Genomic DNA, 55,537 nt, shown 5'->3' on the forward strand with positions numbered 1-55,537 from the left:
GCCAACATCACCGCGCCGTTGGCCTGCGCGCCGGAATGCGGCTGCACGTTGGCGTAGTCGGCGTGAAACAGTTCGCGCACGCGCAGCAACGCCAACGACTCGACTTCGTCCACATGATCGCAGCCGCCGTAATAGCGCCGGCCAACGTAGCCTTCGGCGTACTTGTTGGTCAGCACCGAACCCTGCGCTTGCAACACGGCGCGCGACACCAGGTTTTCGGACGCAATCAGTTCGATCTGGGTCTGTTGGCGGCGCAGTTCCCGGTCCTGCATGGCCATCACGACGGGATCGCGCTTGTCGAGCGGCGATGAGAAGAACGGGGATGAGGACTGGAACATGTCGACCTGCCTGAAGGAGCAATGACGTTCGAGAATCCGGCGTAAGCGGGGCCTGTGAAGCATTCTTTCTTAAAGGTCATGAGCACTGTTATCTGAACCGGACCACATCTTGTCCGATTGCGACAGGGGCATCGCACAGCGCGCAAAGGCATATGTCGTAATCCCCTGCAATTTTCGTATTGTTCCTAAGGGCAGACGCGCCCTGCTGGCCTACGATTGAAAGAGTCAACTGCCGGAAGGTCAGCTCCGGCCATCAGTCTGTGTATTCCTACCAAGGAGCCTCGCCATGACTGCACGTTCGTCCACCCGTGATCGCCGGCACTTGCGCCACTTCGGTTTCCTGCCCTTGCCGCAGTTCACGATGCTGTCGTTCTCGACGGCAATCGAAGTGCTGCGCATGGCCAACCACATGCTGGGCCGGCCGTATTACCGCTGGTCAGTGGTTGCGCCATCACGCGGGCCCGTCACGGCCAGCAATGGCTTGCAGGTGCAGGCCGACGTGCTGGACGAGGCCACCTTGCCCGACGCCGTATTCGTTTGCGGCGGCAAGCGCAGCCGCGCGGACGACGACCCGGCCACGTGGGACTGGCTGCGGCGCCTGGCCGCATGCGACGTGACGCTGGGCAGCCTGTGCACCGGTGCGCACACGCTGATGCAGGCCGGCCTGCTCAACGGCTATACCTGCGCCATGCACTGGGAAGACCTGGTCGCGCTGCGCAGCGACTTTCCGCATAGCAGGCTGTCGCACAAGCTGTTCGTCATCGACCGCGACCGCATCACCTGTACGGGCGGCACCGCGCCGCTGGACATGATGCTTAACCTGGTGGGCGAGTCCGTCGGGCCGGCCATCGTTGCGCTGATCGCGAACCAGTTCACCATCGGGCACGTGCGCGATCACAAGGACAAGCAGCGCATGCCGACATCGATCCGCATGCCCGCGTCGCATCCCGCGTTGGCAGAGGTGATCGCGCTGATGGAGGTCAACCTGAAAGAACCGCTGTCGCTGGAGGAACTGGCGCAGTTGTCGGGCGCATCGCAGCGGCAGCTGCAACGCTTGTTCCGCGAGCACCTGGGCACGACGCCCAAACAGCATTATCTGAGCCTGCGCCTGCGTCACGCGCGGGCATTGCTGCGACAAACCCCGATGTCAATCTCGCACATCACTACCGCCTGCGGCTTTCAATCGCCCTGCCATTTCAGCAAGACCTACCGCGCGGTCTATGGCGCGGCGCCCAGCTCGGAACGCCGTAACCCCCGCACGTTCGACCATGAAGCGCATGGGCCGGGTTTTGCCTCGGCGATAGGCGCGGAACCAGGGCCCGACGCTTTTTTTCTGCGCCCAACCCGCCCCGCTACACAAGCCTGAATTTCTGTGTATAATCGCTGTCTTTGGTGGACACGGCCTTTGAGAAAAGCTTCTCAAACTTCACCAAAACCGGTGGCAATTCCAGCAGGAATTTCCTTCGGCAAAGCAGGAAATGCAGCAGTAGCAAAAGCAATAGCTGTAAGCAGTACCCCGCGGGAGTAGCTCAGTTGGTAGAGCGCAACCTTGCCAAGGTTGAGGTCGCGAGTTCGAGACTCGTCTCCCGCTCCAAATACAAGAAGGAAGCATCGGCCAACACCGCGCTTCCTTTTTTCTTGCAAGTGCTGGCGCAATGGCAGAGTGGTTATGCAGCGGATTGCAAATCCGTGTACGTCGGTTCGATTCCGGCTTGCGCCTCCAGCATCTTTCCCCCCCCTCCCCCAGCATCTCGTTACGCATCCCTACGCGCTGACAATCGAATGATTGCTAAGGTGACGCCGTTTTCCACTGACGTCGACGCTATGCACCGCATTCTGAATTTTCGCGCTCGTTCCCCCGTGCTTGCCCTGTCCGCCGCCGCGATGTTGACGCTGGCGCCGCTGACGGCCGAAGCCGACTCCGACCGCCATCATCATCGCCATGGGCGTGAGTACAAAGAAAAGTACTGGGATGGCGCGTGCAAGGTCGAGCGCAAATGGAAGCGCAACGGCGAGTACCAGGAAAAGCGCAAGTGCCGCGATGACTATCGCGAGGACTATCGCGAAGGTTATTACGCGGCACCGCAGGTCGTCATGCCGATGCCCGCGCCCGCCATCGTCATCACCCCGCCTTCAATCATCATCCGGCCCTGAACATGGATCAGTCGGTGAAAGACGCCATTGCCCGCTGGCCCAACGTGCCAGCCGTGTATGGCTGGCTGTCGTTGGACGGGCGCGGGCGCTGGCGGTTGCATCCGCAAGGGCAAGCCGCCCAAGGAGGGCCGGGCGAATCCATCACCAATGCGCAGATCCTGGAATTCATGAACCGCAATTACGAACACGACGAGGCGGGCCGCTGGTTTTTCCAGAACGGCCCTCAGCGCGTGTTCGTGCGGCTGGATGGCGCCCCGTTCGTGCTGCGCCTGAACGACGACAGCCGTGGGTTGCGTACGCACACGGATGCGGCGGTCGATGCGATCAGCGCTTGGTGGCTGGACGATGCCGGCCAGCTGTACGCGTCTACACCCGCGGGCGCCGGGCTGGTGCTGGACCGGGACCTGCCGGCCCTGCTGGAAAACCTGTCGACTGCGGACGGCGCCCCGGTTCTGGATGCCCTGGCCGACTTGGCGCCCGGCGCGGAGATATCCGTGTCATGGCCGGGCCTATACGCCCCCGCGCCGCTGCGCGCGATAGCGCGGCAGGACGTGGCGCGCCGCCTGGGCTTCGAGCCGAACCCGGCGGCGTAGGAACGCAGCGCGGCCGCGTAAAAAAACCGAGCGTTGCCAGGATCAGCCGCGGCCGCTTTTGACCAGGGCGAATTTGCCATCGCCCAGCAGCATCAGCACGGCGGCCGCCACGGTCAGGAAAATCGGATATTCCCAGCCGCCGCCCGCGTTGCCGAAGCCCCAGCCGTTGCCAAAGTGCACGGTCGAGGCCACGAACAGCTGCACCACCGCAATGGCCGCCACCCAGCGCGGGACGATGCCCAGGACCAGCAGCACGCCGGCGCCCACTTCAAAGAACGTGACCGGATACGCCAGCCAGCCGGCAAAGCCGATCTTGGCGAAGAACTGCGCGGTGCCGGGCAGCGTGAAGACAAGCAGCTTGGTCAGGCCATGTGCCAGGAACATGACGCCAAGCGCCACGCGCAGCAACAGCGCGGCGTAGGGAGCGGTACGGGTATCGATCATGGGGAATCCTTCTGGGTAGCGCGGATCGTCCAGGACCGGACGATGCATCAGGCCGCCATTCTTACGATTCCAAAAACAAAGATAAATAGGCAGAATTGCAAATTATTGTTCCCCGATAGGAAACAATCTTGGACACTCACACCGCCATGCAGACCTATGCCAAGGTCGTGGAGCTAGGCTCGTTCGCGGCAGCCGCCGACAAGATGGGCCAGGCGCGTTCGGTCGTGACGCGGCAAATCGCCTACCTGGAACAGAAGTACGGCGTGCGCCTGTTGAACCGCACCACCCGCAAGCTCAGCATGACGGACGCAGGGCGCGCCTTCTACGAGCGCGTGCGGCCGATCCTGGCGGAAGTCGCCGACCTGGAGCTGTCGCTACAGGCGGAAGGCCAGCGTCCCAGCGGCCGTTTGCGCGTCAGCGCGCCCGTGTCGTTCGGCATCCTGCACCTGGGGCCGGCCATTGCCGAATACCTGCAACGTTATCCCGACGTCATCATCGACCTGGACCTGAACGACCGCGTGGTGGATCTGGTCGAAGACGGGTACGACGTGGCGGTGCGTATCGGTCCGCTCCAGGATTCATCGTTGGTTGCGCGCCCGCTGGCGCCGCAGCAGTTGCTGGTCTGCGCGGCGCCGGCCTACCTGAAGCAGCACGGCACACCGACCACCCCGGAAGACTTGAAGCAGCATCGTTGCCTGCACTATTCCTACGCCAGCACCGGCAATGAATGGCACTTCGAGAAGGACGGCGTGACGCATCTGGTGCGGGTGAACGCGGCGCTGCGGGCCAATAACGGCGATGTACTGCGCACGGCGGCCCTGGCGGGCCATGGGGTCATTCTGCAACCCGAATTCCTGGTGGGCGACGACATCCGCGCGGGCCGCCTGGTGGCCTTGCTGGCCGACTATGCGCACACACCCATCTCCATGTACGCGATCTATCCGCATCGCCGCTTCCTGTCGCCGAAGGTCCGCTCTTTCGTCGAGCATCTTGAAGATCGGTTTGGCGGCAGCGCACCGGTCGCCCCCCGGGGGACGCGCCACGGCACGCCGCAGCCGTTAGAATCCTACCCATGACCGCGAAACCGTCCATCGAATACTTCCCCGCCCCCCGCCGTTCGCTTTTTTGCAGCCAGTGCGCCACGCCCATCACCCGCCGGGTGCCGGAAGGCGACAACCGCGAACGCGACGTCTGCGATCACTGCGGCGCGATCCACTACCAGAACCCGCGGCTGGTGGTCGGCACGGTGCCGGTGTGGGAAAACCGCGTACTGCTCTGCCGTCGCGCGATTGAACCGCGCTACAACACCTGGACGCTGCCGGCCGGTTTCATGGAGTTGGGCGAAAGCACCGCACAAGGAGCCGCCCGCGAAACGCTGGAAGAATCCGGCGCGCGCATTCAGCTTGGCGAGCTCTACACCATGATCGACCTGCCGCAGATCGACCAGGTGCACGTGTTCTACCTGGCCCGGGCCCTGGGTCCCGAACTGGACCCCGGCCCCGAAAGCCTGGAAGCCCGCTGGTACGACGAAGCCGACATTCCGTGGGACGACCTGGCGTTTCGAACGGTGGCAACGACCTTGCAGCACTACTTCGACGACCGTCGCCACGGCGCGTTCGTGCCCCATCACTACACCCTAGAATCGCACCGTTGAAGCTGCCCTGGCTTGCCGTCGAGACCCCGTTTCCGCCCGCGGAATATGCGCTGACGGAGCCCGACGGCCTGCTTGCGGCCGGCGCGGACCTGTCGATGGACAGGCTGATACAGGCTTACTCGAACGGCATCTTTCCCTGGTATTCGGAAGGTGAGCCGGTGTTGTGGTGGAGCCCGGACCCGCGCATGGTGCTGGCCATCAAGGATTTTTCGCCGTCCCATTCGCTGCGCAAACTGCTGCGGCAGATCGCGGCGCAGGAAATCGACGCCCAGCCGCGCGTGCAGGTGCGCGTCGACACGGTGTTTTCGCAGGTCATGGCGCAATGCGCCGCCCCCCGTGACGGTCAACCCGGCACCTGGATTACCGCCGCCATGCAGCAGGCGTATGCCGAATGGCACCGCGCGGGCTACGTGCACAGCATCGAAACCTGGATCGACGGCCAGCTTGCCGGCGGGCTGTATGGCATTAGCCTCGGGCGCATGTTCTTTGGCGAATCCATGTTCACGCGCGCGCCCAACGCGTCGAAGATTGCGCTGGCGTACCTGGTTCGCTACCTGGCCGCGCAAGGCGTCGAGCGTATCGATTGCCAGCAGCAGACTCAGCATCTGGCCAGCTTGGGCGCACGCCCCATCCCACGCGCGCAGTTCTTGCAACATGTGCGCCGGGTCGCCGCTCAGCCCCCGATTTTCTGGGCGCCGGGCACGCTGGACAGCCGTGGGCGCCTGTTGCCCGCAACCGGTGCCCCGCCCCATCCGACAGCCAATCCCGGGGCGGATTCAGCGTCCGATACGACGTCACTTAAGCGTTAATATGTAGCCATCGCGTCGCGGACGTACCGCGCGATGTGCACTTCCCCATGAGCCAGCTCAAAGAACTTCCCTTCTCCACGCTGCAGTTCTATGCAACCGCGCCTTACCCGTGCAGCTATCTGCCGGGCCGCCAGGCGCGGTCGCAGGTTGCCGCGCCCGGGCATCTGATTAACGCGGGCACCTATTCCCAACTGGTCGAACAGGGCTTTCGCCGCAGCGGGCTGTTCACGTACCGTCCCCATTGCGACAGCTGCCATGCCTGCGTGCCCGTACGCGTGGACACGTCGGGCTTTGCCCCTAACCGCAGCCAGCGGCGGGCGTGGCGCGATCACCAGTCGTTGCAGTCGTTCGTCGCGGAGCTGGCGTGGTCGCCAGAGCATTACCGGCTGTATACGCGCTACCAGCAAGGCCGGCATCCGGGCGGCGGCATGGACGAAGACAGTCGCACGCAATATGCGCAGTTCCTGCTGACCAGCCGGGTCAACACGCGGCTGGTGGAATTTCGCGACGCGGACGGTGTACTGATGATGGTGTCGATCATCGACGTGCTGGATGACGGGCTGTCGTCGGTCTATACCTTTTACGACCCCGATGTCCAAGGCAGCCTGGGCACCTACAGCATCCTGTGGCAGATCGAGCAGTGCCGCACCTTGAACCTGCCCTGGCTTTACCTGGGCTACTGGATCGCCGAAAGCCGCAAGATGTCCTACAAGTCCAGCTTCCAGCCCGCGCAGTTTCTTGTCGACGGGGAATGGCGGAATCAGGACTACCTGTCCCTTTGATTCTCACTGGCGGTGCGCTGTGCGATTGCGGCAAGCGCGGCGAAATTGGCTCTACAATTCCGCCCCATGTCTATCCTCTTTCACGCCTACCCCCTGGCCCGCCCGGCGCTTTTCGCCATGGACGCGGAAACCGCCCACGAAGTCACGCTGTCGGGCCTGCAACGCGCTTATGAATGCGGCGCCACGCGCAAGCTGATGCATGCGCAGCCGTCGGCGCCGTGCACGCTGATGGGCATGCGGCTGGCCAACCCCATCGGGCTGGCGGCGGGGCTGGACAAGAACGGCGCCTATATCGATGCGCTGGGCAACCTGGGCTTTGGGTTCATTGAAGTCGGCACCGTGACGCCTCGCGCGCAACCCGGCAACCCCAAGCCGCGCATGTTCCGCCTGCCGCGCGCCAACGCGCTGATCAACCGGCTGGGCTTCAACAACCAGGGCCTGCCCGCGTTCCTGGCGAACGTGCAGCGCAGCCAGTGGCGCAAGCAAGGCGGCATTCTGGGCTTGAATATCGGAAAGAACGCGGACACGCCGATCGAGCGCGCCGCTGATGATTACCTGATCGGGCTGGACGGCGTGTATCCGCATGCCGATTACGTGACGGTGAATATTTCGTCGCCCAACACCAAGAATCTGCGCGCGTTGCAAAGCGGGGACGAGCTTTCGGCCTTGCTGGCGCAGTTAGCCGACAAGCGCCGGGCGCTGGAAGACCAGCACCAGCGTCGCGTGCCCATGGCGGTAAAGATCGCGCCCGACCTGACGGAAGAACAGATCGACGCCATCGCGGACACCCTGCCCCGCCATGGCATCGACGGCGTCATCGCCACCAACACCACACTGTCGCGCGATGCAGTCGCGGGCCAGGCGCATGCCGACGAGGCAGGCGGCCTGTCCGGCGCGCCGGTGCACGAGCTGTCATTGAAAGTGATCCGCCGCTTGAAGGCGCAGCTGGGCGACAGCATGGCGATCATCGGGGTTGGCGGGGTGTTGTCGGGCGCACAGGCCCGCGAAAAGATGGACGCCGGCGCGGACGCCGTGCAGTTGTATACGGGCTTGATCTACCGGGGCCCCGCCCTGGTGGGCGAATGCGTGCGGGCCACGGCAAAGCGCTGAACCCTATCCCCACACTCGCAGCGCGCAACGCGCCGCGAAAAATGCGGGACAAAAAAAGGGGCCACCCGGTGGGTGGCCCTAATTCCAGCTCTGCTCTGTCACTCAACAGTACTACATTACTGCGATTTGCGCAGCATCGCGCGCCAGGACTCAGGCGGTGCGACGGCTACGGCTGGCAACCTTGGTGGCGGCGTCGGCGGCATCCGTCGCAGCCTTGAAGGTCGCGTTGGCGGCGGCATTCAGGTTCGATTCGGCGACTTCAGCAGCCTGCTTGGCAGCCTTGGTCACGGAGTCGTAGGCGCTGGTCGCGGTGGCCAGCGAGGACTTGATCAGGGCAACGGCGCTTTCCGAACCAGCCGGAGCGTTCTTCGACAGTTGGTCGACGGCTTCGCTCAGTTGCTGCTGGCTTTCAGCGATTTGCTCTTCGGTCAGCTTGACCAGGCTGCCTTGCACGCCGGCAACGATGTCATACACGTGCTTGGTGTAAGCCATGGCCTTTTCAGCGCCCGGCTGCAGCAGGCCCGACGCGAACGCGGCGGCTTCCTGCGGATCCTTGACTTCAGAGGCTTGCTGCGACTTCTGGGCGACTTCGTCCAGCGTGGCGCGCACGACCTTCATGTTCAGCTCAACCAGCTTTTCAAAGCCGGCGAAAACGGCGGACTGGGCGGCCACAAAAGTGTTGATGCTGGCCTTTTGGCGATCCAGGACTTGCTGCGGAATTGCGCTCATAGAATGCTCCTTTAGGGGTAGCCGGAAGCTTTCCGGCAAGAAGGATAGGTGTCTGCGACGAGAAATAGGAACGTGCGCGGAAACTGGTACTACAAGCTACCGCCGGCCCGTTTGATGCACTGCACAATTCACATTCTAGACTGCCACAAATTGCTGTCAAGCGGTTTTTGTGCAACGCAACAAGTATTTGCACTTTAACGGTGCAGGCGCGTGCACGCCATTGATCCAGAACAAGGTTTTGCCCTGCTTCGGGAAAAACCCGACATGACGGCGTATCAATTCTTTTCTAAACTGCCTTCACGCTGATGACAGAAAAAACAATCCATATGTCAGCGGCCAAAAACTAAATCGCAGCAAGCAAAACCCTGCAATTGGAGACTTCATGACCTTTATTCCCCGCACGCTTACGGCCCTGCTCGCGGCCAGCGCCATGTTCGCGGCCGGCGCCGCCCACGCGGAATTTCCGGAACGCCCCATCAATATGGTGGTGCCGTTCGCCGCAGGCGGCCCGACCGACAACGTCGCCCGATCGCTGGCAGAAGCCATGCGGCCGAGCCTGGGACAGACGGTCGTGGTTGAGAACAAGGGCGGTGCCGGCGGCACCATCGGCACCACGCAGGTTGCGCGCGCCCAGCCGGACGGCTATTCCATTCTGCTGATGCACGCCGGCTTCTCCACGGCGCCGTCCCTGTACAAGAACCCAGGCTACGACCCGTACAAGAGCTTTGAGCCCATCGGCCTGGTGGTCGACGTGCCCATGACCATCATCGCGCGCTCGGACTTCCCGCCCAACAACATCAAGGAACTGGCCGAATACGTCAAACAGAACAAGGACAAGGTGTCGCTCGCCAACGCCGGCATCGGCGCGGCCAGCCACCTGTGCGGCACCATGCTGGTGGAAGCGCTGGGCGTCCAGCTGTTGACGATTCCGTACAAGGGCACCGCGCCCGCCATGAACGATTTGCTGGGCAAGCAGGTCGACCTGCTGTGCGACCAGACCACCAACACGACGCAGCAGATCGAAAGCGGCAAGGTCAAGGCCTATGCCGTGACCAGCCTGAAGCGCGTGCCCACGCTGGACAAGCTGCCAACGATGGACGAATCCGGCTACAAGGGCTTCGAAGTCGGCATCTGGCACGGGATGTGGGTGCCCAAGGGCACGCCCAAGCCGGTGGTGGACAAGCTGATCAAGAGCTTGCAGGCCGGCCTGGCCGACCCGAAGTTCCAGGAACGCATGAAACAGCTGGGCGCCACGGTGCTGACGGCCGAAGCCAACCCGCAGGCGCTTGACGCCAAGGTCAAGCAGCAAGTCCCGCAATGGGCCGAACTGTTCAAGAAGGCAGGCGTCGAGCAGCAATAAGCCGACCCTGGCAGAAAGACAAAAAGCCCCGCAAGGGGCTTTTTTCATGGTCCGCAGCAGGAATCGACGATAGCCCTAAACCCGGCAGCCGCCCCGCGGCCCGGACGACGGCAGTTGATTACGGGCGCAAGGCTTCCGCCGCCATACCCAGCCCATTGAATCCCGTGGACACGGAAGGTTCATAACCCAGCGCCTCGGAAATGCTGGTGGCGGTATCGACCAGCGCGCGAATCCAGTCATCCTGCAAGCGTTCAGCCGGGGCCGAGATCGACAGCCCGGCCACCAGCTTGCCGGTGTCGTCGAAAATCCCGGCGGCGATGCAGCGCACCCCCAGTTCCAACTCTTCGTTGTCCCGCGCGTACCCGTGGCGCCGCACCAGCGCCAGTTCACGTTCCAGGCGATCCAGGTCGGTCAGGCTATTGCGTGTGTGGCCGGCCAGGCCGGTGCGCAGCGCGTACGCGCGCACCTGACGCGCATCGCCGGTGGACAGGAACAGCTTGCCGGTCGACGTCAGGTGCAAAGGCGCGCGGCCGCCAATGGCACGCACCACCTGCATGCCCGAGCGCTCGCTCCAGGCGCGGTCGATATAGACGATTTCGTCACCCTGCTGAACCGACAGGTTGATGGTCTGCCCCGTTAGCTTGTGCAGGGACCGCATGGCGGAAATGGCCGCTTCGCGAACGTTCAGGCGCCCTTTCACCAGCGACCCCAATTCCAGCAGGCGCATGCCCAGCTGATACAGGCCGTTGTCCACGCGTTCAACGTAGCGGCCCACAACCAGGTCGTTCAGGATGCGGTGCGCGGTCGAGGCGTGCAGGCCGGTGGTGGCCGACAATTCCTTGAGGGTGACCGGGTCCTGCTGCGCGGCCAGGGCGTCGAGCAGGCGCATGGCTCGCTCGATGACCTGGATGGCGATGGGATGGCCGGACGCGCCTTCGGTCTCGGCGTCCAGGGGAGTGCGGGGTGTCGTCAGACGGGGCATAGGGGGAGATAGGCTCGCGCCACAACGCCGTAAAAGACCGGCCTTGCGGCAACGCAGCAAACAGTTCTTTCCCGTATTGTGAAATTTAAGGCGCCATTTTGCAATGGCTTTTTTGCGACGAGCTCAGGCAGCCGCAGGCGGCGCCAGCTTTCCGCCCAGGCGCAACACCTCGGCGCGCAGGAACTCAAGCGCCTCGGCGGCGGCCGACGGTTCCCCCTTGACGCCCAGCTCAATATGGGGCGTTCCCCCCGCTTCGCCCACGCTGGGCAGACTGAAGGCGCGCACGTCTGGCCAGCGGCTTTCGACGGTAATCATGGCCGGCGTGATGCGCGATTCGGGCATGCTGAACACCAGGAACGAATGCTCGACATGGGCGCGCACATGTTGCAGTGCACGATAGCGCGTGTCCAGCGTCCATTCCAGCATCGGCCAGGCCATCACGGGAAAGCCGGGCACAAAGGTGTGGTCGTGAATGAAGAAGCCTGGAATGCGGTTGTACGGGTTGGGAACGATCTCGCAGCCTTGCGGGAATACGCCCATTTGCAGCCGCTGCTGGTTTTCCGGCGCGCTCATGTCGGCCGTGCCCTGGCCCTTGGCGGCCATTTCGGCGGTGCGCAGTGCGATGGCCTGTTCGGCTTCCGGGTGCAGCGCCAATGGCAAGCCCAGGGCCGCGGCGGCGGCTTGGCGGGTGTGGTCATCAGGCGTGCCGCCGATGCCACCGCAGGAAAACACGACATCGCCGGTGGCGAAGCTGCGCTTGTAGGCGGCCACCAGCGTGTCGCGGTCGTCGGGCAGGAATTCGGCCCACCCCAGTTGCATGCCACGAGCACTGAGCAGCTCGACGACTTTTGAAAAATGCTTGTCCTGACGGCGGCCCGAGAGGATTTCATCGCCAACGATGATAAGACCGATGCGACGGGCGGCGGATTCTGCGGCCATGTCCAGTTCCAAAACGGTAAGGGTTAAATGCCGGTCAGGCTTCGATGACGCGATCCTGGCGCAGGCGCCGAAGCGCCTCCAGGCCATAGTGCGCGTAGACCAGCGCCGAAAACACCGGCAGGATAATCCAGGCGGGGGGCAACAGGTTCAGCAGGGAACAAATAAGCCCGATGGTCCAGAAGCCGCCGTTGTTGCGTTCCAGGATGAGCTTGCGTTCTTCGGGGCTGGCGTGTTCCACGATGGCGTCCACGCGCATCATCCGCGAAAAAGCAAAGGCCCACCAGAAGATCGACAGGATGATCGCCATGGGCGGCACCAGCCACAGGGGCAACGTCAACACCCAGCCGGCGGCAAACGCGGCCGACACCCAGACGGCGTTCCACACGCTGACCGCCGTCGAGAACTTGCCTTGCGGCGTCACGCTGGCATATTCGCGCTGCCCCACGTGACGCAGCACCAGCGGCATTACAAAAACGGCGGCAATGGCCAGGCCCAGAATGCCGGACACGGGCAGCAAAATGGCGGCGGCAATGACCGGGATGAGATAGATCTTGAGCGAAAACAGGCCCATTGCGATCATCCATTCGTCGGCCCGGTTCACCATGTCCCAGTGGGACACTTCGGCCCGCAGCCAGTCGGTCAACGGCGTCCAGAACAGATACAGCAACAGGAACGCGCCAACCAGCGCAATCAGGAATGGCAGCAGCACCGCGAACAGCATCGTGGGATGGCATTGCGATACAAGCGCGCGCTTGAACGCCTGGCCCACGCTGACGGCGCCCGTGCCGGCGCCAGAGAATCGGCCATTGCCGGGCGCGGCGGGATCAGTGCGTAAAGCGGTCATAAGAGCTTGAAAAGGGGGGTGGACATCCCGGGTATGATAGTCAAACACGCCCCGATCTGCTCACATGTCTCTACTCGTACCCGGCTCCGACCTGGCCGCCTTGCGCGCGCGGCTAAGCGCAACCCCCGACACTTGGCTCATCGCCTGCTTCTGCGCGGCGTGGTGCGACACCTGCGAACAATACAAGCCCAAGCTGCAAGCCCTGGCCGATGCGCTGCCGCAGCACGCCTTCGCCTGGATCGACATCGAAGACCATGCCGAACTGCTGGGCGATATTGATGTCGAGAACTTCCCCACCCTGCTCGTGCAAATCGGTTCGCGCGTGGTGTTCTACGGCCCCATGCTGCCGCACATCGGCCATCTGGAACGCCTGATTGAAAGCGTGGATGCGAACAGCCCGGCGGTGACCACCGCATTGCCAGACCTGCCCAAGCTGCTGGCCGCCTGATTTCCGGCCCAATAAAAGGCCGATAAAAGCCGATAAAAAACCCGCAAGGCCAAACGGCGTTGCGGGTATTTTTATGCGGCGCGAGGCGGCGATCAGTTTTTGCGCGATCCGCCCAGCAACACTGCTACCTGGCGCTTGGGCGCAGACGAACCACTGTCGTTCTTGGGCGCCGGTTCTTGCTCGGCCGAAGACGACGCCGAGGGTTCGTAGGGCTTCAGGAAGAAATCATCCACCGGTTGGCGCGAGCCGCCCGAGGTATAGCCCGAACGGCGATCGGACGAACGGCCACCACGGTCGCCACGGCTTCCTTCACGGCTTCCTTCACGACCCGAATCACGCCCCTCGCGCGAGGACGAGGACGTTGGACGATCTTCGCTGCGGCGATGGCTGCGCGCCACGGCGTCGGCGGGCAAATCCAGCGTGCCGCGCGGCACTTCGCGCTTGATCAGCTTTTCGATGTCGAGCAGGAAACGCTCTTCATCCGGCGTGAACAGCGCAATGGCTTCGCCCGATGCGCCCGCGCGACCGGTACGGCCAATGCGGTGCACGTAGTCTTCGGCGTTGTACGGCAGGTCATAGTTGATGACGCAAGGCACGCCGGCCACGTCCAGGCCGCGCGCGGCCACGTCGGTGGCCACCAGCACTTCCAGGTCGCCGGCCTTGAAGGCTTCCAGCGCCTTCATGCGGTCGGCCTGGGTTTTGTCGCCGTGGATCGATTCGGCCTTGACGCCATCGCGTTCAAGTTCGCGGGCCAACCGGGCCGTGCCGATCTTGGTGTTCGAAAACACGATCACCTGCTTCAGGCCGCGCGACTTCACCAGATGCACCACGGCGGCGCGCTTGGCGTCGCTGGACATCTTGTAGGCGATCTGCGTGATGGTGGTGGCGGTGGCGTTGCGCGCCGCGACTTCGATTTCAACCGGCTGATTCAAATACGAGCGGCCCAGCTTGCGGATTTCGTTGCTGAACGTGGCCGAAAACAGCAGGCCTTGGCGCTGCGCGGGCAGCAAGCGGATGATGCGTTCCAGGTCGGGTAGAAAGCCCATGTCCAGCATGCGATCGGCTTCGTCCAACACCAGGATGCCGACCTGGCTCAGGTTGACGTTCTTTTGTTCAACGTGGTCCAGCAGACGGCCCGGCGTGGCCACCAGGATCTCGCAGCCGCGACGCAGCGCTTCTTTTTGCGGACCGATATCCACGCCCCCGAATACCACGGCGGAACGCAGCGGCGTTTGCTTGCTGTAGCGCTTGACGCTTTCAAACACCTGGTCGGCCAGCTCGCGCGTGGGCGTGAGGATCAGCGCGCGCACCGGGTGGCGCGCCGGCGAGGCGCTGGTGTTGGCCAGCGGCATCAGGCGGTGCAGGATGGGCACGGTGAACGCGGCCGTCTTGCCGGTGCCGGTCTGGGCAGCGCCCATGACGTCGCGCCCTTCCACCACGACGGGGATGGCTTGCGCCTGAATGGGCGTCGGAATGGTGTAGCCGGTTTCGGCGATGGACTGGAGCAGCAGCGGGTGCAGTCCAAAATCGGCAAACGTCGGCGCGGGCGCGTCGGCGGGGGGTGCTACGGATTGAGTGGATTCAGTCATCAGGGTTTGGCAGATACCGGGACCAGTGAAAAAGAACAAAACGAGAGTGCTACATGCACTGCACTACATATGCATCGGGGCAATCTGAATACGCGTGGTCGCGTCGCGACGGCACGCAAATCGCCGCGAAGCGGATTCGGCTTCGCGGGCAATCGGCACCCTGCCTTGCAGGCCAGCGGGCGCATTCTGGATTCGATACTTATGAGGGCAGTACCAGGCCCGGATTGCTGTGGATAACGTGGATTTTAGCGCAGGCGCCCTACCACAACATCAAAGAGTGGTTTCAGGCGGGTACGGCAACACCGCCAGACAACGGGCGCGCCCGCTTCCAGCCGGTTTAGGCTGTCCACCAGATGGACTAATCAAATTCGAAAGCCGAACATCAGCCGGCCAGCCAGCGCAGCCCCCACAAGACCAGCATGCCGACCACGATCACCAACACCGCGCTGCGCGTGCGCAGAAAAACCAGGATGGCGACCAGGCCGGCCACCAGCTTGTAATCGAACACCGGCCCCAGGCCGGCCTTCCAGGGCAACAGGTCCGGCACGACGATGGCCGTCAGCGCGGCGGCGGGCGCATAGCGCAAGGCACGCCGAACGCCATCGGGCAAAGGAATGTAATCGCCGAAAAGCATGAAACCGGCGCGCGTCAGGACGCTGCACAGGGCCAGCAACAGGATGGCCGAATAGACGTAGATCTCGGAGGGCCAGAGGGTCATGGGCGCGCCTTGAAGAATCGTTCGGCCCACATGCCGGCTACCACGCCCGCGATCACGGCCGCGGCCAGGCCCAGCCGCAACGGCAGGACCTGCCCCGTCCAGGCCACGACGCCGGCGGCCAGCATGGAGACCAGCATCGGCTTGGAGTTGGCCAGCGGCACGGTAATCGCCAGCAGGGCCAGCACCGCCGCAAAATCCAGCGACCAGCCGGTGGGCACCATGGTGCCCAGGTAGATGCCGACGATGGAAGACGACTGCCACACAAGCCAGCCCGGCACGATGGTGCCCAGGAAGAACCAGAGTTGGTCGCGCGTGCCGCGTTCGGCCGAATCGCCGTAGCGCGGCATGAACAGCACGAAACCCATATCGGTAGTGAAGTAGCCCAACCCCAAGCGCTTGGGCCAGGACAGATGCCGGAAATACGGCTGCAAGGCAGCACCGAAAATCAGGAAGCGCAGGTTCACGACGAAACCGGCGGCGAAGATCAGCCACAGCGGTGCGCCCGTGGCGATCAGCGGCAATGACGTCAACTGGGCCGATCCCGCGTACAGCAACAGCGTCATGGCCAGCGCCATGGATTCGGTCAGCCCCGACTTGACCATGGCCACGCCCGTCACCAGGCCCCAGGTCGCCGTGGCGATCAATGCGGGCACGATGGCGTGCACGCCGGCACGAAAGGCGTTCAGGCGCTGCTGGCGCACCGCGCCGGGATCTTCGGATTCAGAAAGCGCGGATTCAGAAGCCAACGGCTGACCCCTGGCGGTTCGGACAGGACGACATGGGAACTCTTACGGATTGCGTGGGCCGAATGGCACCACGGCGGTGCGCGAATAGGCCGGTATTGTAACCTCGTCGCTTGATACAATACGCGCCTGAAAATTCTTGGCTGGTCGGGCCTGGTGCGGCGCAAAATCGGCCATGGTGAATGGCCGCGTCCCGAAGTACCATCACTGGCTAAGTCAGTTGTGATTCGCGCGGTGGGTTCGATACCGGCCGCACATTGCCCAACCCGCCGTTTATCGGTTTTTTTATTCAGGAAGATCCATGACCGCTGCCCCGGCCGCCGTCCCGAACGCTCACGAAGTCATTGAAGTCGGCGCTGAAGACCTGCCCGTTTTCTGTCCCGGCCCGAAGGCGCCGCTGTGGAGCATGCACCCGCGCGTCTTCCTTGACGTGGCCCGTACCGGCTCTGCAAGCTGCGCCTACTGCGGCGCGCAATATCGCCTGAAGGCCGGCACGGTGCTGCACGGTCACCACTAAGCCCGCCGCCTTCGACGCCCCACGCCACGGTTACAGCTGCCACATGTTTGCCACCCCCGAAGAAGCCGAACACGCGTTCTACGAAGCCCTTGAACAGGGGGACTGCGTCCGCCTGATGCAGGTGTGGGCCGACGACGAAGAAGTCGTCTGCATTCACCCCGGGGGACTGCGCATTGTTGGCCACTCGGCGGTGCACGACTCCTGGCAGCAGGTGCTGTCCAATGGGCCGCTGCATGTCCGTCCACTGCGGCCGCTGGTCATGCTCAGCATGATGTGCGCGGTGCACGTGCTGGTTGAACAGGTGGCGGTACGCACGCGCGAAGGCATGCAGTTTGCAAACTGCTACGCCACGAACATCTACCACAAGGGCCCAACCGGATGGCGCATGGTCATGCATCATTCGTCGTCGGCGCCCACGGAAGCCGGGGTGCTCGACTTGCACGACGTACCCGACATGCTGCATTGAATCGGGTGGATTTTTAGTTGGCCGCTGCTCGTCTTGACTCGTCTTCCTGCCCCGTCCCCTCCTGGTTACCCGGAGGCGACAGCCAGACGGTCTACGCGTCCCTGTTCGCGCAATACCACCGGATCGCCTTCGTTCGCGACCGGGTAGACACGCCCGACACCGATTTCGTGGACTTCGACTGGACCGGCCCCGGCCTGTTTCCGCACAAGGCCGCCGACGGTGCGCCCGTCAGCGGACAGGGCCCGGTTGCCAATGGCAAGACCGCCGCGGCTCGGTGGATGACGGCTCCCGATTGGCAGTCGCTGCCGCAAACGCCCGACACCCCCGCGCTGATCCTGTTCCATGGCCTGGAAGGCGGCAGCAACAGCCGCTACGCCCAGTCCGTTGCCCATTATTTCCGCGCGCGCGGCTGGATCGTCGTCATTGCGCATTTTCGGGGTTGTTCGGGTGTGCCCAACCGCCTCGCGCGCGCGTATTACTCGGGCGATTCCGCAGAAGTCGGCTTCCTGCTCAAGACCGTGCGCGACCGCATTCCGCATGCGCGCTGGCATGCGGTGGGCGTGTCGCTGGGCGGCAACGCGCTATTGAAATACCTGGGTGAACACCAGGAAGACACCACCTGGCTGACTGCCGCGGCAGGCGTCTCCGTGCCGCTGGACTTGGTTGCCTGCGGCAAAACGCTGTCCACCGGCATTTTCAACCGGCGCGTGTACACCGCGCATTTCCTGAAGACGCTCAAGCACAAGGTATTGGAAAAGGCGCACCGTTTTCCTGGCGCCATCGACGTGATGCGTATCGCGCATGCGCACGATCTGCGCGAATTCGACGACACCTACACGGCGCCGATGCACGGGTTTCGCAATGCGCTGGACTACTGGACGCGTGCGTCCAGCAAGCCGTGGCTGCCCAAGATCTCGGTGCCCACGCTGGTGCTCAACGCCCGCAACGACCCCTTCATTCCGGCGGCATCGCTGCCCAAGCCGGAAGATTGCTCGCCCACGATCCTGCTGCACCAGCCCAGCGACGGCGGCCATGCCGGCTTTCCGACGGGCGCATTTCCCGCACACCTGAACTGGCTGCCTCAGCGGCTGGGCCGGTTCTTCGAAACGGGCCTGTAGCGGTAGCGGTAGCCATAGCGGCAGGCAAGCGGCCGGATGACTCCGGCCTTTGCCCCACCATCAACCCGATTTGAAGCGTTCCAGCAGCTGCCGTTCTTCGGCCAGCTTGTCTTTGACTTCCTTGATCTGCACGTCGATCTGCGATTGCTCGTAGAAGTCGGTCGACAGGCCGCGCGCCTGCTGTAGCTGCGACTCGGCGGCGGCGAACGCACCGGTCATGACATAAAACCGCGCTAGATCGCGGCGCGCCTGCACGGGCTTGCCGTTGCGCTCTTCGCTTTGCGCCAGCATCTGGTACAGGCCGGGTTCGTCACTGCCCCACTGCTTGATCTTGGCGCGCAGGTAATCCTGCGCCTCGGCATGGCGGCCGTTGCTTTGCAGCGCCTGCGCATAGGCAATGCCCAACGCCCGCTGGTCCGGCCAGCGCTTGGTGGCGGCCTGCGCCAATTCCAGCGCGCGCGCGGTGTCCTTGCGAGCCAGCGCGATGTCGACGCTAAGCTTGGCCAATTGCGCGGAATTTCGCCCGTTTGCGGTGGCCAGGTTCCAGTACCGGTCGGCTTCAGACAGGTTGTTGCGCTGGAACGCCTGCAAGGCCAGGCCGTAATAGGCGGCCGACTGCCGCACCCCCGACAGCGCTTGCGCCTCGTCCTGCAATTGCTGCCCGGCCGAACGCAGGCTCACGGCATCGCGCCCCTGCACCACGCGCATCTTGGCGCGCACGTACCAAAAATCGTCGCTGTCGATATGGCGTGAAGCCGGCAATGACCGCACCCGGTTTTGTACATCGGACATCCGTTCGATGGACAAAGGGTGGGTGCTGGCCCACGAGCCGCCCCCGGCTCCTTCGTTCAGGCGCGACGCATTCATCAGCCGCGAGAACATCTGGGACATGCCCTCGGCGTCGTACCCGGCCTTGGTCAGCATCTGGAAACCGGCGCGGTCGGCCTCGCGTTCCGCATCGCGTGAAAAGCCCAGCTGGCGGTTGATGGCGGCGGCTTGGCCAAACGCCGCCACGCCCATCGCCAGGTTGCCACCCCCGCCCGCCAGCGCGGCCAGCAACGCGCCGGCCAGACTGGCCAGCATCACCATGCCGTTCTGGCTTTGCTGCGTCATGCCGCGCGCGATGTGGCGCTGCACGACGTGGCCGATTTCGTGCGCCAGCACGGCGGCCAGTTCCGATTCGCTGCCCGAGGACACGATCAGGCCGGTATTGACGCCGATGAATCCACCCGGCATCGCAAAAGCGTTGATTTCGGGGTCACGCACGCCGAACATTTCGACGTCGGGCACGGCGCCAGGCGCAAAGGCCGCCAGCTTGCGGCCCATGGTGGTCAGGTATTGGCTGAGTTCGGGATCGTCGATATAAGTGGGGTCACGTCGGCCCTGCGACATGATGGCCTCGCCCAGGCTGCGTTCCAGCATGGGCGAGAGCTCGGCGGCGGACGCGGCCCCCATGGATGGCAGACCAACCGGTTGCGCCCAGGCGGCAACGGGAATGGAGGGGGCGATCAACGCGGCGCTCAGGGCGAGAATCGCGCTTCGTTTCGCAATAGCGCAAATGGATGGCATGTTCCTGCGGTTCATAAGCCTATGATAGCGATGAGCTTAAAATGTTTCATCGATACTCCCAACGAGGTCTCAATGCGTCCCGTCCGTAAAGCCGTTTTCCCTGTCGCCGGCATGGGCACCCGCTTCCTGCCCGCCACCAAGGCGATGCCCAAGGAAATGCTGCCCGTGGTCGACAAGCCATTGATTCAATACGCCGTTGAAGAAGCGGTTGCCGCCGGCATCACCGACCTGATCTTCGTGACGGGCCGCAATAAGCGCGCCATCGAAGACCACTTCGACTCGGCTCCGGAACTTGAATCCGACCTGGAAAGTAAAGCCAAGCACGAACTGCTTGCCATGGTGCGGGGCATTCTACCCGCGCATGTCAATTGCCTCTACATTCGCCAATCCGCGCCGCTGGGCCTGGGCCACGCGGTGCTGTCGGCCGCCCCCGCCGTGGGCGACGAACCCTTTGCCGTGTTGCTGGCCGACGACCTGATCGACGCCGACACGCCCGCCATGAAGCAATTGGTGGACGTGGCCGTGGCCCAGAACGCCAGCGTGCTGGGCGTGCAGGACGTGCCTCGCGCCGATACCCGCAAATACGGCATCGTGGCCACCCGCGCGGGCGAAGCCAACCTGGATCCGCGCACGGAACGCGTCACGCATATTGTGGAAAAGCCCGAACCCGATGCCGCCCCGTCGACGCTGGCCGTCGTGGGCCGCTACGTGCTGGAAGCCGCCATTTTCGACCACCTGCGTTCGACCAAGATGGGCGCCGGCAACGAAATCCAGCTGACGGACGGCATTGCCTCGCTGATGCGCGAGCGCGCGGTGTTCGCGCACCGTTTTGACGGCGTGCGCTACGACTGCGGCAACAAGGCGGGGATGTTCCAAGCCACCGTGGCGCTGGGCAAGAAGTATCACGGACTGGTGCCGGAATAAGCCCCGACCGGCCCGAACTACGTTCAGGCCGAAAGCGCCGCGCGGGCCTTGGCCCGGGCGCGCGCATCGCGGTCCACTTTGCGCAACCGACCCTTGGCGGACAAGCGCATCAAGGTGCCTAACGCCACCATCAAGCCAATTACCTCGACCAACGCGGCCGGTATCCACATCGTCAGCCCGCCGATGGTCTGGTCCGTTTGCGCCGACATCGCGATGGCGCGGCCACACAGTTCAAACAACGGGTAGATATCGCTTTCGGTGAAGGCGATGACGGCGCCCGCCACCATTTGCGGCAACATGGTCAGCACCGGAGAAATCACGCGTCCGCCCGGCGTCATGGCCGCGGGCGGCGCGGGACGACGGTCCAGGATCAGGTTCCAGTACATGAAGCCGCTGATCACCACGGACCAGTTCATCAGGCGGTACAGGCGCCAGTCCAGCATCGAATAGAACTGCACGGACGGAATCAGCCAGACCAGCACCAGGAAGACGAACAGCGTCGGCACGAAAATCTTGTTCGTGAGTACGGCAACGGTGACCCGGCCGCTGCGCGTGCGCAGAAAGTCGCGCAACCGGATGCGCCAGGACATCGGCAGCCCGGCGCGCATGACCTGCCCCGGAAATGCCGCCATCACCAGCAGCGGACCCAAATGGTGTAGCACCAGATGCTGGATGCGGTGAATGAAGAACATCCGTTCGGCGTAGTAGTCGACGCGCGTATGCATCGACAGATACAGCAGCACCAGCCCCAGCCAAAAGAAAAAGCGGCGTGCGCCCGTCACATGGTGAACGCGTTGCCCACGCACGAACAGCACGATCGCCACCACAAAGGAGGCGACCAACGTGGGAGAGAACTCCCAGGGTATGAGCCATTCAAGACTATCCATGCGGGCCATCCGAAAGACATCGGGAAAGACTGGGCCGGCGGGGCGTGCCGGCCTGTGGGCTGATTGTAGTAGACCGCGCCGGCCCGTGGTCCGGTGGGCCGGCAGGATCAGAAGTGATGCGAAACGCCCGCTCCGACGCGCGTGGTGTGGGAATGGGCGGGGTCGAACTGGTCGTCCAGCGTGTAGTTGGACGCATACCCGGCAAAGCCGTATAGCGTCGTGCGCGGCGACAAGGCATAGGTATAACCCAGCGTCGCCACCTGCGCCTTGCGCGCCGTCATGCCGTTGTCCCATTGCCAGTTGGGGCGCGCCAGGGACCACTGCACCAGCACGGTGCCCGGGCCGAGCGGCACGCTGGCGCCCACCAGCCAGGCATTGATGGCGCCGCCCTGGACAAATGGGGCCGGGCCCAGGCCCCGCCCCAGGTTGTCGGGGTCGCCGCCGTCCAGACCGACATAGCCGTTTTGTTGCCGCGACCATGCCAATGAGAGTTTCAGCACTTCAAAATCGTAAGCGGCCCCCAATTGCACCGCGCGGGGGCGCTTGCCGCCCGCCACGGAATCGGCGCCGGCCAGCTGCAATTGATCCCAGGTGGCCACAGCCAGCAACGGCCCGTTTTCGTACTTCAGCCCCGCACTGACCGCGCGGGTGTTCTGGTTGGAACGAAACCGGTTCTGGTCGTCGGCATCGAACGAGTAGCCCGCGCCAAGCTGAAAGCCGTTCCAGTCCGCCGACGTCACGTTCACCATATTGCTGAACTGGAAGTTGTCGGAGGCCTTGAATGTGGCGCCCATGCCCATGTCCTTCCATGACCCGATTTCCAGCGCGTTGCCGAACATCTGGCCGATGGTGTGCTGGCGCCCCAGGCGCACCTCGCCATAGCGATCGTTGCCCAAGCCGACCCAGGCCGCGTAGTTGAACAGGCGGCCGTCGTCTTCCAACTGGCCGCTGGACGGATCAAGGCCGCTCTCAAGCCCGAAGCGGCTGCGCCAGCCGCCGCCCAGATCGTCGCTGCCCGACAGGCCCCAAAGTGAATCCGTCAGCCCGCCGTTCAACACGCCGGCGCGGCTGCCTTGGCCGGACACGCTGGTCACCGCCACCCCGGCGTCGACCACGCCGTACAGGTGCAGGCCGAAGTCCTCGACGGCGGCCGCCGTGACCGGCGCGCACGGCAGGGTCAGCGCCCCTGCCATGACGACCGCGCAGAATATCTTTTTCATGCTTTCTCCTACCAGGGCGGGACCGTTGCCCGCCCTGCAAGATGTGACCTTATTGCGGCCTTATTGCCAGCCGTAACGGCGTACCCAAATGCCCTTTAGGCACTGCGTCAGCACGCAGTAGCTCAGCAGCACCCCCACCAGCCAGGGGAAATAGCCCCACGGCAGCGCTTGCAGCTGGAAGTACTCGGCCAGCGGCGAAAACGGCAGCATCAGGCCCAGCACCACCACCATTGCCGTCATCGCCATCAACGGCCAGGACGCGCGGCTTTGCAGGAAAGGAATGCGGCGCGTGCGGATCATGTGCACGATCAGCGTCTGCGACAGCAGGCCCTCGACGAACCAGCCGGACTGGAACAACGTCTGATGCTCGGGCGCGTTAGCGTGAAACACGAACCACATGATGCTGAACATGGCGATGTCGAACAGCGAGCTGATCGGACCGAAGAACACCATGAAGCGCCCCAGCCCGTCCGCATCCCATTGCTGCGGCTTCTTCAGCAATTCCTCGTCGACATTGTCAAAGGGAATTGCCGTTTGCGATACGTCGTACATCAAATTCTGCAGCAGCAGGTGAATGGGCAGCATCGGCAGGAACGGCAGGAAGGCGCTGGCGACCAGCACCGAAAATACATTGCCGAAGTTCGAGCTGGCCGTCATCTTCAAGTACTTGAGCATGTTGCAGAAGGTCTTGCGGCCTTCGATCACGCCGTCCTCCAGCACCATCAGGCTCTTTTCCAGCAAGATGATGTCGGCGGCTTCCTTCGAGATATCCACCGCGGAATCCACGGAAATACCGACGTCGGCGGCGCGCAGGGCCGGGGCGTCGTTGATGCCGTCGCCCATGAAGCCGACCGTATCGCCCTGTGCGCGCAGGCTGCGCACGATACGTTCCTTGTGCGCGGGAGTCAGCCGGGCGAACACGTTGGCCTCGCGCACCGCCACCGCCAGTTCCGCATCGTCCATGGCTTCGATCTGCGCGCCCAGGTACATGTTGCGCACTTCGAAATCCACCTCGCGGCAGACTTTCTGCGTGACCAGCTCCACGTCTCCGGTGAGCACCTTGACCTCAATGCCGGAAGCCTTCAGCGCCGCCAGCGCCGGGCCCGTCGATTCCTTGGGGGGATCCAAAAAGGCGATGTACCCCACCAGCACCAGGTCGGACTCGTCAGTGACGCCATAGGCCAATTGCGTGGGCGGCATTTCCTTGACGCCCACGGCAATCACGCGCAGCCCGTCGCGGTTCAGCTCGGCCGTGACGCGCCGGATGTCCGCGCGCCGCGCGTCAGTCAGCGGAAACACCGAATCGCCCACGCGCAGCGCCGTGCATGCCGTCAGCATTTCTTCCAGCGCGCCCTTGCAGATCAATTCGTGATGGTCGCGGCCGTTTTCCGTTTCGTTCACGACAACGGACATCCGCCGCCGAGAGAAGTCGAAAGGAATCTCATCGACCTTGCGGTACTTGGCGGCCAGGTTCAGGCTGCGCTTGACCTCGGCATGCTGCAACACCGCCACATCCAGCAGGTTTTTCAGGCCGGTCTGGTAGTAGCTGTTCAGATAGGCATAGGCCAGCACATCGTCGCTGCTGGATCCATACACGTCGGTGTGACGTTCCAGCACGATGCGGTCTTGCGTCAGCGTGCCCGTTTTGTCGGTGCACAGCACGTTCATCGCGCCCAGGTTCTGGATTGCGTCCAGGCGCTTGACGACGACCTTGCGGCGCGACATGCGCAGCGCGCCCTTGGCCAGCGTGGCGGTAACGATCATCGGCAACATTTCCGGCGTCAGGCCCACGGCGATTGCCAGCGCGAACAGCAAGGCTTCCAGCCAATCGCCCTTGGTGACACCGTTAATGACGAAGACAATGGGCGCCATCACCAGCATGAAGCGGATCAACACCCAGCTGACACGGTTGATGCCCTGCTGAAACTGCGTCGGCGCGCGGCTTTCCTGTGTGACCCGGCCGGCCAGCTGACCAAAATAGGTATTGGCTCCGGTGGCGATGACCAGGGCGCAGCCCGATCCGCTGACCACGTTGGTGCCCATGAAGGCCATGTTTTCCAGCTCTAGCGAATTGTCGGTTTCCTCGCGCTGGGCGGCGTGCTTTTCCACCGGCAGGGATTCGCCTGTCAAGGCGGCTTGCGCGATGAACAGGTCTTTGGCGTTAAGGATGCGGCAGTCGGCGGGGATCATGTCTCCGGCCGAAAGCAGCACCACGTCGCCGGGCACCAGTTCGGCCAGCGGCACTTCCATCTGATACGAGCCCGAGTCGTGCAGCGGGGCGCCGAACACGCGCCGGCCGTTAGCGGCCTCCGGCGTCAGCACGTCCGCGCGCAGCACGGTAGCGGTGTTCTGCACCATGGCTTTCAGCGCCTCGGCCGCGCGGTTCGAGCGCAGTTCCTGGGCGAAGCGCAGCACAGTGGAAATCACCACCATGGAACCGATGATGGCCACGGCCGTCCACGACTTGTCGTCGGCCTCGGCCATCCGCACGTCGGTCAGCCATGACAGGCCGGCCAGCGCCGTCAGCAGCAGATTGAACGGATTGCGATAGGACAGCCACAGGTGCGAATACCAGGACAGCGGCTTTTCGTGGTCGACTTCGTTGGCGCCGTGGCGTTCGCGGGCAGCGTCGGCCTGGGCCTGGGTCAAGCCGCCACGGCCACTGGCCAACAGCGTGAACAAGGCGTCCAGCCCCATGCGGGATTGCTCCAGCATGCGGCGGTTGGCGCGACGCGATGCCTCCGACGGCGTCGACGCAACGGCGGTTTGCGCGCCCTGTTCAAGTATGGGGGTGCGACGGAAGTGACGGCCTGCGCGGCGGCGGCCGGCGGCCGACGAAAAGAAGGATTTCAGGAAGGTAAACATCGGAGTGCTCCGGTTTTTCTTGGATTTCTTGTCGGAGACACGGCTTTCCCGCCCAGGCGCCGGCCACGCGGGCAGGAACGGGCCACGGCATAACGTAAAGCCGTCGGTCCGCCCAGGCGGGCGTGCGCAGGCACCGGGGCAATGTTGCCGGTGTCCGGATCGCGGTGAATCGCGCCGGAGTGCAAAAACGGAAAGGGAGCTAGCTGGGAATCGAAACCGGCGCCGTGGGCGCGTTCGTCAGTGGGACGCGGCAAGGCCGGGGATTCAATGCTGCGGAGTCCGTCGGAGCCGGAAGTCTGTCCGGCCGGTCGGCTCGCGGGCGAGAAGACAGGTCAGACAGGCATGCCGGCGCCATGCACTTGGCGCAATCGAGGGTCGGGGTCTAAGGCACTAGGCATGATCTCTCCTGGGACAAGTGGGCGTTACGAAGCCATTGCGGCGGCTTGCGCGCCGAAATGCACGTGACGCACGGCGGGGTTGGCGCTGAGGCGGCGCGCTTGCGACATCAATTCAGCGCGCAGTTCGGGCGGGCAATTGACGGTGATGCAAGCCGACGCCATGTTCGGGTCGCGGCCTTGGTCGACCTGCACTTGCGAGACATCCAGGCCGGCGGCGCTGAAGTCCAGGCAGATCTGTTTGCGCAAGGCGCCCAGTTCGTCGCGCGGGCAAATGACCGTCAAGCGCGACGTGCCGCGACGGCGGCCCAGGGCGGTGGCACGGTCTACGCCGGCGCGGCGTAGGAACAAGTCGAAGAAACGCATAACGACCTCCATTGCGAAAATGGGGAGCGTGATCGCGAGTACGCGTGCAGCCACACGCAGCGCATGGCAGACGCGCACAAAAGACGTGCACGAACGCTGACGCTGCGACTAGCGGCGGTTCTGGCGGTTTACGTTGGGGAATTTCCCGGCAAGCCGAAGGCTTGCGCTATTGCCTGGGGTGGAACCCTGGGCTTGGGATACGCCGCAACCTGTATGACAGGATGCGGCAGATGGAGCTCTGCGTGTTTCCTGTCAGACAGCGATGTCGATGCAAGATCGACTACTTTCGCCGGAATCGGTATTCACGAAGACTGCTCCTGGGATGGATAACGGACGGATTTTACGCGGGTTTCCACTGATGGACAAGGTTTTTGCGGTGCAACGACACCACTGACGTAAAAAAGAAAAGCGGCGCAAGCCTGAGAGGCCGTGCGCCGCGTTTTTCGTTCCGGACAACCGGTGTCAGGCGTAGAAATGCCAGCCCAGATAGGCCGCGAACAGGGCGTAAAAACCACCCACCGCCGACAACGCGGGCACGCTCATGACCGAGCGACGGAAGCGCAGCCACAACAGCCCGATCGAGAGCATCGTGAACAGGCCGGCCGCCAGCAAGGGTGCATCCAGCAGCCACGGCGTCATGAAGATACCGAGCGCGCTGGGTATGGTGGCCTGGATCATCATCGCGCCCGAAATATTGGCCAGCGCCAGCCGTTCCTTCCCCTGCCGCACCCAGATCAGCGCGTTCATGATTTCGGGCAACTCAGTGGCCACGGGCGCCAGCAACAAGGCGGCCACGTGCGGGGATGCGCCCATGGCGACGCCCAGCAGCTCGATCTGGTTGACGAAAACGTGCGATGCGCCGGCAATCACGACCAACGCCAGGATCGTCTGCGTGGCCGCCCAGAACATTGATGGATCAGTGTCGCGCGGCCGCAGCTTAAGCGGTTCAAGGTCTTCGCAATCGGCGCGTTCTTCGTCATGGCTCAGTTCGCGTTTGACGTACATGCCGTAAGTGGCCAGGAACAGAATGCCCAGCCACGGCTTCCAGGCAAAGGCCAGCAGGCCCAGCCCCACCTTGAAAATGAAAATGCCCATGAACCAGGCCTGGTCGCGGGCCAGCCGGCGCTGGTCCGCGTTGATACAGTTGGCTTTTTCCGGTTGGCCCCCACGGCGGGCGCGCCACAGCGCGATGCCCACCACCGCGTACGCCAGGGTCGCCAGCACCAGCGGGCCGCCCATGGCTGCGCCAACGCCGATGTCTTTTTGTTCAGGGGTGTCGCCAAACACGACGGCCATGAAGGTGACCGCGCTTTCAGGCAAGGCCGTGCCGAAGGCCGCCAGCACGGTGCCGGTGGCGGTAGCGCCCAGGTGGAAGCGGTGTCCGACCCATTCGACGCCATTGACGAAGAATTCGCAGGCGAAGTAAATCACTGCCGCGGACAGGAAAAACAGGAACAGGGTGAGCAACATATGAACGCAGCCGGACGAGCAGAAACCAATTGGCGCGACGCAGCGGCTCGCCCGGCTAGGGTGAACGCTACGCGGCCAAAGGTCTCGCCTGGCTGATCCATGCGGCGGGCGGGCCGCTTGCATGGAAACCGTTAGCGCCATGGAGTTCTAGCAACCGCTACGCGGTACTGAACCACCAAGTCTGTTGACGCTAACTCCTTTGGGGACAAAGGATGGCTACTCCCCAATGACAGAGCCGCGATTGTAGCAGCGCAAATCGCGACGTCCAGTCAAATCCGCCTGAACCGCGCCGGTTGGGTTTGTGCTGTTGTCCGCGCGCGATAGCGGGGTAAAGTAAGCCGCATCCCTCACCTTTCGCGGGGCTCGCGCCCCTGCCCGCCCATGAGCCTGCCTCCCGCCGACATCGCTCCCTTTGCCGCCCGCCGCCAACGCCTGATAGAACGGATGCGCGCCGACGGCGGCGGCATCGCCATCTTGCCCACCGCCCCCGAGGCGATCCGCAATCGCGACGCCGAATTCCCGTACCGCCATGACAGCGACTTCTTCTACCTGACCGGTTTCACCGAGCCGGCGGCGTGGCTGGTGTTGATTGCAGGCGCCACGGATCGGGCCCTGTTGTTTTGCCGGCCGCGCCATGTCGAACATGAAATCTGGGAAGGCAAGCGGTTCGGCCCCGAGGCGGCCGCCGATTACTTTGGCTTTGACGACGCCCACCCGATCGATGCGCTGGACGAACTGATCCCCAAGCTGATGCTGGACCACCCCACACTGTATGCGCCCCTGGCCGGCGACAAGCACCGCGACGGGCGCCTGCATCGCTGGCTGTCCGCCGCGCGCGATGCCGGGCGCGCCGGGCACACGCCGCCCAGCCGGCAACAGGACATTCGGCCCTTGCTGGCGGAAATGCGGCTGGTCAAGGACGCCGCCGAAATTGCCACCATGAGACGCGCCGCCAAGATATCGGCCGGCGCGCACGCCCGCGCCATGCGCGTGGCCCGCCCCGGCATGCACGAATACGAACTGGAAGCGGAACTGCTCTATGAATTTCGCCGCCACGGCGCCCAGGCCGTGGCCTACAACAGCATCGTCGCCGCCGGCGCCAACGCTTGTGTGCTGCATTACCCGGCGGGCGAGGCCGTGCTGCGCGACGGCGACCTGGTGCTGATAGACGCGGGCTGCGAAGTCGACAGCTACGCCAGCGACATCACGCGGACCTTTCCGGTCAACGGGCGCTACAGCGGCCCGCAGCGCGCGCTGTACGACCTGACCGTGGCCGCGCAAGAAGCCGCGGCGGCTGCCACCGCCCCGGGGCGCACCTTCAACGACGGGCACGAGGCCGCGTTGCGCGTGCTGGCCCAGGGCATGATCGACTTGAAGCTGTTGAAAGGGTCGCTGGACGGCGTGCTGGAATCGGGCGACTACAGCCGCTTCTACATGCACCGCACCGGCCACTGGCTGGGGCTGGACGTGCATGACGCGGGCGACTACCGCCAACCCGGCCCCGCGCGCCAGTCCGGCGACCGGCCGTGGCGCACGCTGGAACGGGGCATGATGCTGACGATCGAACCGGGCATCTACGTGCGCCCCTCGGACGATGTGCCGGAAAGCTACTGGAACATCGGCATCCGCACCGAGGACGATGCGCTGGTCACCGACGAAGGCTGCGAACTGATCACGCGCGGGGTGCCGGTGCAAGCGTCGGAAATCGAAGCGCTGATGCGCGAATAGGGCCGCGCGGCGGGGGGCGCTTCCGCGTCCCGCGCGCTACAGCACCAGCCCGTCCAGCCAGCCCATGGCCACCCAGACGTAAACCACCACCATCGCGATGGCGAACATCGATACCACCGAGCCCACCAGGCAAGCCAGCAGGGCCACCAGCACCGGGCCCCAACCCGTGGACGTGGGTCGGCCCAGGCCGGGGTTGTAGCGCCGGTCGAATTTTTCGTCGGACATCAGCGAGAACACGGCGCTTTCAATGAAGCCGTCGATCATCGGGATGAACAACAGGAAGAAGGCCGGGTTGTCGTACCAGACGGGGTAGAAGTGAAACGCGCAGAACAGGCTGACGATGGCCAGCAGCGTTACCGCCCATGCGTAGCGGCGGCCCAAGTACCACCAATGCGCGCCCAACCAGCCGAACAGGCAGGCCAGCAGCCCTACGGCGACCTTGCCGCGCGGGCGGCGGGCGGTGGCGGATGCGGTGCCGCTAACCGATGCAGCGGACACCGAAGAAGAAGCCTGAACCTGCGTCATGTCGATCAACCGGTAAGGGTTACGCGCGGCCCGCCGCGCTGGCTGTGCCGGATTGTAGTGGACGGTTAAAATCCCGGCATGACTGCATCCGCCTTCGATATCGCGATTCTTGGCGCCGGCCCCGTGGGCCGCGTGCTGGCCCTGATGCTGGCGCGCGTCGCGCCGGACCCGTCGCGCATCGCCCTGCTGGCGGGCAGCGTCCCGGCAGCGCCCGCCGCCACCATTCCTGCCACCATTGCCGCCACCATTCCCGCCGCCGACCCACGCGTGCTTGCCATGAACCACGGCAGCCGCGTGTTGCTGGAATCATTGCTGGCGTGGCCGGATCGGTCGGCCGACATACGCAACATCCATGTGTCGCAGCGGGGCCGGCTGGGTCGCACGGTCATTCAGAACACGGATTTCAACGTGCCGCAGCTGGGCAGCGTCGTGGCCTATGCCGGCTTGCACGCCAAGCTGGACGAACGCGTGGCTGCCTGTGGCGTCACCGTGCTGTCCGGCCCCGCCGCCAAGGTCGAACGCCAGGACGCCGACGGCGTGCGCATCGTGCAGGGCGACAACACGCTGCTGTGCCAGGTGGCCGTGCAGTCCGACGGCGCCGGCGCCACGGACCTGCGCCGCGATTACGGCCAGCATGCCGTGCTGACCACTGCCCATGCCACCCTGCCGCGCCGGGGTTGGGCGTGGGAACGCTTCACCGCCGAGGGGCCGCTGGCCTTGTTGCCCCATCCGCAAACGCCCGACGCCTACTCGGTGGTCTGGTGCAGCGCGCCCGAGCGCGCCAACGAACTGGCCGCGATGGATAACGCCGCGTTCTCCGTCGCGCTGACGCAAGCCTTTGGCGACCGCCTGGGCCGGCTGTCGAGCCAGTCCCCGCGCCACGTCTTCCCCCTGGCGCTGGCCGCCCGGCGCGCACAGGTGCAAGGGCGCGTGGTGGCCATCGGCAACGCCGCGCAGACGCTGCATCCCGTGGCGGGCCAGGGCCTGAACCTGGGGCTACGCGACGCCGCCCGCCTGGCCCAGACGCTGGCCGGCTGGCTGGCGCAGCCGGCATCCAGCCCGTCCTCGCGCCTGGCCGAATTCGCACAGGCGCGGCATGTCGACCGTTTCATTACCGCCGGCCTGACCGATTTGATGCCGCGCGTCTTCGCCACGGGGCTGGCACCCGTCGAACACGCCTGCGGGCTGGCGTTGCTGGGCATGGACCTGGCTTCGCCCCTGCGCGCGCCCTTGGCCCAGCACTTGTTGCAGGGCTTTCGCGCCTGAACCGCGCCGCTTGTTACCAAGCTGTCGGCCTTTGAAAACAGGGGTCCGATTCGAGCCGGTTAAAATGTGACCATGCGCATAGGCCAATGGACCCTTCCCAACAACGTTCTTGTCGCGCCCATGGCGGGCGTGACGGACCGCCCGTTCCGACAACTTTGCAAGAAGTTGGGGGCGGGCTACGCCGTGTCCGAGATGGCCGCCAGCAACCCCAAGCTATGGGACAGCGTCAAGACGTCCCGGCGGCTGAATCATGATGGCGAAATCGCCCCTATTTCGGTCCAGATCGCGGGCGCGGACCCGGCCATGATGGCCGAGGCCGCCGTTTTCAACGCCGGCAAGGGGGCGCGCATCATCGACATCAACATGGGTTGCCCGGTAAAGAAAGTGTGCAACGTGGCGTCCGGCTCGGCGCTGCTGCGCCACGAAGACCTGATCGTCCGCATCCTGGACGCCGTGGTCTCGGCCTGCGCACCGCTGGGCGTGCCGGTCACGCTCAAGACCCGCACCGGCTGGGACCGCAACAGCCGCAACGCCCTGCGGGTGGCCAAGCTGGCCGAAAATGCCGGCATCGCGGCGCTGACGCTGCACGGCCGCACCCGCGCCGACCTCTATACGGGCGAGGCGGAATATGACACTATCCGCGCCGTCAAGGCCGAGCTGACCATCCCCGTGATCGCAAACGGGGATATCGACTCGCCTGAAAAAGCCAAGCACGTCCTGGATTACACTGGCGCCGACGCGGTCATGATTGGCCGGGCGGCACAAGGCCGTCCCTGGATCTTCCGCGAAATCGATCACTATTTGCGCACGGGCGAGTCACTGGCCCCTCCCTCCTATGGGGAAATGCGCGAGCTGTTGCTTGAACATCTCGACGACCATTACCGGTTCTATGGCGAGCACACCGGCGTACGCACGGCGCGCAAGCATATCGGCTGGTATCTGGACGGCCTGCCGGGGGCGGATTCGTTCTGCGCCCACATGAACCTGATCGACAATACCCGCGACCAGTGGCGGGCGGTGTCGGATTGGTTCGATACCCTCTCGCGCGACGGAGAGCCCCATCCGGCGCCGGTCGCAGAAGCCCTGCTGGCGGCATAACCGCCTCAACACCAACATAAAAATATCTGTACTCAAATGAGCAAGAAAGATGTCCTGGAAGAATGCGTGCGCGCCAGCCTGGAGCGCTATTTCGAAGACTTGGGTGAATCCGAGCCCCACGATATGTGGGACATGGTGATGCGCTGCGTGGAACGCCCGGTGCTTGAAGTGGCGCTGGAGCGGTCGGGCGGCAACCAGTCGCGCGCATCCGAAATGCTGGGCATCACCCGCAACACCCTGCGCAAGAAATTGCTGGCGCACAATATCCAGGTATAGCTTTTCCAAGAAGGACGGCCCCCGGCGGGCCACCGTCCTTTCCTTCGCAGATTCCCATCCCGACCTGAACGAGAAAGGCCCACCGCCCGACTCCCGTCCCCCACCATGAAAATCGAAACCGCCCTGCTTTCGGTGTCCGACAAGACCGGCATCGTTGAATTTGCCCGCGCCCTGGCCGCGCGTGGCGTGCGCCTGCTGTCGACCGGCGGCACCGCCAAGCTGCTGGCCGACTCCGGCCTGACCGTCACCGAAGTGGCCGCCCACACGGGTTCGCCGGAAATCCTGGATGGCCGCGTCAAGACGCTGCACCCCAAGATTCACGGCGGCCTGCTGGCCCGTCGCGACAGCGCCGAGCACATGGACACCATCAAGGCGGCGGGCATCGACCGCATCGACATGCTGGTGGTGAACCTGTATCCGTTCCGTGAAACCGTGGCCAAGCCCGATTGCACGTTCGCGGACGCGGTCGAGAACATCGACATCGGCGGCCCGGCGATGCTGCGCGCGGCGGCCAAGAACCATGGCACCGAAGCAGGCGGCGTGACGGTCGTGATCGACCCGGTCGACTATTCGCGCGTGCTGGCCGAAATGGACAAGACCGGCAGCACGTCCTACGGCCTGCGCCTGGCGCTGGCCTCGAAGGTCTACGCCCACACGGCGGCCTACGACGGCGCCATCGCCGCCTACCTGACCAGCCTGACCGAAGCCGAACCGGCCCAGGAAGCGGTGCCCGCCCGTAACGAATGGCCCGGCACGCTGACCTTGCAGGTCAAGCAGGAACAGGCGCTGCGCTACGGCGAAAATCCCCACCAGACCGCCGCGTTCTACGTCGATGCGCAGCGTCCGGCCGGCTTGCTGGGCAATTACCGCCAGTTGCAGGGCAAGGAACTGTCCTACAACAACATCGCCGACGCCGACGCCGCGTGGGAATGCGCGCGCAGCTTCGACGTGCCCGCCTGCGTCATCGTCAAGCACGCCAACCCGTGCGGGGTGGCCGTGGCGGCCGACACGCTGGGCGCCTATCAGCAAGCCTTCAAGACCGACCCGACGTCGGCCTTCGGCGGCATCATCGCCTTTAACCGTCCGGTGGACGCGGCCACGGCCGAAGCCGTCAGCGGCCAGTTCATGGAAGTACTGCTGGCGCCCGCCTACGATGGCGCCGCGCTGGCCATCCTGGCCGCCAAGAAGAACGTGCGCGTGCTGGAAGTGCCGATGGGCGTTGGCCACAACGCGTTCGACATCAAGCGCGTGGGCGGCGGCTGGCTGGTGCAGACCCCGGACGCCTACAACGTGCCGCGCGATGCACTCAAAGTGGTCAGCAAGCGCCAGCCCACCGAACAGGAAATGAACGACCTGGCTTTCGCCTGGAAGGTCGCCAAGTACGTCAAGTCCAACGCCATCGTATTCGTGGGCGGCGGCATGACGCTGGGCGTGGGCGCCGGCCAGATGAGCCGCATCGACTCGGCCCGCATTGCCTCGATCAAAGCCGAAAACGCCGGCCTGACGCTGCAAGGCTCGGCCGTGGCGTCGGACGCGTTCTTCCCCTTCCGCGACGGCCTGGACGTCGTGGTGGCGGCGGGCGCAACCTGCGTCATTCAGCCGGGCGGCAGCATGCGTGACGATGAAGTCATCGCCGCGGCCGACGAGCACGGCATCGCCATGGTGCTGACCGGCACCCGCCACTTCCGCCACTGATGCGCGTCCTGGGCATCGATCCGGGCTTGCGCCGCACCGGCTTCGGTGTGATCGATGCCGAGGGCTCGCGGCTGCGCTATGTCGCCAGCGGGACCATCGTGGTCCCGCCGGCGCTGACGCTGGCCGAGCGCCTGAAAGTCATCCTGGACAATCTGCGCGAGGTCGCGCGCGACACGCAACCCGATGTCGCGGCGCTTGAAATCGTTTTCCTGAACACCAATCCCGCGTCCACCCTGCTGCTGGGCCAGGCCCGTGGCGCCGCGTTGTGCGCGCTGGCCGACAGTTCGCTGGCGGTGCATGAATACACGGCCTTGCAGATCAAGAAGGCCGTGGTCGGCACCGGCCGCGCCGCCAAGGAGCAGGTGCAGATGATGGTGCAGCACCTGCTGTCCCTGGACGGCGTGCCCGCGCCCGACTCCGCCGACGCGCTGGCCTGCGCCATCTGCCACGCCCACGTCGGCCCGTTGCAGGACAAGCTGGAACGGCTGGGAACGGCCTTGCGCATGGGCGGCAAGACGCGCCTGCGCAATGGCCGCCTGATCGGCTGAGCCCGCAGCGCACCGCCCGCCCGGGCGTATAGAATGCCCGCATTCGCCGCGCATTCCGCGCGCGCCATTGCTACCAGGCCATCATCACCATGATCGGACGCATTACCGGAACCCTGATTGAAAAGCTGCCTCCCACCATCTGCGTGGACGTGGGCGGCGTGGGGTATGACATCGACGTGTCCATGAGCACGCTGTATTCGCTGCCGGAGACCGGCGCGCGCGTCACGCTTTATACGCACCTGACGGTGCGTGAAGACGCGCACATCCTGTATGGCTTCGGCACCGCGGGCGAGCGCAGCGCGTTTCGCCAGCTGATCAAGGTCAGCGGTATTGGCGCGCGCACCGCGCTGTCCGTATTGTCGGGAATGTCCGTGGCTGACCTGGCGCAGGCCATTACCTTGCAGGAATCGGGCCGCCTGACGCGCGTGCCCGGCATCGGCAAGAAAACGGCGGAACGGCTGCTGCTGGAAATGCGCGGCAAGCTGGGGGCCGACATCGGCGCGTCGTCGCACGCCACGCCGGACAACCAGTCGGACATTTTGAACGCCCTGCTGGCGCTGGGTTATTCAGAGAAGGAATCGCTGTCGGCCCTCAAGACCCTGCCCGAAGGCGTGGGTGTGTCCGACGGCATCAAGCAGGCATTGAAAGCGTTGGCGCGCTAAGGCGCACGCTGCAAATAGCGTGGCGCCACGGCTTCCAGGCCGGTCGGCACCACGCGCAATTCCGGCGCGATGGGGCCCACGCAGACGTTGTCGCGGCGCAGGGAATCCAGGTTGTCGCGCGACATCAGGGGTTCGCCGGGCATGCATTCGAACAGGCGCGCCTGGATGCGTCCCACGCCCATCGGCACCGGCACCACCGGGCGCGGATGGCCGCTCCAGGCCGCGCACAGACGCGCAATTTCACCCAGCGTGTAAACCTGCGGGCCGCCCAGTTCATAGGTCTTGCCACAGGTTTGCGAATCGCTCAGCGCGGTGGCCATGGCCACCACCACGTCGCCCACATACACCGGCTGCATGCGCGCGTTGGCGCCCGCCAGCGGCAAGACCGGCAGCCAGCGCGCCAGCGACGCAAACATATTCGTGAAGTTGTCGTCCGGGCCGAAGATGACCGAGGGCCGGAAAATCGTCCACCCCGTATCGTTGCCGGATGGGAATTCGCTTTTGACGGCGGCCTCGCCGTCGCCCTTGGAGCGCTGGTACATGCTGTCGCCCTGGGAATCCGCCCCCAGCGCGCTCATGTGAAACAGGCGCCGAACCCCATGACGTTGGCATGCGCGCGCAATGCGCTGCGGCAGGTGCACGTGCGCCCGCGCGAACGCCGAGCCATAAGGCCGGCCGACGTTGCCGTGCAAGATGCCGACAAGATTGACCACCGCGTCGCAGCCCCGCACCAGGCGGTCCAGCACGGCATCGTCATGGATGTCGGTCTGGATCAGGGTGGTGGTCGGAAGGACTTGCAATTCGCTGCCACGCGCCAGCAGGCGGGTGGGCACGATGATCTGGTGCAGGTCGGCGGAAAGTCGAGCAATCAGGTGACGGCCGATGAAACCGGTGCCGCCGATGACAAGGATACGCATGCCGCAGCCCCTGTTCGAGTCAGGATCGAGATCCGATTCTGCCCTGCACGGGCAACAACCGCAAGCACGCATCGACGGCCCGGGGGCGGGCCGCCGTTTCCGCGTCAGGAAGCCAGCAGCCGGGAGTAGACCGGAAGGTCGACATTGCCACCGCTGATGATGACGCCGACCCGCGCGCCGCCTACCGGCACCACGTTTTGCATGACCGCGGCGGCGGCCAGGCAGCCGGTGGGCTCGACCACCATCTTCATGCGTTCGGCAAAGAACTTCATGGTGCTGACCAACTGCGCGTCAGTCACGGTGACGATATCGCGCACATACTTCTGGATCAGCGGGAACGTCAGGTTGCCAAGGTGGGTAGTGGCGGCGCCGTCGGCCAGCGTCTTGGGCGCGGGAATTCGGACGATTTCACCCTTGCGCAACGACTGCTGGCCGTCATTGCCGGCTTCGGGCTCAACGCCGTACACCAGGCAACGCGGGCTTAGCGCAAATGCCGACAGCGCCGACCCCGACAACAGGCCACCGCCGCCCAGACACACGAACAGATAGTCCAGTTCGCCCACTTCCTCGAACAATTCCTTGGCCGCCGTGCCCTGCCCCGTGATCACGTCTTCGTGGTCGTAAGGCGGGATCAGCGTGGCCCCGGTTTCGGCCTGGATGCGCAACGCGATCTGCTCGCGGTCTTCGGTGTAGCGATCGTAGGTGACGATCTTGCCGCCATAGCCTTCGGTGGCCGCGCGCTTGGCCGCCGGGGCGTCCAGCGGCATGATGATCGTGGCCGACACGCCTTGCAGCTTGGAAGCCAGCGCGATGGCTTGCGCGTGATTGCCCGACGAAAACGTCACCACGCCCGCCGCGCGCTGCTCCGGCGTCAGGCGCGCGATGGCGTTGAAGCCGCCGCGAAACTTGAACGCGCCCATGCGCTGGAAGTTCTCGCACTTGAAGAAGATCGACGCGCCGCTGATTGCGTCGGCCGTGGCCGAGGTCAGGACGGGCGTGCGGTGGGCGTTGCCGGCCAGGCGCTCGCTGGCGCGCACGACGTCATCATAGGTAGGCAGTTCGGGCAGCATGGAAATCTGGTCCTTTGATCGCGGGAATGTCGAAAAACCCCAGGATCATAAACCCGTCACGCAGATTGCGCCGCCCGCCGACGCGGCTAGCCTATTTGTTGAACAGGTCGCCGCTGCCGGTGGCCGCCCCCGCCGGTGGGGCCAGGCCCAGATGGCGCCACGTGGACAGCGTGGCGGTGCGGCCGCGCGGCGTGCGTTGCAGGTAGCCGTGCTGGATCAGGTAAGGCTCGATCACGTCTTCGATGGTGTCGCGTTCTTCGCCGATCGCGGCAGCCAGGCTGTCCACGCCGACCGGTCCGCCATCGAACTTGTGGATGATGGCTTCAAGCAGCTTGCGGTCCATCAGGTCCAGGCCTTGCGGATCGACTTCCAGCATGGCCAGCGCACGGCCGGCGACGTCGGCGTCGATAGTGCCGCTGGCCTTGACCTCGGCGTAGTCGCGCACGCGGCGCAGCAGGCGGTTGGCGATACGAGGCGTGCCGCGTGCGCGGCGCGCCACTTCCGCCGCGCCGTCGGGCGTGATGACGGCGTTCAGCAAACCGGCGCTGCGGGTGACGATGTGGCCCAGGTCCGTGGCGTTGTAGAACTCCAGCCGCGACACGATGCCAAAACGGTCACGCAGCGGGTTGGTCAACATGCCGGCCCGCGTGGTCGCGCCCACCAGTGTGAACGGTTGCAGGTCCAGCTTGACGCTGCGCGCGGCCGGGCCTTCGCCGATCAGGATGTCGATCTGGAAATCTTCCAGCGCGGGGTAGAGGATTTCCTCGACAACGGGCGACAGGCGGTGGATTTCATCGATGAACAGCACATCGTTCTTTTCCAGGTTGGTCAGCAATGCCGCCAGGTCGCCGGGGCGTTCCAGCACGGGGCCGGACGTCTGGCGCAGTTGCACGCCCATTTCGTGCGCAATGATGTGGGCCAGCGTGGTCTTGCCCAGGCCGGGGGGGCCGAACAGCAGCACGTGGTCCAGCGCCTCGCCGCGCTTGCGCGCCGCCGCGATGAAGATTTCAAGCTGTTCGCGGGCCCGCTGCTGGCCGACGTATTCCTGAAGGGCCTTGGGCCGCAAGGCGCGCTCGATCGATTCCTCGTTGGGCGATACCGGCTGCGGCGCCACGATGCGGGGCGCGTCGGGACGAGAGGAAAGGGAATCGGACTGAATGGCCATGGTGCGAAAAACGACAAGGGACGAAGCAGGATGCATCGTACCGTATGGCGAGTCGGCTGGCGCGGGCGGTGGTGGGGGCCACTAGCTGGCCCCCGCCCGCATCAGGCGTTTTCCGACAACGGCAGCTTCACCCGCACACACAGCCCGCCGGATTCCGCCTGACGCAGTTCCAGCGACCCGCCGTGTGCGCGCGCGATTGCCTCGGCCAGCGCCAGCCCCAAGCCCACGCTGCCTGTACGGGTGCGCGCATCGTCCAGCCGGCTGAAGGGGCGCAGCGCCTCCTGGCGGCGTTCGGGCACGATGCCGGGGCCATGGTCCGACACGTCCAGCACGGCCTCGCGGTCTTCGCGGCGCAGGCTGACATTGACCGGCGGCGCGCCATGATTCAGCGCATTGCCGATCAGGTTGTCCAACAAACGACCCAACGCCACCGCGTCGGCCTGCACCACCAGCGGCGCGTCGTCGTCCACGGACGTCAGGTGGATATCGGTGCCCGCGCCCTGCCACGCGCCCACGCGTTCGACCAGCCAGTCGGACAGCACGATGGGCGCATAGCGGTAGGCGGCCGGGTCCGTGCCGCGCACAAAGCCGATGAACTGATCGACCATGTGCTGCATGTCTTGCAGGTCGGTGCGCAAGCCTTCCTTCAGCTTGGAATCGTCGGCCATTTCAATGCGCAACCACATGCGCGACAACGGTCCCTTCAGATCGTGCGGCAGGCCGGACAGCAGCGTGCGGCGCACGGAGTCGGACTCGGCCAGGGCGTCCAGCATGGCGTTGAAGCGTTCGCCCAGCGCGCGGGTTTCGTGCGGGCCGGACGGTTCCACGCGCTGCGGCTGCCCGGCGGCAAGCTGGTCGGCCGCATCGGCCAAGCGCGTGATGGGACGCGTGATGTGCCACGAAAAGCCCACGGCCAAGAGCAGCAACAGGCCCAGTCCGCCCAACCAGGCCGCGATGAACGGCGTGGCAACCGGCGGGTCCAGCCGTTCCAGCGGAATGACCAGCCATTCGCGCAGGCGCGGCACGTCCTCGCTGGCGGAATTGGGCGCCAGAGAAATGAAGATTTCCGGCGTGGGGCCGCGCGACAACGCCACGCGCGTGCCGTCATTCAGGCGTTCGTTCAGCAGTTGCACCAGCACGCGCAGGTCGCGGCGTATGTCGTCGGGTTCGGGCTGGTAGCGCTTCATGCGCTCTTCGTGGGCGGCGTGGTCGGCCTCGCGCTGCTGGGCGCTGCGCGAGTCCCCGGGATCGACGCTGCGCCCGTCGGGCGGCGGCGGAGGCGGCGATTCGCCAGGTCGGGAGTCGGGCCGGGCGTCGGACCTGGACTCCGGCCGTGCGTCGGACGGGGGCGGCGGTGGCGGACGCGGCGCGGTGCGCGGCGGTGGAGGCGGACGGCGGCCGTTGAAACGTTGAAGCTTGGCCTCAGCCGGCAACACGCGCGACCACAGGCGCCATTGATTCTGTGATGCCGTGCGCACGAAATCGGCGCGGTCCTCGGCGGGCACCTCGGACAGCGCCGCGCGCAGCGTGCGGATGGTGGTGACGATATAGCCGATGGCCACGTCTTCCATGAACTTGTGCCGGAAGTACGAGACCGTCACCAGCGTGGCCGCTTGCGTCAACAGGACGGCGCCCAGGATCAGCAGGATCAGTCGCGCCCGCAACGAGCGCGGCACCAGAAAGCGGGCGGGAAAACGCATCAGGGAGAAAACCGGTAGCCAATGCCCCACACGGTCTGGATCCAGCGCGGCTGCTTCGGGTCGTCTTCGATAACGCGACGCAGGCGCAGGATGGCGATGTCGATGGCGCGGTCGTTGCGTTCGCCCGCGTCATCGTCGCGCGCCAGCGCCAACAGGCGTTCGCGCGACAGCGGCTTGCCCGCGTTGCGCACCAGCGCTTCCAGCAGATTGATTTCGCCGCCGGTCAGCTTGACGACGGTGCCGTCACGCGACAACTGGCGGGTGGAGGGGTCGAACAGGAACGGGCCGAACGTGACCGGCGCGTCTTTGGTCAGCGCGGACGGACCGCGCTTGCGGCGCAACACGGCTTCGATGCGGGCCAGCAGCTCGCGCGGGTCGAAGGGCTTGCCGACATAATCGTCGGCCCCGGCTTCCAGGCCGATGATTCGATCCACCGCCTCGTCGCGCGCGGTCAGCAAGATGACGGGGATGTCTTCGCCCTGCTCGCGCAGGCGGCGGCAGGCGTCGGCGCCATCGCCGCCGGGCAGCATGCGGTCAAGCACCAGCAGGTCGGGCGCGTAGCGGGTGATGCGCGATGACAGATCGGTGGCGTCCGGCGCCAGCAAGGTGTCGTAGCCGTGCCGATTCAGGTAGTCGGCCAGCAGTTGTCTTAGGGCCGGGTCGTCGTCCACGACCAGCAGCTTGGTATGAGGATTGTCCATGGATGCCATAGTGCGGCGCGGCGCGCCAAGCCGCAAGGGGCAGGAAATCAACTGAAATACACCTGTTGCACGATGTACGGGCGCCTGTCCCACAGCGTTCCGGCGGCACGTCGGCGCGTGGCCGGCGCCCGGGTGCTGGGCGGCTGGCCGTCTGCGAAACCCGTTCCGGACCCTTTTCCGCACCGGCCCACTGGCCGTAAAATACCGGCTTGCCTTGCCGCTGGTCCGGTTTACTAAAAATCGTTTACAGCTACCGCGGCGCCCCCTCTCTACACTGTTTTTTATGGTCGCCCCTGCAAACTGGCGCAGACGGCTGTTGCATGCGGCGCTGACGGCGGGATTGTGCTGCCCGCTGGCTACCGCGCTTGCCGACACGCTGGCTGCGTCCCCCCTTCCGAACTCGATGCCCGCCCAGGGCGCGCCGGTGCTTGTGGCACGCGGTATCGGCGTACTGTCCCCGGTACAGCCTATTCCGGTACGCCCGGCGCCGTCGATCGAATCTCGCGCCGTGCCCCTGGGCCCTCCGCCCTGCGGTTTGCAGGCCGCCGAGCCCGCGCTGGATACCAGCGTGCGGGGCGCCGATGACAGCGGCGGCGAGGCGATTCCCGGTTTGAATACGGGCTTGTCCCAAGGCGTGGAGAGCGGTGCGCTGGCCTGCGACGATCAGGTTGCGGGTGTGGCCGACGGCAATGCGCCGGACGACAGCGTGTCCGACAGCAGCGTGCCCGACTATTCCTTCGCGCTTGAAGAAAGTGACATACCCCGCATACCCGTCGTGGTGATTTCAGGCGTGTCGCGCCCGACCCGCCCGTGGTTTTCATCAGTCAGCGGCCAGGACGGCCTGCGTTACGGCGGCGACCGCAATTGGGTCTATCGCAACACGGCCGGCCCGTCGCTGACGGTGGGCAATATCAACGCCAATGCTCCCGCCTGGGGCAGCACCGCGCCGGTGGGCGGTTTGCAGATCGCCAATTGGGCCGGGTCCACGGCCTCCGTGCCGGAAGGCAGCTTTGGCTATTCATCGTCGGTGGGCAAGCTCAACCGCATGGACCCCACCGCCAGTTCGGGCGCCGTGGACTATGGCGCGTCGGTCGGCATGGGCAGCGTGCGCTACGGCCTGACGCCTGCGCTGACCGTCGAAGGCCAGATGCAAAGCGCCCCGTCGCTGACCACGCGCGGCATGGGCACCACCTACGCGGCGGGCGAATACGGCACCTTCCAGGCCGGCGCCACGCAAAGTTCGTTCGACGCGTCCAACGCCTGGCGCTACCGCTTCGGCTACAACGTCCAGGTCGCGGACGCCGTCAACCTGGGCTACACAAACGAGCAGATCGGCGCCGGGTTCGGCGACCTGTCCAACTATTCCGGCGGCGTGGCCGCGGCCCCGCAATCGCGCAACACGCTGTCGGCCGGTGTGCCGATCCAGGGCTGGGGCACCGTCAGCGGCACCTATTCGGGCCTGCACGAAGGCTCGGTGCTTGCCGAACAGCGCGTGGGGCTGTCGCACAGCATGTTCGTCGCCCCCAAGGTCAAGCTGGCCGTGGGCGCCGACCGCGACATCGTGTCGGGCAACTATGAATGGCGGGCCAACCTGAGCATGCCGGTCGATACCTTCATGCGCGGCACGTGGCTGAGCTGGTAGCAGGCCGCAAGCCGGACGGAAATATCCCCCTGAAACGGGCGCCCGGAAATTGCGGCTTAAAATCCCTGCCATGATGCTTCCGGCCTACCCCCATGTCTGACGCGCGCGCCCTGGGCGTACTACAGCGCGTTTTCGGTTACGAATCCTTCCGCGGCGACCAGCAAGCCATTGTCGAACAAGTGATCGACGGCGGCGACGCGTTGGTCCTGATGCCCACGGGCGGAGGGAAATCGCTCTGTTACCAGATTCCGTCGCTGGTGCGCGAAGGCACCGGCATTGTCGTGTCGCCGCTGATCGCGCTGATGCAGGATCAGGTCGACGCCCTGACTGAATTGGGCGTGCGCGCCGCCTTCCTGAACTCCACGCAAGACTGGCGCGTGGCGCGCGACGTCGAGCAGGCGTTCCTGGCCGGTGAACTGGATCTGCTGTACGTCGCCCCCGAACGGCTGCTGACCGACCGCTGCCTGCAACTGCTGGAACGCGGCCGCATCGCCCTGTTCGCCATCGACGAAGCGCATTGCGTGTCGCAATGGGGTCATGATTTCCGGCCGGAATACCTGGGCCTGTCCATGCTGCACGAGCGCTGGCCCGATGTGCCGCGCATCGCGCTGACGGCCACGGCCACGGCCGAGACCCGGACCGAGATCGCCCAACGCCTGTCGCTGGACGACGCCCGGCACTTTGTGTCCAGCTTCGACCGCCCCAACATCCGCTATCGCATCGTTGAGAAAAACGAAGTGCGCAAGCAGCTGCTGGAGATGATCCGCACGGAACACCAGGGCGAGTCCGGTGTGGTGTACGGCCTGTCGCGGGCGCGGGTCGAGGAAACCGCCGAATTCCTGTGCAACCAGGGCATTGACGCCATGCCGTACCACGCGGGGCTCAGCCCCCAGGTGCGCGCCGCCAACCAGTCCCGGTTCCTGCGCGAAGACGGCGTGGTCATGGTGGCCACCATTGCCTTCGGCATGGGTATCGACAAGCCGGACGTGCGCTTCGTGGCGCACATTGACCTGCCCAAATCGGTTGAAGGCTATTACCAGGAAACCGGCCGGGCCGGTCGTGATGGGCTGCCCGCCACGGCGTGGCTGGCCTACGGCCTGCAAGACGTGGTGCAACAGCGCCGCATGATCGACGAATCCCCCGGTGACGAATCCTATCGCCGCCGGCTGGGCCAGCAGCTGGACGCGATGCTCGGCCTGTGCGAAACGGTGGAATGCCGCCGCGTGCGGCTGTTGGCGTACTTTGGCCAGCACATTACCGCCTGCGGCAACTGCGACGTCTGCCTGGAACCGCCACAAGCCTGGGACGGCACGGTGGCCGCTCAGAAAGTGCTGTCGGCCGTCTACCGCTTGTGGAAAGAACGCGGCCAGCGCTACGGCGCGGGCCATATCATCGACATCCTGCGCGGCAAGGTCACCGACCGCACCAAGCAGCACGGCCACGAAACGCTAAGCGTGTTCGGCGTGGGCGAAGACCTTAGCGATACCGCCTGGCGCGGCGTGCTGCGCCAGTTGTTGGCGCAAGGCCTGTTGACGGTGGACAACGAAGGCTTCGGCACGCTGGCCCTGACAGAAGGCAGCCGCGCGGTGCTCAAGGGCGAACGCCAGCTGATGCTGCGCCGCGAATCCGAAAAGAAGACCCGCTCGGGCAAGACCGGCAGCGGTCGCCCCAAGGCTGCCGCCATCGACCTGCCGGCCGAACTGCAACCCGTGTTCGAGGCCCTGCGCGCCTGGCGTGGCGAAGTGGCCAAGAGCCACGGCGTGCCCGCCTACGTCATCTTCCATGACGCCACGCTGCGTGAAATTGCCCTGGCGCAGCCAGAGTCCATGGACGCCCTTAGCCACATCAGCGGCGTGGGCGCGCGCAAGCTGGAAGCCTACGGCGAAGAAATCCTGCAACGCGTGGCCAAGCCGGTGCTGTAACGGCCCGGCCCGGGCGAAGCGCCCCATTTCCAGGAGCCCCGTCCCACGTCTTAATACGACGGCGGCGGCAGCAGCGGAACCGGCGGGCGTTCCTTGCCGAACACCGACCGGTACGCCAGGATGTTGAACACCAGCACCACCGGAATGCCGACAACCGCGCCGGCCATCACCAGCCGCATCGACCCCAGCGCGCCCGCGCCATCCCACAGCGTCATGTCGTCCAGGATCAGGTACGGGAACAGGCTGTAGGCCAGCCCGCTGAGCATCAGCAGGAACAGCGCCACGCACAGCACGAAGGGCAGCCAGCTGAAGCGGTCCGCGCGGCCGGGCAGGCGCGCCAGCAGCATTTCGGCCGCCACGTAGCCCGCCAGCATCAGCACCCACACGGTGGCGGCCAGGCTCAGGTGCGCGATGTTGCTCCATTTGTAGAAGATGCCCGCATTGGCCAGGCCCAGCGTCACGGCAATGGCCACCATGCCCACCGCCGTCCAGCGGATGGCGTGGCGCGCCCAATAGGCCGCGCGGCGCTGCAAATCACCGTCCACACGCATGACCAGCCAGGATGCGCCCAGCAGCACATAGGCGGCTACCGCGCACAGCCCGACGAACATGGCGAACCAGCCGTATCCCGCATCGGACTGATAGCCCGTGGCGATGCGCCCCAGCAGCATCCCCTGCCCAAAGGCCGTGATGATGGAGCCGGCCCAGAAGCCGAAGATCCAGCGCGGCTTCATTTCGTTGCGCGCACGGATCCGAAATTCAAACGACACGCTGCGCAGCACCACGCCCAGCACCATGAACGTCAGCGGTCCGTACAGCTTGCCCAGCACCGCGCCCCACGCAAACGGGAATGCCGAGGCGAACAGCCCCATGCCCAGCAGCAACCAGAATTCGTTGGCATCGCGCCAGGGGCTCAAGAGCGACATCATGCGGCCGCGCTCGTGTTCGGGCGCCAGTTGCAGCAGGATGCCCACGCCCAGATCGAAGCCGTCCAGAACCATGCCGGCGGCGATCACCACGAACAACAGGCCCATGAAGGCCAGCGGCATCCAGAAAGAAGGGTCTTCGGGGCTGAGCCCCTGCGATGCGGCCAGCATGGCGATCATGGCGTACCTCCGCCCAATTTACGGACCGGCACCACGCCGTATCGGGCGGCGTGAAACAACATGCCCGTGAACGCGGCCAACAACAGGGCGTACAGCACGCCATAGCCCATCAGCCCATAGAGAACCGTGCTGGACGGCATCTGCCCCAGCACCTCGGATTGCGTGATCGTGCCGTTCACCACGAACGGTTGCAGGCCGATGATGGACACCCACCAACTGGCCACCACGGCAACCCCGCCCGAAAACATCATGCCGCACAGCACGCGCTGCCACCACACAGGCAGCGTCGACGGGTCCAGCCCGCGTCGGAACGTCCACAGGAACGTCACGCACGCCACCGCCAGCATCAACAGCCCCGCCGCCACCGCCACCCGCAGCGACCAGAACGTCAAGGCCACCGGCGGCAACATGCCGGAATACTTGTCCAGGCCCTGGTACGTGCCGTCGGCGTTGCGATGCAGCCAGCGGCCGCCCGCGTTGTGAATGGTGATGTCGGACACATTGGTGTGCGCGCGCGCATCAGGCCAGCCAAACAACACCAGTTGCGGTTCGGCGCCGCTTTGCCAGAAGCCCGCGGCAGCCGCCGCCTTGGCCGGTTGCAGTTTGGCCACCATCTGGCCCGCACCGGTGGCCACGGGAATCTGCAGGATCGCGGCCAGCAGGGCGATGACCAGCGCGGTCTTGAACGCATTGCGTTCGCCGTCGCCCAGCGGGCGACGCAGCGCCTGCAATGCCGTCACGCCCATCATCAGGAACGAGGCGGCCAGCGCCGCGCCCACCGCCACCACCGCCATGCGCCAACCCACCGAAGGGTTCAGCACCACGGCCACCCAGTCGTAGACCTGGTAGCGGCCGTCAACCAGGATCGCGCCGTCGGGCGTCTGCATCCATGACTGCAAGGCCAGCACCCAGAACACCGCCAGCAGCTGGCCCACGGCCACCATCAGCACGGCCAGGGTATGGGCGCCATCGGACACCCGGCGTTGCCCGAACAGCATGACGCCCAGGAAACACGACTTCAGGATGAATACCGACAGGATGCCGTAGCCCAACAGCGGGCCGGCCACGTTGCCGATCTTGTCCATCAGGCCTGCCCACAGGCTGCCGATCTGGATCAGCACGGGCACGCTGGCCGCCAATGTCAGGACGAAGGCCAGCGCAAAGATGCGGACCCAGAAGCGGTAGGCGGCGGTCCAGCCGGGGCGGCCGGACCAGCGTGCGCGAATCTTGAAAAACAGCAGAATCCAGACAAGCGCCAGGGAAACCGCCAGGAAAAGCGCCAGGAAGCTCAGGCTGGCCACGAACTGCGCACGGGCCAGGGAAAGGGTGGATATATCCATGATGGCCCGTAGTGTAGAGCCAGTTACAAGGCCGTGGGGACAGTTTGAAACCGGTTGCAGAGGGTTCAAAAAGGCCCCTGTTGCGGAACGTGGCAAAATTGACGCTTTGTCGCCGCTTTTTCCTATTCTTTCAAGAATGACCTCCGCCACGACGCCGACCCCTGCTGCATCCAATTTCCTGCTCAACATCGTCCAGGACGACCTCGAAGCCAACCGCTTCCAGGGCAAACGCTGGGCGGGCAAGCCTGGCCCGGCCGCCGTGCAGGAACAGGGCGACCAGGACCCGGCCCGCATCCGCACGCGCTTTCCGCCGGAGCCCAACGGCTACCTGCACATCGGTCACGCCAAGAGCATCTGCGTGAACTTCGGCCTGGCGCGCGACTTCGGCGGTGTCTGTCATCTGCGCTTTGACGACACCAACCCCGAAAAGGAAGACCAGGAATACGTCGACGCCATCATCGAGGCCGTGCGCTGGCTGGGCTTTGACTGGAAGGCCGCCGATGGCAAGGAAAACCTGTACTTCGCCAGCGACTACTTCGGCTATATGTACGAATTCGCCGAAGCCCTGGTCGAGGCCGGCCATGCCTATGTCGACGAGCAAAGCCCCGAAGAAATCCGCGCCAACCGTGGCACGCTGACCGAGCCGGGCACCGATTCGCCGTGGCGCAACCGCCCCGCCGCTGAATCGATCGCCCTGCTGCGCGAAATGCGCGACGGCAAGCATCCCGACGGCAGCCTGGTGCTGCGCGCGAAGATCAACATGGCTTCGCCCAACATCAACCTGCGCGACCCGGTCATGTACCGCGTGCGCCATGCCACCCACCACCGCACGGGCAACCAGTGGTGCATCTACCCGATGTACAGCTGGGCGCATCCGGTGGAAGACGCGCTGGAAGGCATCACACACAGCGTCTGCACGCTGGAATTCGAAGACCAGCGCCCGTTCTACGACTGGATCCTGACGCGCCTGGCCGAACTGGGCAAGCTGGCCCAGCCGCTGCCGCACCAATATGAATTCGCCCGCCTGAATCTCAGCTACGTCGTCACCAGCAAGCGCAAGCTGTTGCAGCTGGTGCGCGAAGGCCACGTGGACGGCTGGGACGACCCGCGCATGCCGACCATCTTCGGCCTGCGCCGCCGTGGCTACACGCCGGCCTCGATCCGCCTGTTCTGCGACCGCACCGCCGTGTCCAAGTCCGATTCGCGCATTGACTACAGCCTGCTTGAGCAAGCCGTGCGCGACGACCTCGACCCCATCGCGGCCCGCTCGGTGGCCGTGCTGGACCCGATCAAGCTGGTCATCACGAACTACCCCGAAGGTCAGTCCGAGCCCTGCACCGCGCCGCGCAACCCGCACGACCCGGAAGCCGGCGTGCGCGAATTCCCGCTGTCGCGCGAACTGTGGATCGAACGCGACGACTTCCGCGAGGAAGCGCCCAAGAAGTACTTCCGCCTGTTCCCCGGCAACACCGTGCGCCTGAAGTACGGCTACGTGGTGCGCTGCACCGGCTTCACCAAGAACGAAGCCGGCGAAATCGTCGAAGTGCAGGCCGAATACCTGCCCGAGACCAAAAGCGGCACGCCGGGCGCGGACAGCGTCAAGGTCAAGGGCAACATCACCTGGGTCAGCGCGGCCCACGCGGTGCCCGCCCAGATCCACCTGTACGACCGCCTGTTCGCCGATGCGCGTCCCGACGGTGGCGACAAGGACTTCCTGACCTGCCTGAACCCGAACTCCAAGCAGACCGTCACGGCCTGGCTGGAACCCGGCACCGTCGCCACGCCGGGCGCTACCTGGCAGTTCGAGCGCCTGGGCTACTTCACGGCCGATCTGAAGGAATCCACGCCAGACGCCCCGGTGCTCAACCGCATCGTGACCCTGCGCGATTCCTGGGCGCAAGGCTAAGCCGCCGCGCCACGCCGCCACGCGTGCGTAACACGGGAAAAGGCGCCTTCGGGCGCCTTTTTCTTTCGTCTTCCCCCCTGCGCACCCCACCCCGGCGCGGGTTATCATGCCCGACATCCCGCAGCCGGTTGCGCGCGCCGTTTTCCTGGCGCCGGACCGCCAGCCACAATCAAGATGAATACTGAATCGCTAGCCCTGGACTTCAAAAGCGCCACCCTTTACGCCATTCGCGTGGTTCTGCACAGCGCGGACCCCGAACGCCTCGCCGCCGCGCTGGCCAAGCGCATGGCGGATGCGGGCAGCTTCTTTGAAAACGAACCCGTGGTCATCGACGCCAGCCGCGTCGAAGACGCCATCGACTGGCCGGCGCTGGTTGCCGCGCTGCGCGCGCACAACCTGCCCGCGATCGGCGTGGTGGCCGAAGGCGCCAACCTGAAGGCCGCGCGCGACGCCGGCCTGACGCCGGTCGAGCTTTCCACCCCGCCCGCGCGCCCTGCCCCGGTTGTGGACACCGCGCCGCCCAATGATGTATCGACGCCCGTGCCGTCGGTGCCGGCCGCGGCCGTTGAAACCGCGCCCGCCCCGACCGATACCTCGGCAGCGGAAAGCACGGCCTCTGACAACGCAGCCACCGACAGCGCGGCAGAAGCGCCCGCCAAGCCCGCGTCCGCCGAGCCGATGCCCGCGCGCGAAGCCAGCAGCACCACCTCTGCCTCCACCCCCACGCAAGCCGCGCCGCATTCGGCATCGGCGCTGGTCATCACCAAGCCGTTGCGATCGGGCCAGCGCGTGTACGCGCGCCACACGGACCTGGTCGTGATCGGCATGGTCAGCCAGGGCGCCGAAGTCATCGCCGACGGCAACGTGCACGTTTACGGCCCGTTGCGCGGCAAGGCCATGGCCGGCGCGCGCGGCGATACGTCGGCGCGCATCTTCACGACGCACCTGGACGCGGAACTGCTGGCTGTGGCCGGCGTGTATCGCGTGGTGGAAGACAAGCTTGACCGCACGTTGCAAAACCAGCCGGCGCTGGTTCGCCTGGATGGCGACACGCTGCGGATCGAGGCCCTGAAAAGCTGATCGGACGATGGCAACACGGCGTGCGCGCACGCCGCATACATCGTTCGGAACCTCAGGTCTCAACACATTCTGTAAGAAGCCTTACATGGGCTTTTTGCTTTACGATAACGCGATTTATTCGAACATAAGGGTTTGATCGTCATGACACGCATTGTTGTGGTGACTTCCGGCAAAGGCGGCGTGGGTAAAACCACGACGAGCGCCAGTTTTTCCGCGGGCCTCGCGATGCGGGGCCACAAGACCGCTGTCATCGACTTCGATGTCGGCCTGCGCAATCTCGACCTCATCATGGGCTGCGAGCGTCGCGTGGTGTACGACTTCGTCAACGTGATTCAGGGCGAAGCCACCCTCAACCAGGCACTGATCAAGGACAAGCAGCTTGAAAACCTGTTCATCCTGCCCGCCTCGCAAACGCGCGACAAAGACGCGCTGACGCAGGAAGGCGTGGAAAAGGTCATCAATGACCTGAAGGAAATGGGTTTCGAGTACATCGTCTGCGACTCGCCGGCCGGTATTGAAACGGGCGCGCTGATGGCCGCTTATTTCGCCGACGACGCGCTGGTCGTGACGAACCCGGAAGTCTCGTCGGTACGCGATTCCGATCGCATCCTGGGCATTCTGGCGGCCAAGTCCAAGCGTGCGGTGGACGGCGGCGAACCCGTCAAGGAATTCCTGCTGCTTACGCGCTACAACCCCAAGCGCGTGGTCGACGGCGAAATGCTGTCGCTGGGCGATATCGAGGACATTCTGCGCATCAAGCTGATCGGTGTGATCCCCGAATCGGAAGCCGTGCTGCAAGCCTCGAACCAGGGCCTGCCGGCCATCCACCTGAAAGAGACCGACGTCTCCGAAGCGTACAAGGACGTCGTGGCCCGTTACCTTGGCGAAGACAAGGCCCTGCGCTTTACCGATTACGAAAAGCCCGGTTTCCTGAAACGCCTGTTCGGAGGCAAGTAAGCAATGTCCTTCCTGTCGTTTCTGCTTGGTCAAAAGAAAACTTCCGCGTCCGTCGCCAAGGAACGGTTGCAGATCATCCTGGCCCACGAGCGGGGCCGCGGCGACTCGCCCGACTACCTGCCGCAGCTGCAGCAGGAACTTATCGCCGTGATTTCAAAGTACGTGAAGATCAACCCTGAAGACATCAAGGTGCACCTGGAACGCCAGGACACGCTGGAGGTGTTGGAAGTGAAGATCGAGATGCCGCAGAACGAAACCTGATGCGGCCGTCGCGCCGGCTTGCCGGCGCGACATGCAACTTTGGTCACGGCCAAAAAAAACGCCCGGCATTGCCGGGCGTTTGCGTTGATGCAGCGCTTTAGTGCTTGCCGACCTGATCGCCGATCACACCGCCGATCGCCGCTCCGCCCACCGTACCCAGCACGCCACCGTTGGTGATCACGGCGCCTGCGACGCCGCCCAATGCGGCCCCGCCCACCGTGCTCTTTTGGCGATGGCTCATGCCGTCCCAGGACGAGCAGCCCGCCATGGCGGCGGTCATCGCCAGTGCGACACAGATTTTGGAAAGAGATGCGATTTTCATGATGAGGCTCCTATTCTTATCCCCGGGGCCGCACCATGGACCTGACGCGAGCGCGCGATCCCCATATGGGTTTAGAAACTTCAGGATCTCAAAATATCCGCGCGAGCGGTGTTAGGTTTGCCCAGGAATTGTGTCAAACAGCGAGAGAATAATTGTGCGCCCCTGGGACGATGTTGCAGGGCGCGTCGGCTATTTGACGAGACGTAACACCTCGCGAAAACGCGGATGTTCGCAAGTTTGCACCCATTCGAATATCGCCATTTCCGAGGTGACGATTTCCGCGCCATGCGCGCGCGCACGGCGCAGCGCCGCATGATGATCCGAAGGCTTGCGCGAGCCAGCCGCGTCCGACACCAGCACCGCGTGATAGCCCATGTCCGCCAAGCCGATCACGGTTTGCAGCACGCAGATATGCGCTTCGCAGCCCGCCACCAGAACGGTCTTGCGCGCGGCCGGCAGCCACGCTTCGAAGCCCGGTTCACGGGCGGAAGAAAAATGCATCTTCTGGAATGTGGACTGCACGATGTCGCGCAACGGGTCCACCGTCACGCCCAGCATCTTGCTGTGATGCTCGGTGGCGATGACCGGCACATCAAGCAAGCGCGCGGCCCGCGCAAGCTTGTGCGTGGTGTTGAGCACGGCCTCGTTGTCATGGATGACGGGCATCAATCGGCCCTGCATGTCGACGATGAGGAAGGTGGAATCGGAGGCTTGCAGCAGCATCGGGAATCTCCGGAAAGCCGGCAACGGAATAAAGGGGAACCGCAACGCGGCGCAGCCGAAGCCCGCGCGTGCTGCTCAATGATATAGCGGCGGGCCGATGCAAGCAGGTGGCGGGTCGACGTAGCCGATGCCTTGTCCAAAGCCGTTCCGCACGAAGAAAGTGTATTGCCTTGTCGATGCGACTTCGATTCTGTCGTCGAAAAAAAATCCCGGCGCGCAGGCCGGGATTCTTGGACCGAATAAGCTGGTCGCTTACTTCCGCGCTTAATTCAGCGCTTACTTCAGTGCCTTGTAGCGCAGGCGCTTGGGCTTGGCGCCTTCTTCGCCCAGGCGGCGCTTCTTGTCGGCTTCGTACTCTTGGTAGTTGCCGTCGAAGAACACCACTTGCGAATCGCCTTCGAAGGCCAGGATGTGCGTGGCGATGCGGTCCAGGAACCAGCGATCGTGGCTGATGACCATGACGCTGCCGGGGAACTCCAGCAAGGCGTCTTCCAGCGCGCGCAGCGTTTCAACGTCAAGGTCGTTGGACGGTTCGTCAAGCAGCAGCACGTTGCCGCCGGCGATCAGCGTCTTGGCCATGTGCAGGCGGCCGCGTTCACCGCCGGACAGCTGGCCCACGACCTTGTTCTGGTCGCCGCCCTTGAAGTTGAAGCGGCCCAGATAGGCGCGCGACGACATTTCGAACTTGCCCACGGTCAGGATGTCGGCGCCGTCGGCCACCGCATCGAACACCGTCTTTTTGTCTTCCAGCGCATCGCGCGACTGGTCCACGTAGGCCAGCTTGACGGTTTGGCCGATGGTGACTTCGCCAGAATCCGGTTGTTCGCGGCCCGCGATCATGCGGAACAGCGTGGATTTACCGGCGCCGTTGGCGCCGATGATGCCGACGATGGCGCCGGGCGGGATCTTGAAGCTAAGGTTATCGATCAACAGGCGATCGCCATACGCCTTGCTGACGTTGTTGAATTCGATGACCTCGTTACCCAGGCGCTCGCCCACGGGAATGAAGATTTCCTGCGTTTCGTTGCGCTTCTGGTATTCGTAGGACGACAGTTCCTCGAAGCGGGCCAGGCGAGCCTTGGCCTTGGCCTGACGGCCCTTCGGGTTCTGGCGCACCCATTCCAGTTCTTTCTTGATGGTCTTCTGGCGGGCCGATTCCGAGGACTCTTCCTGCTTCAGGCGGTCTTCTTTTTGTTCAAGCCACGAGCTGTAGTTGCCCTTCCAGGGGATGCCGTAGCCGCGATCCAGTTCCAGGATCCATTCGGCGGCGTTGTCCAGGAAGTAGCGATCGTGGGTCACGCCGACCACCGTGCCGGGGAACTTGTGCAGGAATTGCTCCAGCCATTCCACGCTTTCGGCGTCCAAGTGGTTGGTGGGTTCGTCCAGCAGCAGCATGTCGGGCTTGGACAGCAGCAGGCGGCACAGGGCCACGCGGCGCTTTTCACCGCCGGACAGGTTGCCGACGATGGCGTCCCAGGGCGGCAGGCGCAAGGCGTCCGCGGCGATTTCCATCTGGTGTTCGATGTCGTCCGAACCGCTGGAGGCGGCGGCGGCGATGATGGCTTCCAGGTCGGCTTGTTCGGCGGCCAGCGCGTCGAAGTCGGCGTCCGGCTCGGCGTAGGCGGCGTAGACCTCGTCCAGGCGCTTCTTGGCGGTGACGACGGCGCCCAGGCCCTCTTCGACCGATTGGCGCACCGTGTGCTCGGGGTTCAGTTGCGGTTCCTGCGGCAGATAGCCGATGTTCAGGCCCGGCATGGGAATGGCTTCGCCTTCGATCTCTTTATCGACGCCCGCCATGATCTTCAGCAGCGTCGACTTGCCCGAGCCGTTCAGGCCCAGCACGCCGATCTTGGCGCCAGGAAAAAACGAAAGCGAGATGTCACGCAGGATCTGCCGCTTGGGCGGCACGATCTTGCCGACGCGGTTCATGGTGTAGACGTATTGGGCCATGGGCTCGTATAGGGAAAGAAAGCTGATGAACCGTCGATTGTAGGCCGGAACCCTGACAGGCGTGCGTCAGCGGGGGAACGTCGGGGTTACCACCCCGTTCTCCGCCCCGCTTCTCCGCCCCGGTTCTCCGTCCCCGTCACAGCCCGGGTCTCTGCCCGGGTCTCTGCCCGGGTCTCTGCCCGGGTCACCGCGCCCCTTTGTCGCCCCTTACCCGCGCCGTGCCCCCAGGCGCGGCGTGCGCATCTGCGCCAGCATGACCCCGGCCAGCGCCAGCAAGCCGCCCACGATATGGAACAGATGCGGCTTTTCGTCCAGGAACACCGAGGCGATGGCCACGGTGCCCACCGGCATCAGGTTCAGAAAAATGCTGGCGCGGTTCGGGCCCAGGTGCTTGACCCCCTGCATCCACAGGAAAGGCGCAAACAGGGACGGAAATATCGCGGCGTACAGCACCAGGGGCACGTTGTCGGCATTCAGCGGCGACGGCGCGGCCATCAGGAACGCCGGCAACTGGAACAGCACCCCAAAACCAATCTGCACGTACAGCGACACCCACGGGCCCACCGGCAGGCCCCAGCGACGCAGCAGCACGCCATACAGCGCATAGGCCAGCGCGGCCATGCCCATCAACAGGTCACCCGGGTTGGCGCCCACGGACAGCAGCCGCGCGGGGTGGCCCTCGCCGATCAGCAGCGCCAGGCCGGCCAGCGACACCACGCCGCCCAGCATCGCCATCAGCGTGGGCCGCTGGCGCAGCACCACCGTACCCACCGCGATGGTCAAGAGCGGGATCATGGCGGTGATGATGCCCATATTGGTGGCGGTGGTGCTGGAAGCGGCCACATAGGCCAGCCCTTGGTACAGCGCCATGCCCAAGCCGCCCAGCACGGCGAACTTGGGCAGGTACGGCAGGATCAGGCGGCGTTGCGTCCACACGCCTCGCA

The 55,537-nt window shown here is 64.9% G+C and carries 54 protein-coding genes, 2 tRNA genes and 1 riboswitch (2 of these 57 cut by a window edge); of the genes, 29 read left to right on the forward strand and 27 right to left on the reverse strand.

Annotated elements, in window-relative coordinates; all coding sequences use genetic code 11:
* Positions 1–338, reverse strand: partial view of a serine hydroxymethyltransferase gene (glyA, locus tag V6F88_RS24010; RefSeq protein WP_332612711.1) — the 5' portion only. Its footprint begins 940 nt before the window's first position; the window shows 338 of its 1,278 coding nt (coding positions 1–338); its start codon is at positions 336–338; its stop codon lies off the left edge, out of view.
* A gap of 286 nt (positions 339–624) precedes the next feature.
* Here glyA and V6F88_RS24015 point away from each other — a divergent pair, with 286 nt between their 5' ends.
* From V6F88_RS24015 to V6F88_RS24035, 5 genes are all read left to right on the forward strand, one after another.
* A complete protein-coding gene (locus V6F88_RS24015) occupies positions 625–1,704 on the forward strand; it encodes a GlxA family transcriptional regulator (protein WP_332612712.1) in 1,080 nt (359 codons plus the stop codon).
* A gap of 152 nt (positions 1,705–1,856) precedes the next feature.
* Positions 1,857–1,932, forward strand: a tRNA-Gly gene (locus V6F88_RS24020).
* A 55-nt stretch (positions 1,933–1,987) separates the two neighbouring features.
* Positions 1,988–2,061: transfer RNA gene (locus tag V6F88_RS24025), tRNA-Cys, on the forward strand.
* Between the two features lie 101 nt (positions 2,062–2,162).
* Entirely contained in the window at positions 2,163–2,492 is a 330-nt protein-coding gene (locus V6F88_RS24030) for a hypothetical protein (protein ID WP_442880393.1), read from the forward strand.
* 2 nt (positions 2,493–2,494) lie between these two features.
* Positions 2,495–3,085 (forward strand): DUF2946 family protein, encoded by a 591-nt coding sequence (locus V6F88_RS24035; RefSeq protein ID WP_332612714.1) that lies wholly within the window; start codon positions 2,495–2,497, stop codon positions 3,083–3,085.
* Positions 3,086–3,127: 42 nt separating this feature from the next.
* Here V6F88_RS24035 and V6F88_RS24040 read toward each other — a convergent pair whose 3' ends face one another.
* Positions 3,128–3,529 (reverse strand): DoxX family protein, encoded by a 402-nt coding sequence (locus tag V6F88_RS24040; protein WP_332612716.1) that lies wholly within the window; start codon positions 3,527–3,529, stop codon positions 3,128–3,130.
* A gap of 146 nt (positions 3,530–3,675) precedes the next feature.
* On the opposite strand from V6F88_RS24040, the gene V6F88_RS24045 reads away from it, so the two are divergent.
* The 5 genes from V6F88_RS24045 (at position 3,676) to V6F88_RS24065 (ending at position 7,884) form a co-directional block, all read left to right on the forward strand.
* Entirely contained in the window at positions 3,676–4,605 is a 930-nt protein-coding gene (locus tag V6F88_RS24045; protein WP_332613036.1) for a LysR family transcriptional regulator, read from the forward strand.
* Positions 4,602–5,183 (forward strand): NUDIX hydrolase, encoded by a 582-nt coding sequence (locus tag V6F88_RS24050; protein WP_332612718.1) that lies wholly within the window; start codon positions 4,602–4,604, stop codon positions 5,181–5,183. Before V6F88_RS24045 ends, V6F88_RS24050 begins: the two co-directional genes overlap by 4 nt.
* The gene (gene aat, locus V6F88_RS24055; protein ID WP_332612719.1) at positions 5,180–5,992 is read left to right on the forward strand and encodes a leucyl/phenylalanyl-tRNA--protein transferase; all 813 of its coding nucleotides are present in this window, start codon (positions 5,180–5,182) and stop codon (positions 5,990–5,992) included. Before V6F88_RS24050 ends, aat begins: the two co-directional genes overlap by 4 nt.
* Positions 5,993–6,039: 47 nt before the next feature.
* On the forward strand, positions 6,040–6,774 hold the full coding sequence (locus V6F88_RS24060; protein ID WP_332612721.1) for an arginyltransferase: 735 nt from the start codon (positions 6,040–6,042) through the stop codon (positions 6,772–6,774).
* Positions 6,775–6,840: 66 nt separating this feature from the next.
* Positions 6,841–7,884 carry a quinone-dependent dihydroorotate dehydrogenase gene (locus tag V6F88_RS24065; RefSeq protein WP_332612723.1) on the forward strand — a complete coding sequence of 348 codons (1,044 nt, stop codon included), beginning with the start codon at positions 6,841–6,843 and terminating at the stop codon, positions 7,882–7,884.
* A 150-nt stretch (positions 7,885–8,034) separates the two neighbouring features.
* On the opposite strand, the gene V6F88_RS24070 is transcribed toward V6F88_RS24065, so the two are convergent.
* Entirely contained in the window at positions 8,035–8,613 is a 579-nt protein-coding gene (locus V6F88_RS24070) for a phasin family protein (protein WP_046803469.1), read from the reverse strand.
* A gap of 382 nt (positions 8,614–8,995) precedes the next feature.
* Here V6F88_RS24070 and V6F88_RS24075 point away from each other — a divergent pair, with 382 nt between their 5' ends.
* A complete protein-coding gene (locus V6F88_RS24075; protein WP_332612726.1) occupies positions 8,996–9,973 on the forward strand; it encodes a tripartite tricarboxylate transporter substrate binding protein BugD in 978 nt (325 codons plus the stop codon).
* A gap of 118 nt (positions 9,974–10,091) precedes the next feature.
* Here V6F88_RS24075 and V6F88_RS24080 read toward each other — a convergent pair whose 3' ends face one another.
* The 3 genes from V6F88_RS24080 to V6F88_RS24090 all read right to left on the reverse strand — a co-directional run bounded on the left by V6F88_RS24080 (position 10,092) and on the right by V6F88_RS24090 (position 12,738).
* Positions 10,092–10,955 (reverse strand): IclR family transcriptional regulator, encoded by an 864-nt coding sequence (locus V6F88_RS24080; protein WP_332612728.1) that lies wholly within the window; start codon positions 10,953–10,955, stop codon positions 10,092–10,094.
* Positions 10,956–11,078: 123 nt separating this feature from the next.
* Positions 11,079–11,894 (reverse strand): competence/damage-inducible protein A, encoded by an 816-nt coding sequence (locus V6F88_RS24085; RefSeq protein WP_332612730.1) that lies wholly within the window; start codon positions 11,892–11,894, stop codon positions 11,079–11,081.
* Positions 11,895–11,928: 34 nt separating this feature from the next.
* Complete coding sequence (locus V6F88_RS24090; protein ID WP_332612732.1) at positions 11,929–12,738, reverse strand: EI24 domain-containing protein; 810 nt, start codon at positions 12,736–12,738, stop codon at positions 11,929–11,931.
* Between the two features lie 64 nt (positions 12,739–12,802).
* Here V6F88_RS24090 and V6F88_RS24095 point away from each other — a divergent pair, with 64 nt between their 5' ends.
* Positions 12,803–13,186: a thioredoxin family protein gene (locus V6F88_RS24095; RefSeq protein WP_332612734.1), complete on the forward strand. Its 384-nt coding sequence runs from the start codon at positions 12,803–12,805 to the stop codon at positions 13,184–13,186.
* Positions 13,187–13,278: 92 nt separating this feature from the next.
* Here V6F88_RS24095 and V6F88_RS24100 read toward each other — a convergent pair whose 3' ends face one another.
* The 3 genes from V6F88_RS24100 to V6F88_RS24110 all read right to left on the reverse strand — a co-directional run bounded on the left by V6F88_RS24100 (position 13,279) and on the right by V6F88_RS24110 (position 16,239).
* A complete protein-coding gene (locus V6F88_RS24100) occupies positions 13,279–14,775 on the reverse strand; it encodes a DEAD/DEAH box helicase (protein WP_332612736.1) in 1,497 nt (498 codons plus the stop codon).
* A 382-nt stretch (positions 14,776–15,157) separates the two neighbouring features.
* Positions 15,158–15,493, reverse strand: coding sequence for an AzlD domain-containing protein (locus V6F88_RS24105; RefSeq protein WP_046803475.1), 336 nt, complete (start codon positions 15,491–15,493; stop codon positions 15,158–15,160).
* Positions 15,490–16,239 carry an AzlC family ABC transporter permease gene (locus tag V6F88_RS24110; protein ID WP_332612739.1) on the reverse strand — a complete coding sequence of 250 codons (750 nt, stop codon included), beginning with the start codon at positions 16,237–16,239 and terminating at the stop codon, positions 15,490–15,492. The genes V6F88_RS24105 and V6F88_RS24110 overlap by 4 nt, the downstream gene beginning before the upstream one ends.
* A 298-nt stretch (positions 16,240–16,537) precedes the next feature.
* On the opposite strand from V6F88_RS24110, the gene V6F88_RS24115 reads away from it, so the two are divergent.
* From V6F88_RS24115 to V6F88_RS24125, 3 genes are read left to right on the forward strand one after another with little or no spacing between them, the layout of a single operon-like run.
* Complete coding sequence (locus V6F88_RS24115) at positions 16,538–16,753, forward strand: zinc-finger domain-containing protein (protein ID WP_006217686.1); 216 nt, start codon at positions 16,538–16,540, stop codon at positions 16,751–16,753.
* A gap of 43 nt (positions 16,754–16,796) precedes the next feature.
* Positions 16,797–17,219 carry a YybH family protein gene (locus V6F88_RS24120; RefSeq protein ID WP_332612740.1) on the forward strand — a complete coding sequence of 141 codons (423 nt, stop codon included), beginning with the start codon at positions 16,797–16,799 and terminating at the stop codon, positions 17,217–17,219.
* 17 nt (positions 17,220–17,236) lie between these two features.
* Positions 17,237–18,337 carry a YheT family hydrolase gene (locus V6F88_RS24125; RefSeq protein ID WP_332612741.1) on the forward strand — a complete coding sequence of 367 codons (1,101 nt, stop codon included), beginning with the start codon at positions 17,237–17,239 and terminating at the stop codon, positions 18,335–18,337.
* A 60-nt stretch (positions 18,338–18,397) separates the two neighbouring features.
* Here the strand turns inward: V6F88_RS24125 and V6F88_RS24130 are convergent, their stop codons facing one another.
* Positions 18,398–19,921 (reverse strand): M48 family metalloprotease, encoded by a 1,524-nt coding sequence (locus V6F88_RS24130; RefSeq protein WP_332612742.1) that lies wholly within the window; start codon positions 19,919–19,921, stop codon positions 18,398–18,400.
* A gap of 57 nt (positions 19,922–19,978) precedes the next feature.
* Between V6F88_RS24130 and galU the strand changes: the two genes are divergently transcribed.
* Positions 19,979–20,830 (forward strand): UTP--glucose-1-phosphate uridylyltransferase GalU, encoded by an 852-nt coding sequence (galU, locus tag V6F88_RS24135; protein WP_046803479.1) that lies wholly within the window; start codon positions 19,979–19,981, stop codon positions 20,828–20,830.
* Positions 20,831–20,853: 23 nt separating this feature from the next.
* On the opposite strand, the gene V6F88_RS24140 is transcribed toward galU, so the two are convergent.
* From V6F88_RS24140 to V6F88_RS24160, 5 genes are all read right to left on the reverse strand, one after another.
* Positions 20,854–21,726 (reverse strand): cytochrome c oxidase assembly protein, encoded by an 873-nt coding sequence (locus tag V6F88_RS24140; protein ID WP_104143544.1) that lies wholly within the window; start codon positions 21,724–21,726, stop codon positions 20,854–20,856.
* A gap of 98 nt (positions 21,727–21,824) precedes the next feature.
* Entirely contained in the window at positions 21,825–22,937 is a 1,113-nt protein-coding gene (locus tag V6F88_RS24145; protein ID WP_332612743.1) for a porin, read from the reverse strand.
* 60 nt (positions 22,938–22,997) lie between these two features.
* The gene (mgtA, locus tag V6F88_RS24150) at positions 22,998–25,802 is read right to left on the reverse strand and encodes a magnesium-translocating P-type ATPase (RefSeq protein ID WP_332612745.1); all 2,805 of its coding nucleotides are present in this window, start codon (positions 25,800–25,802) and stop codon (positions 22,998–23,000) included.
* A 422-nt stretch (positions 25,803–26,224) separates the two neighbouring features.
* Positions 26,225–26,563 (reverse strand): hypothetical protein, encoded by a 339-nt coding sequence (locus V6F88_RS24155; protein ID WP_332612747.1) that lies wholly within the window; start codon positions 26,561–26,563, stop codon positions 26,225–26,227.
* A 462-nt stretch (positions 26,564–27,025) separates the two neighbouring features.
* Positions 27,026–28,033 (reverse strand): sodium:calcium antiporter, encoded by a 1,008-nt coding sequence (locus V6F88_RS24160; RefSeq protein ID WP_332612749.1) that lies wholly within the window; start codon positions 28,031–28,033, stop codon positions 27,026–27,028.
* Between the two features lie 79 nt (positions 28,034–28,112).
* Positions 28,113–28,277: riboswitch (yybP-ykoY riboswitch) on the reverse strand.
* Between the two features lie 137 nt (positions 28,278–28,414).
* On the opposite strand from V6F88_RS24160, the gene V6F88_RS24165 reads away from it, so the two are divergent.
* On the forward strand, positions 28,415–29,761 hold the full coding sequence (locus V6F88_RS24165) for an aminopeptidase P N-terminal domain-containing protein (protein WP_332612750.1): 1,347 nt from the start codon (positions 28,415–28,417) through the stop codon (positions 29,759–29,761).
* Positions 29,762–29,797: 36 nt separating this feature from the next.
* On the opposite strand, the gene V6F88_RS24170 is transcribed toward V6F88_RS24165, so the two are convergent.
* A complete protein-coding gene (locus V6F88_RS24170) occupies positions 29,798–30,286 on the reverse strand; it encodes a TM2 domain-containing protein (protein ID WP_332612752.1) in 489 nt (162 codons plus the stop codon).
* 78 nt (positions 30,287–30,364) lie between these two features.
* On the opposite strand from V6F88_RS24170, the gene V6F88_RS24175 reads away from it, so the two are divergent.
* The 6 genes from V6F88_RS24175 to ruvA all read left to right on the forward strand — a co-directional run bounded on the left by V6F88_RS24175 (position 30,365) and on the right by ruvA (position 35,831).
* Positions 30,365–31,552: a UbiH/UbiF/VisC/COQ6 family ubiquinone biosynthesis hydroxylase gene (locus V6F88_RS24175; RefSeq protein ID WP_332612754.1), complete on the forward strand. Its 1,188-nt coding sequence runs from the start codon at positions 30,365–30,367 to the stop codon at positions 31,550–31,552.
* Positions 31,553–31,624: 72 nt separating this feature from the next.
* On the forward strand, positions 31,625–32,650 hold the full coding sequence (dusB, locus tag V6F88_RS24180; protein WP_332612755.1) for a tRNA dihydrouridine synthase DusB: 1,026 nt from the start codon (positions 31,625–31,627) through the stop codon (positions 32,648–32,650).
* Between the two features lie 36 nt (positions 32,651–32,686).
* A complete protein-coding gene (locus V6F88_RS24185) occupies positions 32,687–32,926 on the forward strand; it encodes a helix-turn-helix domain-containing protein (RefSeq protein ID WP_006217670.1) in 240 nt (79 codons plus the stop codon).
* Between the two features lie 105 nt (positions 32,927–33,031).
* A complete protein-coding gene (gene purH / locus V6F88_RS24190) occupies positions 33,032–34,621 on the forward strand; it encodes a bifunctional phosphoribosylaminoimidazolecarboxamide formyltransferase/IMP cyclohydrolase (protein WP_332612757.1) in 1,590 nt (529 codons plus the stop codon).
* Complete coding sequence (gene ruvC, locus V6F88_RS24195; protein WP_046803487.1) at positions 34,621–35,169, forward strand: crossover junction endodeoxyribonuclease RuvC; 549 nt, start codon at positions 34,621–34,623, stop codon at positions 35,167–35,169. Before purH ends, ruvC begins: the two co-directional genes overlap by 1 nt.
* A gap of 89 nt (positions 35,170–35,258) precedes the next feature.
* Complete coding sequence (ruvA, locus tag V6F88_RS24200; RefSeq protein ID WP_046803488.1) at positions 35,259–35,831, forward strand: Holliday junction branch migration protein RuvA; 573 nt, start codon at positions 35,259–35,261, stop codon at positions 35,829–35,831.
* On the opposite strand, the gene V6F88_RS24205 is transcribed toward ruvA, so the two are convergent.
* The 5 genes from V6F88_RS24205 to V6F88_RS24225 form a co-directional block, all read right to left on the reverse strand.
* Positions 35,828–36,748 (reverse strand): complex I NDUFA9 subunit family protein, encoded by a 921-nt coding sequence (locus tag V6F88_RS24205; RefSeq protein ID WP_332612759.1) that lies wholly within the window; start codon positions 36,746–36,748, stop codon positions 35,828–35,830. The two genes, ruvA and V6F88_RS24205, sit on opposite strands and share 4 nt — an antisense overlap.
* Before the next feature lie 104 nt (positions 36,749–36,852).
* Positions 36,853–37,818 (reverse strand): threo-3-hydroxy-L-aspartate ammonia-lyase, encoded by a 966-nt coding sequence (locus V6F88_RS24210; RefSeq protein ID WP_332612761.1) that lies wholly within the window; start codon positions 37,816–37,818, stop codon positions 36,853–36,855.
* A gap of 91 nt (positions 37,819–37,909) precedes the next feature.
* Positions 37,910–38,983, reverse strand: coding sequence for a Holliday junction branch migration DNA helicase RuvB (gene ruvB, locus V6F88_RS24215; RefSeq protein ID WP_046803491.1), 1,074 nt, complete (start codon positions 38,981–38,983; stop codon positions 37,910–37,912).
* 101 nt (positions 38,984–39,084) lie between these two features.
* Entirely contained in the window at positions 39,085–40,683 is a 1,599-nt protein-coding gene (locus tag V6F88_RS24220) for a sensor histidine kinase (RefSeq protein ID WP_332612763.1), read from the reverse strand.
* Entirely contained in the window at positions 40,683–41,384 is a 702-nt protein-coding gene (locus V6F88_RS24225; protein ID WP_039882801.1) for a response regulator, read from the reverse strand. The genes V6F88_RS24220 and V6F88_RS24225 overlap by 1 nt, the downstream gene beginning before the upstream one ends.
* A gap of 283 nt (positions 41,385–41,667) precedes the next feature.
* Between V6F88_RS24225 and V6F88_RS24230 the strand changes: the two genes are divergently transcribed.
* Both V6F88_RS24230 and recQ read left to right on the forward strand, forming a co-directional pair.
* The gene (locus V6F88_RS24230; RefSeq protein ID WP_332612765.1) at positions 41,668–43,026 is read left to right on the forward strand and encodes a fimbrial protein; all 1,359 of its coding nucleotides are present in this window, start codon (positions 41,668–41,670) and stop codon (positions 43,024–43,026) included.
* A gap of 92 nt (positions 43,027–43,118) precedes the next feature.
* The gene (gene recQ, locus V6F88_RS24235; RefSeq protein WP_332612766.1) at positions 43,119–44,948 is read left to right on the forward strand and encodes a DNA helicase RecQ; all 1,830 of its coding nucleotides are present in this window, start codon (positions 43,119–43,121) and stop codon (positions 44,946–44,948) included.
* A 50-nt stretch (positions 44,949–44,998) separates the two neighbouring features.
* On the opposite strand, the gene V6F88_RS24240 is transcribed toward recQ, so the two are convergent.
* Both V6F88_RS24240 and V6F88_RS24245 read right to left on the reverse strand, forming a co-directional pair.
* Positions 44,999–46,054 (reverse strand): cytochrome d ubiquinol oxidase subunit II, encoded by a 1,056-nt coding sequence (locus V6F88_RS24240; protein ID WP_332612768.1) that lies wholly within the window; start codon positions 46,052–46,054, stop codon positions 44,999–45,001.
* Complete coding sequence (locus V6F88_RS24245) at positions 46,051–47,394, reverse strand: cytochrome ubiquinol oxidase subunit I (protein ID WP_332612769.1); 1,344 nt, start codon at positions 47,392–47,394, stop codon at positions 46,051–46,053. The genes V6F88_RS24240 and V6F88_RS24245 overlap by 4 nt, the downstream gene beginning before the upstream one ends.
* A gap of 136 nt (positions 47,395–47,530) precedes the next feature.
* On the opposite strand from V6F88_RS24245, the gene V6F88_RS24250 reads away from it, so the two are divergent.
* The 4 genes from V6F88_RS24250 to minE all read left to right on the forward strand — a co-directional run bounded on the left by V6F88_RS24250 (position 47,531) and on the right by minE (position 51,598).
* Positions 47,531–49,300: a glutamine--tRNA ligase/YqeY domain fusion protein gene (locus V6F88_RS24250; RefSeq protein WP_332612770.1), complete on the forward strand. Its 1,770-nt coding sequence runs from the start codon at positions 47,531–47,533 to the stop codon at positions 49,298–49,300.
* A 174-nt stretch (positions 49,301–49,474) separates the two neighbouring features.
* Complete coding sequence (minC, locus tag V6F88_RS24255; RefSeq protein WP_332612771.1) at positions 49,475–50,380, forward strand: septum site-determining protein MinC; 906 nt, start codon at positions 49,475–49,477, stop codon at positions 50,378–50,380.
* Between the two features lie 141 nt (positions 50,381–50,521).
* Positions 50,522–51,337, forward strand: coding sequence for a septum site-determining protein MinD (minD, locus tag V6F88_RS24260; RefSeq protein ID WP_006217655.1), 816 nt, complete (start codon positions 50,522–50,524; stop codon positions 51,335–51,337).
* Between the two features lie 3 nt (positions 51,338–51,340).
* Positions 51,341–51,598 (forward strand): cell division topological specificity factor MinE, encoded by a 258-nt coding sequence (minE, locus tag V6F88_RS24265; RefSeq protein WP_006217654.1) that lies wholly within the window; start codon positions 51,341–51,343, stop codon positions 51,596–51,598.
* A gap of 97 nt (positions 51,599–51,695) precedes the next feature.
* Here minE and V6F88_RS24270 read toward each other — a convergent pair whose 3' ends face one another.
* The 4 genes from V6F88_RS24270 to V6F88_RS24285 form a co-directional block, all read right to left on the reverse strand.
* Entirely contained in the window at positions 51,696–51,920 is a 225-nt protein-coding gene (locus V6F88_RS24270; RefSeq protein ID WP_039882797.1) for a glycine zipper 2TM domain-containing protein, read from the reverse strand.
* Between the two features lie 189 nt (positions 51,921–52,109).
* Positions 52,110–52,643 (reverse strand): isochorismatase family protein, encoded by a 534-nt coding sequence (locus V6F88_RS24275; RefSeq protein WP_332612775.1) that lies wholly within the window; start codon positions 52,641–52,643, stop codon positions 52,110–52,112.
* Positions 52,644–52,919: 276 nt separating this feature from the next.
* On the reverse strand, positions 52,920–54,593 hold the full coding sequence (ettA, locus tag V6F88_RS24280) for an energy-dependent translational throttle protein EttA (protein ID WP_006217650.1): 1,674 nt from the start codon (positions 54,591–54,593) through the stop codon (positions 52,920–52,922).
* A 207-nt stretch (positions 54,594–54,800) separates the two neighbouring features.
* Positions 54,801–55,537: the 3' portion of a DMT family transporter gene (locus tag V6F88_RS24285; protein ID WP_332612778.1), read on the reverse strand. 178 nt of this gene lie beyond the right edge of the window; the window shows 737 of its 915 coding nt (coding positions 179–915); its start codon lies off the right edge, out of view; the stop codon is at positions 54,801–54,803.

The sequence above is a fragment of the Achromobacter sp. ESBL13 genome (genome assembly GCF_036668755.1).
Classification (GTDB): domain Bacteria; phylum Pseudomonadota; class Gammaproteobacteria; order Burkholderiales; family Burkholderiaceae_B; genus Achromobacter.

Coding starts and splice junctions, on each gene's coding strand:
- V6F88_RS24015 (WP_332612712.1), top strand. CDS start 625: ATGACTGCACGTTCGTCCACCCGTGATCGCCGGCACTTGCGCCACTTC.
- V6F88_RS24030 (WP_442880393.1), top strand. CDS start 2,163: ATGCACCGCATTCTGAATTTTCGCGCTCGTTCCCCCGTGCTTGCCCTG.
- V6F88_RS24035 (WP_332612714.1), top strand. CDS start 2,495: ATGGATCAGTCGGTGAAAGACGCCATTGCCCGCTGGCCCAACGTGCCA.
- V6F88_RS24040 (WP_332612716.1), bottom strand. CDS start 3,529: ATGATCGATACCCGTACCGCTCCCTACGCCGCGCTGTTGCTGCGCGTG.
- V6F88_RS24045 (WP_332613036.1), top strand. CDS start 3,676: ATGCAGACCTATGCCAAGGTCGTGGAGCTAGGCTCGTTCGCGGCAGCC.
- V6F88_RS24050 (WP_332612718.1), top strand. CDS start 4,602: ATGACCGCGAAACCGTCCATCGAATACTTCCCCGCCCCCCGCCGTTCG.
- V6F88_RS24060 (WP_332612721.1), top strand. CDS start 6,040: ATGAGCCAGCTCAAAGAACTTCCCTTCTCCACGCTGCAGTTCTATGCA.
- V6F88_RS24065 (WP_332612723.1), top strand. CDS start 6,841: ATGTCTATCCTCTTTCACGCCTACCCCCTGGCCCGCCCGGCGCTTTTC.
- V6F88_RS24070 (WP_046803469.1), bottom strand. CDS start 8,613: ATGAGCGCAATTCCGCAGCAAGTCCTGGATCGCCAAAAGGCCAGCATC.
- V6F88_RS24075 (WP_332612726.1), top strand. CDS start 8,996: ATGACCTTTATTCCCCGCACGCTTACGGCCCTGCTCGCGGCCAGCGCC.
- V6F88_RS24080 (WP_332612728.1), bottom strand. CDS start 10,955: ATGCCCCGTCTGACGACACCCCGCACTCCCCTGGACGCCGAGACCGAA.
- V6F88_RS24085 (WP_332612730.1), bottom strand. CDS start 11,894: ATGGCCGCAGAATCCGCCGCCCGTCGCATCGGTCTTATCATCGTTGGC.
- V6F88_RS24090 (WP_332612732.1), bottom strand. CDS start 12,738: ATGACCGCTTTACGCACTGATCCCGCCGCGCCCGGCAATGGCCGATTC.
- V6F88_RS24095 (WP_332612734.1), top strand. CDS start 12,803: ATGTCTCTACTCGTACCCGGCTCCGACCTGGCCGCCTTGCGCGCGCGG.
- V6F88_RS24100 (WP_332612736.1), bottom strand. CDS start 14,775: ATGACTGAATCCACTCAATCCGTAGCACCCCCCGCCGACGCGCCCGCG.
- V6F88_RS24105 (WP_046803475.1), bottom strand. CDS start 15,493: ATGACCCTCTGGCCCTCCGAGATCTACGTCTATTCGGCCATCCTGTTG.
- V6F88_RS24115 (WP_006217686.1), top strand. CDS start 16,538: ATGACCGCTGCCCCGGCCGCCGTCCCGAACGCTCACGAAGTCATTGAA.
- V6F88_RS24120 (WP_332612740.1), top strand. CDS start 16,797: ATGTTTGCCACCCCCGAAGAAGCCGAACACGCGTTCTACGAAGCCCTT.
- V6F88_RS24130 (WP_332612742.1), bottom strand. CDS start 19,921: ATGAACCGCAGGAACATGCCATCCATTTGCGCTATTGCGAAACGAAGC.
- galU (WP_046803479.1), top strand. CDS start 19,979: ATGCGTCCCGTCCGTAAAGCCGTTTTCCCTGTCGCCGGCATGGGCACC.
- V6F88_RS24140 (WP_104143544.1), bottom strand. CDS start 21,726: ATGGCCCGCATGGATAGTCTTGAATGGCTCATACCCTGGGAGTTCTCT.
- V6F88_RS24145 (WP_332612743.1), bottom strand. CDS start 22,937: ATGAAAAAGATATTCTGCGCGGTCGTCATGGCAGGGGCGCTGACCCTG.
- mgtA (WP_332612745.1), bottom strand. CDS start 25,802: ATGTTTACCTTCCTGAAATCCTTCTTTTCGTCGGCCGCCGGCCGCCGC.
- V6F88_RS24155 (WP_332612747.1), bottom strand. CDS start 26,563: ATGCGTTTCTTCGACTTGTTCCTACGCCGCGCCGGCGTAGACCGTGCC.
- V6F88_RS24160 (WP_332612749.1), bottom strand. CDS start 28,033: ATGTTGCTCACCCTGTTCCTGTTTTTCCTGTCCGCGGCAGTGATTTAC.
- V6F88_RS24165 (WP_332612750.1), top strand. CDS start 28,415: ATGAGCCTGCCTCCCGCCGACATCGCTCCCTTTGCCGCCCGCCGCCAA.
- V6F88_RS24170 (WP_332612752.1), bottom strand. CDS start 30,286: ATGACGCAGGTTCAGGCTTCTTCTTCGGTGTCCGCTGCATCGGTTAGC.
- V6F88_RS24175 (WP_332612754.1), top strand. CDS start 30,365: ATGACTGCATCCGCCTTCGATATCGCGATTCTTGGCGCCGGCCCCGTG.
- dusB (WP_332612755.1), top strand. CDS start 31,625: ATGCGCATAGGCCAATGGACCCTTCCCAACAACGTTCTTGTCGCGCCC.
- V6F88_RS24185 (WP_006217670.1), top strand. CDS start 32,687: ATGAGCAAGAAAGATGTCCTGGAAGAATGCGTGCGCGCCAGCCTGGAG.
- purH (WP_332612757.1), top strand. CDS start 33,032: ATGAAAATCGAAACCGCCCTGCTTTCGGTGTCCGACAAGACCGGCATC.
- ruvC (WP_046803487.1), top strand. CDS start 34,621: ATGCGCGTCCTGGGCATCGATCCGGGCTTGCGCCGCACCGGCTTCGGT.
- ruvA (WP_046803488.1), top strand. CDS start 35,259: ATGATCGGACGCATTACCGGAACCCTGATTGAAAAGCTGCCTCCCACC.
- V6F88_RS24205 (WP_332612759.1), bottom strand. CDS start 36,748: ATGCGTATCCTTGTCATCGGCGGCACCGGTTTCATCGGCCGTCACCTG.
- V6F88_RS24210 (WP_332612761.1), bottom strand. CDS start 37,818: ATGCTGCCCGAACTGCCTACCTATGATGACGTCGTGCGCGCCAGCGAG.
- ruvB (WP_046803491.1), bottom strand. CDS start 38,983: ATGGCCATTCAGTCCGATTCCCTTTCCTCTCGTCCCGACGCGCCCCGC.
- V6F88_RS24220 (WP_332612763.1), bottom strand. CDS start 40,683: ATGCGTTTTCCCGCCCGCTTTCTGGTGCCGCGCTCGTTGCGGGCGCGA.
- V6F88_RS24225 (WP_039882801.1), bottom strand. CDS start 41,384: ATGGACAATCCTCATACCAAGCTGCTGGTCGTGGACGACGACCCGGCC.
- V6F88_RS24230 (WP_332612765.1), top strand. CDS start 41,668: ATGGTCGCCCCTGCAAACTGGCGCAGACGGCTGTTGCATGCGGCGCTG.
- recQ (WP_332612766.1), top strand. CDS start 43,119: ATGTCTGACGCGCGCGCCCTGGGCGTACTACAGCGCGTTTTCGGTTAC.
- V6F88_RS24240 (WP_332612768.1), bottom strand. CDS start 46,054: ATGATCGCCATGCTGGCCGCATCGCAGGGGCTCAGCCCCGAAGACCCT.
- V6F88_RS24245 (WP_332612769.1), bottom strand. CDS start 47,394: ATGGATATATCCACCCTTTCCCTGGCCCGTGCGCAGTTCGTGGCCAGC.
- V6F88_RS24250 (WP_332612770.1), top strand. CDS start 47,531: ATGACCTCCGCCACGACGCCGACCCCTGCTGCATCCAATTTCCTGCTC.
- minC (WP_332612771.1), top strand. CDS start 49,475: ATGAATACTGAATCGCTAGCCCTGGACTTCAAAAGCGCCACCCTTTAC.
- minD (WP_006217655.1), top strand. CDS start 50,522: ATGACACGCATTGTTGTGGTGACTTCCGGCAAAGGCGGCGTGGGTAAA.
- minE (WP_006217654.1), top strand. CDS start 51,341: ATGTCCTTCCTGTCGTTTCTGCTTGGTCAAAAGAAAACTTCCGCGTCC.
- V6F88_RS24270 (WP_039882797.1), bottom strand. CDS start 51,920: ATGAAAATCGCATCTCTTTCCAAAATCTGTGTCGCACTGGCGATGACC.
- V6F88_RS24275 (WP_332612775.1), bottom strand. CDS start 52,643: ATGCTGCTGCAAGCCTCCGATTCCACCTTCCTCATCGTCGACATGCAG.
- ettA (WP_006217650.1), bottom strand. CDS start 54,593: ATGGCCCAATACGTCTACACCATGAACCGCGTCGGCAAGATCGTGCCG.